Raw genomic sequence first — 57,671 nt, 5'->3', positions numbered from 1 at the left:
TCGGGGTGACCTGGGTGACCTCGATCGCGTCGAGCTCCACGGTGAGGCCGCTGACCTCCTGCACCGACTCGACGCGGGCCTTGCCCAGCTCCACCTGGAACCGGTGGGTTACGAAGGTGTCGCCCGTCTCCGCCATCGCTGGCTACCGTCCTCTCCCTGTCGCCGCACTGCTGTCCACCGTGGAAAATGTCCTTTGGGTCATTCCGAGACGAGGCTGCTGCTGTCGGAGTACTGGGACAGCCGGAAGACGACGAACTCGGCCGGCTTCACCGGGGAGACCCCGACCTCGCAGACCACCCGACCGCGGTCGACGGACTCCGGCGGGTTGGTCTCCCGGTCGCACTTGACGTAGAAGGCCTCGGCGGCGGTGCCGCCGAACAGCGCCCCGCCGCGCCACTCCTCGGTGAGAAACGCGGCGATGTTGCGCCGGATCGTGCCCCAGAGCCGTTCGTCGTTCGGTTCGAAGACCGCCCACTGGGTACCGAGCAGGATCGACTCCTCAAGGTAGTTGAACAGCCGGCGGACGTTGATGTAGCGCCAGGAGGGGTCCGAGGAGAGAGTCCGGGCACCCCACACCCGGATTCCCCGGCCCGGGAAGGCGCGGATGCAGTTCACCCCCACCGGGTTGAGCAGGTCCTGCTCGCCCTTCGTCACCGTGTTCTGCACCTCGACCACCCCCCGGAGCACGTCGTTCGCGGGTGCCTTGTGGACCCCGCGCTCCGCGTCAGTGCGCGACCACAGCCCGGCAACGTGTCCGCTCGGCGGGAGGAACCGGTGCTGCCCGCTCGTCGGGTCGAACACCTTGATCCACGGGTAGTAGAGGGCGGCGAACCGCGAGTCGTATCCCGCCTCCTGCTGCCGCCAGGTCAGCACCTGGCGTGCGGTCAGCTCCGGCGGCGGATCGAGGATCGCCATCCGGTCGCCCAACTGCTCGCAATGCGAGACGACCGCCAACTGGACCGCCTTGACGTCGTCGAGGCCGATCCGCCCCTGCTGGTACGCGCTCATCAGATCGGGCACCGCGACCATGGTGATCTCGTCGATCACCTCCAGCCCGCCGAAGCCGGTCCGGGCATCCGGGTCGCCGACGTAGTCGTCGGCGGAGACCCGGGCGGGCAGGCCGGTGCCGTCGGCCGGTGCCGGCGGTACGGCCACCGACTGCTTCTCCGGCCGGGCCAGCGCGTTCGCCGGTGCCGCCTCCTCGACTGCGATCAGCCGCGACCGCTCCCGTACCTGGTTGACCACGTACGCCTTGGTGTTCCGCTTCGCGGAGACGTCGAACGTCTCCCGTTCCGTGCGACCCTGCCGAACCACCAGCCTGAACCGGTCCTCCGGCACGGAGTCACCCTCGATGTCGGCCACCTCCACGGTGAGGTCGCCGGTGTCGCCGGAGTCGGGCAGCGCCCGGACGGTGAAGGTGCCGAGCGGCACCGGCGGCCCGGTGAGCGTCCGCTCCGCCGCGCTCCCGCCGTTCGGCGCGTCCGGGGCACCGACCCGGACCACGTAGCAGGCGCCGCCACCGTTGGCGAAGTAGCCGTACACCGCGTGGGCCAGATAGGCGTCTTCGACCATCTCTCCGAACGTCTGGACGAACTGGCTCCAGTTGGTCACCAGGGTCGCGGTGTTGAACGGACCCCTGGCGGCGAAGCCCACGAAGGCGGCGACGGCGGTACCCACCCCCTCGATCGGGCGTGAGCCGCTCGGCACCTCCTCCACGTACACCCCGGGTGACAGGTACGACGGCATGGACAGACTCCCTCGGGCACGACAGCGATCCGTGGGAACAGTCTGTGGCGGTGCGGGACCGGGAACCACGACCCGACGGGCGGGCACGGGGGAAGCCGTTGCTACCCGATGGGGCAGTTCCGGGCGGGCACCGTCAAATGGCGGATGTCTGTGTGGACCGGTGCCGGAAGACTCCGCGTACCCGAGGGACACCTCGGCCTTTCCCGCCGCGCTCGCGGCCCGGATTCCCGGAGTGCTCGGATGATCGTGCTGGAGCCCGCCGCCCGGCGGTTCGTCGAGGCGACCGCGAGCCCGCCGTACCTGCACCAGTTGGGCCCGGAGCGGGGCCGGCGGTTCCTCGCCGAACTCCAGTCCGGAAACCTCGCCAGGCCCGACGCGGATCTGGAGGATCGGACCGTAGGTGCGGATCCGGCCCGTGCGGTGCCGATCCGGATCGTCCGGCCGGCGGGCGCCATCGGCCGGTTGCCGGTGATCCTCTACCTGCACGGCGCCGGTTGGGTCTTCGGCGACTGCCACACCCACGACCGGCTGATCCGGGAGCTGGCCGTCGGCACCGGCGCGGCGGTGGTCTTTCCGCACTACAGCCTCTCGCCCGAGGCGCGTTATCCGCTGGCGGTGCAGGAGTGCTACGCGGTGCTGTGCTGGCTCGCCGGGTCCGGGGCGGCGGACCTCGACGGCCAACTGGTGGTCGTGGCCGGCGACTCGGTGGGCGCCAACCTGGCCGCCGCGGTGACCCTGCTGGCGAAGCGGCACGCCGGCCCGAGACCGGTCGGGCAGGTGCTCTTCTACCCGGTTACCGACGCGCGGTTCGAGACCCCGTCGTACCGCACCTTTGCCGAGGGCTTCCATCTGCGCCGCGACACGATGCGCTGGTACTGGGACCAGTACGCGCCGGACGAGGCGGTCCGGGCCGAGGTGACCGCCTCGCCGCTGCGGGCGGATCTCGGGCAGCTCGCCGGGCTGCCGCCGGCACTCGTGATCACGGCCGAGGCCGACGTGCTCCGCGACGAGGGCGAGGCGTACGCCCACCGGCTGCGGGCGGCCGGGGTCCCGGTCTCGGCGACCCGGTACCAGGGCATCGTCCACGACTTCGTGATGCTCGACGGGCTGCGCGGCACCGAGGCGGCCGAGGCGGCCATCACCCAGGCGGTCATCTTCCTCAAGCGGGCACTGAGGGTGGCCTGAGCCTGATTCGCGTCGTGGCCGCCGGCATTGCCTGAGCCTCGATCCACCGATGAATGCTGGGTTGGTGGTGCCCCGAAGATAGAAGGTGCCCTCTGAGCTGGAAGGATAGGAGTTGCGAAGCTTCTATCGTCTGGCTCGAAAGGGCACCTCGCAGGTGAGACTACGCCATGACGCGCCGGTGGTGCGCGCGACGTTCGATGATCCGAATCTGGTGTCGTGTGCCGGCCTCGTTCCGGTGATGCGCCTGGCCCAGCAGGCGGGTCTGCACGACGCGGTCACCGACCGGGTCCGGCTGCCGACGGACAAGGGCGCCAATCCTGCGGGGAAGGTCGCCACGATCGTGGCCGGGATGCTCGCGGGCGCGGACAGCATCGACGACCTCGACATCGCCCGACACGGTGGCATGCGGTCGCTGTTCACCAGCGTGTACGCCCCGTCGACACTCGGGTCGTTCCTACGCACCTTCACGCACGGACACGTGCGGCAGCTGCAGGCCGCCGCCCGTGGCACCCTGATCGGCCTGGCCGGGCGGGCGCCGATCCTCGCCGGCGCCGACGTGCTGACCTTTGTGGATATCGACTCGATGCTGCGGCGGGTCTACGGCAAGCAGAAGCAGGGCATCGGGTTCGGCCACGCGAAGATCGGCGGCTACAACGTCTACCTGCGCGGCTACAACCCTCTCGTCGCCACCGTCTCCACACCGCTGTCAGCGCCGGTGATCGCTGCTACCCGGCTGCGTTCGGGCAACGCCGGCTCAGCCCGGGGCGCCGCGAGCATGATCGCCGAAACGATCACCACCGCCCGGGCCTGCGGGGCATCAGGGGAGATCGTCGTGCGAGCGGACTCGGCGTTCTACGCCAAGACCGTGATCGACACATGCCGACGCCGTAACGTCAGGTTCTCGGTCACCACCCGGATCGACGCGAAGATCCGCACCGCGTGCGACAGCATCACCGAAGGGCAGTGGGCCGACATCAAGTACCCGCAGGCCGTCTGGGACGAAAACGCCGGGCGGTGGATCTCCGACGCGCAGATCGCCGAAACCACCTACACCGCCTTCGCGGGCACCCGGCACCAGGTGACCGCCCGGCTGATCGTGCGCCGGATCCGCCGCGACGACCCGGCACAGATCCCCGGCCAGGAAGAACTGGTGCCGACCTACCGGTATCACGCGGTACTCACCGACAGCCCGTTCACCCTGGTCCAAGCCGAGGCCCAACACCGCGGCCACGCCATCATCGAGCAGGTCAACGCCGACCTGATCGCCGGCCCGCTGGCGCACCTCCCGTCGGGTCGGTTCGCCGCCAACGACGCCTGGCTGACCTGCGCCGCGATCGCACACAACCTCACCCGTGCCACCGGACACCTCGCCGGCAGCGCCTGCGCGACCGCCCGGCCCGCCACCATCCGCACCCGAATCATCACCGTCGCCGCCCGGCTCGCCCACCGAGCCCGCCGCGTCCACCTGCACCTCCCCGAACACTGGCCCTGGCAAGCCGGGTTCGACAACCTGTTCACCGCCGTCCACCCAGCACCCAGCTGACCACGCCACATCAACCGAAACCGGCGGCCCGACCACAGGCCACAACCCCTGCCCCACCCCCACAGCCGAGCCCGGAGCAAGCCGAACGCCGTGGTCGGCCGCTTCCACACGGCCGAAAGTCACTCAACACCGAAATGATCAACCAGCGTTCGACGACAACTGCGTCGGTGGATCGAGGCTGAGCAGCAGTCCCTTCAACCGGGTCCGGTTTGACCTTCGAGTCGGCCGTTGGGCAGGCGTTCCTGCGGGACGTCGCCGCGCTGATCGCGAGTATGGCAACACCCCGGGCCGGAACGCCCGGGGTGTTCCCTTACCCGAAAGCGGCATCCACCCTCGGCAGTTCGGCTCCCGAACATTCGCCGGCCCTTGGGCGAGAGGCGAAGCGAGCCGCCTCAGTCACGCTGCGCCGCTGACGCGGGCTTATCCGAATCTCTTCTTCCACGATTCCTTGAAGCGTTGCCGCTTGCCCGTCTTGGGTGGCGGGTCGCTGTCATGACCCGGTGCGGGGCCACCGGTCGGGGGGCCTGATGGGGGGCCCGACGGGGCGCTCGGCGCGGGTGCTGGGGGCGCCACGTAGCTCGGGTCGTAGTTCAGCGCCTCGTTGGCGTTGAGCGCCCTGACCAAATCAAAGACAGCCAGCGCCACCGTCGGCCATTCGGCGACGTGTGCGAGGTCGCGCATTCTGCGTAGTTCCAGGATCGGGGCACGTAGATCCGCCGAGGGCCCGACCCGATCCATCCGTTCACCGAATGCCCCCATCGACTCAAGATCAGTGTACCTGGCCTGTCCGACTTCGGGCTCCGGGAAGATTTCCTGGTAGCCATGGGGAGAAAGGATGTCGGTGGAGTCCGTGAGCTCGCGGAGCCAAAGGTCCCTGGTGACGTGGTCGAAGGCTCTTGCCGGCCGGTTGGCCTGGCTGATGCCGCCCTTGATGACCGGCTCGTCGGGACCCCCGCCGATGCGACCTCCACTGAACACAAGGTCGACGAATTCCTGGCCGTACTCCGCGCTGAGGAATGTCTTCTCGGCCGGCGGCAGGGTTTTGAAGATCTCTGCCAGGTCGGTGCGGGCGAGCATCGGCGCGATCGACTTCGCGAACGGCATCGAGACCCCTCGCCCGGCCTCGATGAGGTAGGACACCACCAGATTGAGCAGACCACGCAACTCTGGGCTGCCGAAATCGTTCGGAACGTCTGGCCGGGCACGGAGGCTTGCGATCGCGGCGGCGGTGTGCGCGACGGTCTTATTCATGATCCGGTTAATGTCGTCCATGCTGTTCAGGTCGACGAAAGCGCGCTGCTGCGCGTTGGCAGCGGACGCCACGGTGGGGGCGGGTTGCCCGGACGGTACGGGATTGGCGATGTAGCCCATCAGCTCATCCAGCCGGTCAAGCCGCAGACCGGCCGTGACCTGTGGCTTCGCCCCTAGCTGCCCGACGCGGCCCACCACCGCGTAACCACCGGTGAAGGATGCGGCCGTGGTACCGCCCACAGCCACGTCGGTTGCCCGATGGATGCCCTCGGGAACCAGGAGATTGGCGATGGCCAGGATGTTGTTCATGACTTGCACCAGCTGTTCCCGCCCGGCGTCGGTTTCGGGCACGTGCCCAACCACGAACTCCAGATCGGAGCCAGCCAACGACTCATCGGCCTCGACGTGGAAGCCCTGCCCCGTCAGGATTCTCTCGTGCTTGCGTAGGGCGCGCATCCGGTCATGCTCGGCAGGGGGATGACGCGGCTCGAACTGGGTCGTACGGCCGCGGGGCGGGGGCCCCTGTCGGGCCGGTGGCGGAACGTCCCCCAGTGGTCCTAACTCGGCATCGGTAGGCAGGGCATCGGAAGAAGAAGACGACGGTGGATTATCGTATGTCGGGATGTCCCCCACTCCTGCTAAATCAGCGGTTGTGATCGGAGTGTTGTACACCGATGTGCTCGTTTCATTACCACCAGCCTCGAACTCGAAGCCGACATCGCGCTGGACGGCGATCCGTTGGGCTGGCACCGCCGGCTCGGTAGCCGGCGCAGTCCTGTCCACAACGCGTTGAGCGGGCATCGAATCAGCTGCCTTTACCGCGGCCCGCTCGTGGCGGTCCGAGGGATGGCTGACCGATATACCGTTGCCCATGTCGGTGCCTTCCACCGAACCGCGGCTTTGCTGGTTGACGTGCTCCAGTTCGTGCCGCAGCATCCGGCGTCCCTCGCCGGACGTGGGATCGTAGCGCCCTTGCTGGAACGCGATGTGCGTACCGGTGGTGAACGCGTTTGCCCCCAACGACTTTGCGGCATGGTGCGCCGCGGCGTCCCGGTGGATGCGGACCGCAGACTGATCGTGGCCGGTCACCGCCTCCATGTCGGCCCGCACGGCCGGCGCCAGCGGCTCACCCGCACTGCGCACGACGGCATCCACCGAGGCCCGAGTCGCATCGGCGGCCGGATCATGGCTTTGGTCCCGCTGCACGCTGCCGCCCGTCCACGACGCGACGAGCCGTCCGACCGCGGAGTTACCGGCCAACCGCTGCAACGCCAGCAGCCGACCCGGATCCGCCGGGTGGGCGGGGGAAAGTCGATCGACGTCGGCACGGTGCACAGTCCGCCCCGGTGGGGTCGGGCGCTGCCGTGCACCGGGTTGATCGTGCGCGTGCATGGACCCTCCCCAGCTCGGTGAACAGGCACCCATCAGATTTTCCTCCGGATTCGACCAGTCCATAAGAGCCTTAAGGGCAACGCCTGTTGCCCGGAGGCCGGCCAACCGGGCAACGAAGTGATCTCGCAAGACCTCGACGAGGAAGCGTTGTGCCAGCCCGGGGATGGCGTCGGCACCGACGAGGACATTCGAGCGGAGCCGCTGCTGGAAGCTGCTCATTCAGAGGACGTGTAGGGGCTCCCCGCGCGGTCGGTGCCCGCCGAACTCGCTCTCCAGCAGCAGCCGGCCGAGCTTGCGGTACTCCCGCTGCACCGCGCCGACCAGGTCCGCCATCCGTACCGGTCGACCCGCCTCCGCCGCCAGGTAAGCCGCGGTCACCACGCAAGCCCGGATGCTGCCACCGGACAACTCGAAGTTGCCGGCGCAGAAATCCAGGTCCAGGTCATCGTCGCGGGGCAGTTCGGTGCCGAGGCAGTGGTCCCAGAGCGCCCGCCGCTGCGCCGCGTCCGGCATCGCGAAGTCGACGATCAGGTCGAGTCGCCGGGTGAACGCCTCGTCCAGGTTGGCCCGCAGGTTCGTGGTCAGCACCGCGACGCCGTCGAAGGACTCCATCCGTTGCAGCAGGTAGGCGCTCTCCAGGTTGGCATAGCGGTCGTGCGCGTCGTTGACCTCGGACCGCTTGCCGAAGATCGCGTCCGCCTCGTCGAACAGGAGCAGGCCGTTGATCCCGGCCGCCTCGGTGAAGATCCGTTCGAGGTTCTTCTCCGTCTGGCCGACGTACTTGTCCACGACCGTGGAGAGGTCCACGACGTACAGGTCCAGACCGAGGTCGGCGGCGACCACCTCCGCCGACATGGTCTTGCCGGTGCCGGAGTCGCCGGCGAACAGCGCCAGCACGCCCCGGCCCCGCCCGCCGCCGGGGCGCATCCGCCAGTGGCCCAGCACCCGGTCCCGGTACCGCACCCGGAGTGCCAGCTCGCGCAGCTGGTCGTGGACCGGACCGGGGAGCACCAGGTCGGCCCAGCCGACGCCGGGTTCGATCCGCCGGGCCAGCCGGGCCAGGCCGCCGGCGTTCTGCCCGCGTACCCCGGCGCGCAGGTGGCCGGAGTCGACCCGGTCGGCGCCGGCGAAGAGGGCCAGCTGGTCGGCGGCCTGCGCGGCCCGCCGCACCTGGTCCGGGCCGAGCAGGTACGGCGCCAACTCGCGCGCCGGGTCCACGCCCTCGAACCAACCGGCGGGGCGGTCCGCGTCCCGTGCCCCACCGGCCGTTCGCCACAGCCGGGCCCGGCCCCGCTCGTCCAGCGGCGGGGCGGTGACCAGCAGCGGTGCCCGCCACGTCCAGTGTGGATCCCACTCGGCCGACCCGGTGAGCAGCACCGGCACCGGCTGGTCGGCGACCCGGCGCAGCAGCCGGGCGTGCTCCGGCCGCCCGACCGGATCGAGCGCCTGCACCGGGCCGGCGACCAGGCCGGCACCACGCAGTCGGGCCTCCCGTACCGTCGTGGCCAGCGCCTCGGCGGGGGCGGGGTCGGCGGCCAGCGCCTCCAGGTCGAGCCGGAGCACCGACCAGCCGGCCCGGACCAGCGCCGTCACGGCCAGGTCTTCGGCGGCGCCGCCAGGGCGCTCCCGCAGGTAGCCCAGGCGCACCCCGGAGCGCAGCGCGGCGCCGAGCCGCTCGGCGGTCCGGCTCCGCTCCGACCCGTCCGGCACGCCGCCGGGCGGTTCCACGGCGGCGTGGTCCTCCGCCGGCCAGGACACTCCGGCCAGCCGGGCGTCCAGGGTGTCGTCGCCGAGCAGGTGCGCGGCCACCCGGTCGGGCACCCGCAGTGAACGGGACAGGTACGGCTGATCCGGCTGCTCGACCAGCAGCAGCCCGTCGGCGACCAGCGGCGCGGATCCGGTGAACCGGGACCGGCCGGCGGCGTCGCCCGGCGGTCTTCCGCACAACTCCAGGACCAGCCCCACGGTCGCCCGGCGCCGGCTGACGTCGTCGTTGAGGTAGCCGTAGAGCCGCTCGTACCGGGGTTCGACGTCGGGGAGCATCGCGACGAGCAGCACCTCCACGTCCAGTCCGGTGAGCCCGAAGGCGTCTGCCAACCGCCGCAGCCTCGGCTCGGTCCCGGCTTCGGTGGCCCGGTCCGCCCGTTCCTCCGCCGCTGCCCGCGCCCGCGCCTCGGCCGGATCCACCGGCTCCGGTCCGGGCGACCGGGCCAGCAGACGGTCGACGTCGTCCGCCGCGAGGTACAGGCCCCGGAACGGGTCGTCCGGCCGGGGATCGTCCCGGCGGCGTTCGGCGACCAGTCGATCCACCCGGGCCGCGACCAGCCCGAGCCGGTCCCACAGGTACGCCATGCCGTCCGCGTCGCTCACCGCCGGTCGTCCTGTCCGGCGCCCGGACCGGCACCGACCCGCTCCGCCCCGTCCCGGTCGTCGTCCCGGCGGCGCGGTGCGGCGGTGCGGCTGCGAAGGCTCGCCAGGCGCCCGGCGGTGTCGCTGACCAGGACCATCCGTTCCCGCACCGGCGGCGCGGCCACGATCCGGCGGGTCGACACCGGTGCGACGACCACCAGGTCCAACGAGGGTTTGAGTTCTCCACCGAGCGCGGTCCACACGTCGGCCAGCGCCCGCCCCTCGCCGGGTGGCGCGGCGACCGCCATCGGCACCGCCAGGCGCAGCGCCGCCAGCGAGCCGGTCAGCCGTGCGGCCGGCAGTTCGTCGTACCGGACCAGCCCGGCCAGCAGTGCGGCGAGTAGCCGGTGCTCGTCCGTGGGCCGATTGGTCCAGACGGTGACCAGGTAGGACAGCGCGAAGAAGTGCGGCGACTCGTGCCAGGCAACCGTCCGGTCCGCGGCGTCGCGCTCGGCGATCCGACCCTGGAAGTTCCGCGACCGGTCCTCCCGGATGTCGTAGAGAAACAGGTTCACCGTCGGCGCGTTGCGCCGGGCAGCCCACTGCCGGGTGGGCGGGTCGAACGACACGTCCACCCCGGTGTCCGCCAGCATCTCGTCCACGACCAGACCGCGCAGTCCCTCGTCGATTTCGTGTATCACGCGTCCGCCCCCATTTCTCGTCACCAACGCCGGTGCAGCAGTCCGGGTGGTTGCTGGGCCGGCAACACCACCAGGAACGGTGTGCGTACCGGACGGAATCCGGTGCCGGTGGCCACCGCCTGCCGGCCGCCCAGCCGGTCCTTCGGCAGCACCAGCAACTGGGCCGTGAAACTGCCGTCGGCCGCCGGCCGCACCGGCGGGGCGGCGGCGGTGATCCCAAGGTCCCAGGAGAGCCGCAGCGGCCGGCCGGGCGGAAAGTCCACGCCCCGGATCGAGGCGACGAACCCGGGCGGCCCGATCGGCGGCACCGCCACGATCCGTGGCGCGAGCACCCGCAGCGGCCCGCGCGCGGTGTCGTTGTCCGGGTCGGCGTTGCCGCCGGTGGTGCTGACGGTGCCCTGGACGGTCGTGCGCAGCGCCGTGCCCGGGGCGAGCGTTCCGGTGACGGTGGCGGCGGCGCCCGGGGCGAGGTCCGGCACCGGGCAGCCGTCGGTCGGGCAGCTGGACAGGGCCCCGCCGACCGGTACCCCGCCGGGCAGTCCGGGCCGGACCCGCAGACCGGTCGCGGTTGTCCCGCCCGCGTTGCGCACCGTGTACCTGACGGTGACGGTGCCGCCGACGTACCCCGGCTGCGGGTCGAGGGAGAGGGTCAACGCCGGGTCGGCCGGGCTGCCCGGCGGCGCGGGAACGACCCGTACCGTGGTCGCCGCGCGGTTGTCCGACGGATCCGTGTCGATCGGGTCGGCCTCGACCGACCAGTTCAGTGCGAAGTCACCCGGGGCGGTGCCCACCAGGTCGACCCCGATCTCGACGGTGCGCCCCACGCCGAGGCGGCCCAGCGCGCAGCTCAGGGTGGCGAGTACGCACTCGCCGACCGGGGTGTCGAGGCCGGTCACGGAGAGCCCGGGCGGAACGTCGAGGCTGCCCCGGACGTCGTCGGCGGGCGTCGGCCCCTGGTCGGTGACGGCGAGCCGCAGCGAGGTCCGGCCGCCCACCGTGGTGCCGGGCGCGGGTGCCGACACGGCGGTGGCGATGTCGAAGCGGCGCTGCCAACTCGGTTCCTTCTGCCGTCCCGGCAGGTGCCCGGTCAGCGGCCGGACGCTGCCGTCGCCGAGGTCGTAGCTCCACAGCGCCTCGGGCGAGTTGTTGTCCTCGGCCCGCCGCGCCGAGAAGGCGAGCCGCTCGCCGTCCGGCGACCAGGCGACGTCCCGCGGCTGGTGCGGACCGTCCTCGCGGTCCGGCACCGCAACGGCGCAGGAACCGCCGCCGGGCAGCACCAGCCGGCACCGGTTGCCGTCCAGGTCGACCAGGACCAGTCCGTCGGCTTCCCGGTTGAAGACCAGCCGGGTGCCGTCCGGGGAGAAGGCGGCGCTGTCGTCGACGACCGGGCAGCCGCTGCCGCAGATCGCGGCGGTCAGGTCCGCCTGGTCGAGCCCGTCCGTGGCGTTGGCGGTCCAGATGTGGGTCGACACGTCGCCCCGGTAGGTGCCCCGGGTGAAGGCCAGCCGGGTGCCGTCGGGCGACCAGGCCGGCTGGGTGTCGTCGAGTCCGGCCAGGGCGTCCGGGACCGGCAGGTCCAGCAGCCGCCGCCCGGTGTCGACGTCGACCACCTCGATCCGGGAAGGTGTGCGCGGCGCCTCGGGCCCGTCACCGGGCGAGCTGCGGACCAGCGCGAGCCGGGTGCCGTCCGGCGACCAGGCCGGGTCCGTCTCTCGATCACCGCGCGCCCGCCCGGCGATCGGCAGCGGCCGTGGCCCGCCGCCGTCGGCGTCCACGATCCAGATCCGTTCGGTCCGGACGCCGTCGACCGTCTCGAACCGGCTGACCGCGATCCGCTGCCCGTCGGGCGAGTACGCCTGCCGCTCGAACCACGGATCGCCGTCGACCGGCTCCCAGAGTAGTCGGGAGTCGGTGGTGGCCCCGGGATCCTCGCGCAGCACCGGCACGCGCAGGTCGCGGGGATCCACCCCGTCCGGACGGATGTCCTGCAGGGTGGCGGTGGTCCGGTCCGGGGCGCTGGTCCGGGCGACCAGCAGCGATTCGGTGCCCGCGCCCGGGGCGGCATACCAGGTGGGATGGCTGACGTCGCGGTCCTCGGCGAGCCGCGGCACCACCACGCACGCGCACGGATCCTCCCGGACCAGCACCGAGTAGATCCGGTCGACGCTCCCGACCGTTTCGCCGTCCGGCAGGGTACGACTCACGAACGCCACGGTCGCCCCGTCGGCCGTCCACGCCGGCTCCCGGGCCTGCCAGCCGGGCCGCAGCATCCGGACCCGGCCGGCGCCGTCCGGCGCGGCGAGCCACACCTCGGGATGTGGCTCGGCCGGACCGACGGTGAAGGCGATGCGTCGGTGCGTCGGGTTCGGGTCCCATGCCGGTTCGGCGGCCCCGGTGGGTTCGGCGGTGACCCTGGTGATCGGCCCGCCGTCGACGGGCACCCGGTGGATCTGCGGAAGCGCGTCGCCGCCGCGCCGACCGGCGAAGGCCAGCGTGTTGCCGTCCGGTGCCCAGGTCGGCCAGGTGTTGTCGCCGGTCCCGTCGGTTACCCGTCGGCTGCCGCCGCCGTCGATGTCGACCACGTAGATGTCGTGCCCGCCGTCGTCCCGGCCGGCCGGCGAGCTGTACGCGATCCGCGCACCGTCCGGGGAGAGCACCGGCCGGGACTCGTCGGTCGAGTTCCGGGTGACCCGGAGCACCGGGGCCGTGCCCCGGCGCAGGTACACCTCGGTGGTGCGTTCGTCGCGTCGACTTACCCAGGTCATCGCCGACCCGCGAGCCGAAACCTCGTCGTCGAAATGGTCGGGCCCGGACTCGAAGAGAGGCGCCGCAGTCGCCGCTGATCCCGTACCCCGAACGATTCCGAGGCTGCGGTGCCCGGTGCCGGCGTACGCGATCCGCTGACTCACCGCAGGGTTCGGCGCCGGGCCGGGCGCTGCCGTCGGAGCCGGCGCGGACGCGGCCCGGCCCTGGCCGACGAAGCCGGCGACGGGCGGCAGCGCGCCGACGAGCAGCACGGCCAGCACGGTCAGTACGGCGGGGAATCCGATCGGACGTCGCAAGTGGACCTCATCGGGCGTGCGGTGGGATGGAGGTGACCAGCGGGCCAGCCACCACCATCGTCCGACGGTCTCCGGCCGACCGGTGCGGACCGGAAGGCAGAGTCGGGGGCAACGGTGCCGGCCCGTTCAGGCAACCGGCGTCCGGCGGCGCCGCTCGGTTGTCAGATCAAGTTGGGCGGGGCTGTCCGGTTGTCAGATCAACCCGTTGCGCAGGGCGTAGGCGACGGCGTGCGCCCGGTTGCGCAGTTGCAGCCGGCTGGTGACGCCGTGCAGTACGTTCTTCACGGTCCGCTCGGAATAGGAGAGCTTGCTGGCGATTTCCCGGGTGTCGAACCCGTCCGCGACCAGCCGCAGCACGTCCACCTCGCGAGTGCTCAAGCCCAGCAGGGTGAGGCCGCGCGGTTCGAGTATCTGCCGCTGGAGTCGGCCCACCTGGGCCATGAGCCGACCGAGCAGGTCGGCGGGGAGCGCGCCCTCGCCGCGGGCGACGGCCAGGACGGTGTGGCTGAGCAGTTCCGCGCTTGCCTCGGTCCGGCGGACCACTCCCACCACGCCGTGCTCCACCGCGAGAGACAACCCGGCATCGTCGATGCTGGCCGGCACCAGCACCAGTTTGGCCCGGCAGGCCCGGTGCAGTTGGCGTAGCAGCCGGGCGGCCGACTCGTCGAGAGAGTCGATGACCACCAGCGCGACGCTCTCGGATGTCTCCCGGCCCGGCTCGACCACCAACAGGTCCGGCCGGAAACGGAGCTGAGTCTCCACCCCGAGCCGCGAGATCGGGTCCTCCGCGTGGACGCTAACCGTGACACGGTGCACTCCAGCCTCCCAGCACTGCTCGACGCCCTGTCCGGGGCGTCCGGTCCGGACGGTGCCGCCGCGCCGATGCGTACGGCGATACGGCTGAGGGTGCCGGACGGGACTTCGCGGGCACCTAACGTGGACCTAACGGGCAGCGGATCTGCCCGCGCCGGTACCCCGGCGGCCGGTCCGGGCCGGTCCCGTCCCGCCTACGGTCGGGGACATGAGCATCTCGTTGGGCCTGGTGGAGACTCCGACGGTGGTCGTGCCGGGCGAAAGCGTCGACATCCCGGTGATGGTCCGGAACTCGGGTGACGTCGTCGAGGGGTACGACCTCGACGTGGTCGGCATGCCGAGCACCTGGGCGACGTTCGACCCACCGAGGGTCTCCCTCTATCCCGGCGCGAGCGAGACCGTCACGCTCACCGTTCGGCCGCCCCGGTCCTCGGAGGTCCGTGCGGGGGAGCTGCCGTACGGCGTACGGGTGGTGCCGTCCGAGACGCCGCAGACCGCCACGGTCGAGGAAGCCGTGCTGACCATCGCGCCGTTCTCCGAGGTGAGCGCGGAACTACGGCCGCAGGTGCGCCGGGCGCGGCTCGGCGCTCGCTACCATCTCGCCGGAGTCAACGGCGGCAACGTCGAAGAGACGCTGACCGTCACCGCGGTCGACGGTGCCGAAGAGCTACGCTTCGCGCCCCGGCCGAGGACGACGACCCTGGCGGCGGGCGAGCGGTACGCGGCCGTCCTCGGCGTACGGGCACGGCGGCTGCTCTGGCGGGGCACTCCAAGGCATCTGCCGTTCCGGGCAGTGCTGGGCGATGCGTCGGGCCGGGCCGTCACCCTGGACGGCACACTGGTGCAGCAGCCTGTCCTCTCCGCCTGGCTGCTCAAAATGCTGGCGGTGCTGCTGGCGTTGCTGCTGCTTCTGCTCGCCCTCTGGTTCGGGCTGCTGCGTCCGGCGGTGACGTCTGCGGCCCGGGAGGCCGTCGACGAGGGCGTGGCGCAGGTCGCGACCGAAGCGGAGGAGGCGGCGAGCGAGGCCGCCGGTGCGGCGGCGCGGGACGCGATTGAACAGGAACGGGCGGCGGCCCCTGCCGCACCGACGCCGCCACCGTCGACCGCCGGCAGTAGCGACGCCACCAGCCGGGGCGGAGAGTTCGCCACCTCGCTGGTGCTGCGGACCAACCGCGGAGGTACGGCGTCGCGCAGCTACACCGTGCCCCGCGGCCGGGTGCTCCTGATCACCGATTTCCTGGTCGACAACCCGCAGGGAGACACCGGGACCCTGACCGTCACCGCCGACGACGTCCGGGTGGTCACCTACGGGCTGGAGAACTTCCGTAACCAGGACTACCACTCGGTCACCCCGATCAGGGTCACGGCCGGGGCCCGGGTGACCCTCACCGTCGTCTGCCGGCGACCGGGCACCCCGGTCGGCGCTCCCGCGCCGAGGACCTGCCAGGAAGGGCTCTACCTCAACGGCACCCTCGCACGGTCCGCCGGGACGGGCTCCTGACGAGGCGTACCGGCCGACGCTTGCGGCGCCGGCCACTCCGATCCGGCACGTCTTCGCCGATCAGGGCTTCGCCGGCCGGTTCGTCGACTGGCCCAAGAACGTCCTGAGCACCACGGTCGAGATCGTCCGAAAACCCGCCGACCAGCAGGGTTTCGTCGCACTACATGCCCGGGTAACCCACATCCAAAACGCTCACTGGGGTGGGCTGCCCCCGGGATGTGGATACCCTGAGCCTCTGGACGCTGGTTCGGAGGAAGGCATGTCCCCGTTGCGGCGTCCGGTCCTGGCGGCTCGGCCATTCCTATCAACCTGCTGGTGCCGTCTGATCAGTTTCGGATCGACCACTGCTGGTTCTGCTGCCCGTTGCACGCCCAAAGGATGAGCTTGGTGCCGTTCGCTGCCGAGGCGCCGTTGGCGTCCAAACAGAGTCCGGACTCCGCGCTGGTGATGGTGCCGTTGGTGTTGATGTTCCACCTTTGGTTCGTGCCGCCGTGGCAGTCCCAGATGATCGCCTGGGTGCCGTTGCTGGTGCCTGCACCGCTGGCGTCGAGGCATTTGTTGCCGTACACCTGCAGTTGCCCGGCGGCGGTGTAGGTCCAGCGCTGGGGCGTGCCGCCGGTGCAGTCCCACAGCTGCGTCTGGGTGCCGTTGGTGGTGCTGCCGTTCGGTACATCGATGCAGCGGCCGGACTGACCGCCGACGATCTGGACGTTCTGTTGCGGGTTGCCGCCGGCTGCCGGGGCGTATCCGGCGGCGACGATGTTGGCCTGTACGGCGTTCTCGGTGGCCTCCGACGGGTAACCGGAGGTCAACACACCTTCGAAGAAGGTGCCGCGGCCCGAGACGCTGTTGTCGCCGCCGATACCGAGCAGGATGGCCCCTTCCTTCTTCATCGGGTGGTAGCCGTTGGGGCGCGGCCCGTCGAACATGGTCGTCAGGCCGCCCGACTGTGCATTTCCGCCCCGGATCGCCCAGTGGTTCGGCTCGCCCTTGACAATGGCCGTAACGAAACGGTGGTTGACGGGCGGGAGGTTGTTGTATCCCGCGTTCACTCCGGAGAACAGTCCCCACTCCAGGTCGGCCATGATCCAGGGGCCGTTGCCGGCCCCGTAGCCCCACTGCTTGTTGGCGCCGAAGTAGACGGTCTCCATGATGGCGGGGGAGTCGGCCTGGCCATCCGTCTGCGCGTTGCCGTAGTCGAAACAGCACCACTCGTTGTGGTGGGTGCCATCGACGACGGCGTAGATGCCCTCGGGTTGGTCGCCGGTCGCGACGCCGTTGGTGTTGTTGTTGCGGTAGCCGGTGCCGGGCGCGATGTAGACGCCGTACGCCTTCTGACCCCCGATCGTGATCGGGGCCGCCTTCGCGTCGGCGAGGTTGTCCCATCCGCCGGGGGCGGGACCGGGCCAGTAGCCGGGGGGCGCCTGGGTGAGGCGGTTGTTCCGGCCGGACTGGTCGTAGATGACGGTGATGACGCAGCTGGTGTTGGCGCAGAACGAGTCCTGGGTTGCGGCGTCGGCGTAGGCCCCGGCGCTCAGCACGCCGACGTCGCGGGTGGTGTTGTCCGAGGAGCGTCGGACCTGGTAGAGCGGGCCGTTGTACGCGCCGTAGAGTGCCCGGGTGGTGCTGTGGGCGGCCACGCACGGTGTACCACCCGAGGCGTAGATGTCACACGGTCCCGTGCCGGCGGCGCGGGCGCGCCCCGGCGCGTCCGAGACCACGTAGGCCCCAGCGCCGACGACGAGGATCAACAGGGTCCCCGCAGCCGCCATGAGGCGGCTCGGCCTTCTCTTCACATTCATTGGATCCGTCCGGTCCGTTGGGGGTCTGGTATGGCGGTGGCGGGTCCAACTATGGTGATACGTCATACCTATGACATTAACAGTCGTCTATGTTTACGCGCTACCTGTCGCGCATGCGTCTTCGGCTCGAAGCTCGCCAGGGGCCGGTTGTGCATGAGCAAGCAATGGCAGGGCCAGTACTGGTCCGAGGGCCAGATCCAGGACGGATATGCTCGTCAGCGAAGCATGGTGCGCCCGCCCCGTGCCGGGAAAAGAATCGATTCGAGGGCGGTGTATGAACATCGGGGAGATCGCCCGCCGGGCGGGCGTGTCCCGCAGCACCGTGTCCTACGTGCTGAGCGGGAAGCGGGCCGTGTCGGAGGCGACCCGGCAGCGGATCCAGGCGGTCATCGATGAGCTGGACTACCGGCCGAACGCCAGCGCCCGCGCGTTGAAGGAGGGCCGTACCCGCACCCTCGGGTTGGTGATTCCTCCGGCGAGCCAACGGTTGACTGACATGCAGTTGGGCTTCGTCGCCAGCGTCGTCGAGGCGGCTGCTCGGCATGACCTCGATGTGCTGCTGTCCCCGTCCGGTGGCGACCATGACCGGTCGTTCGAGCGGATCGTCACCGGGCGCCGGGTGGACGGTGTGGTCCTGATGGAGATCCGACTGGAGGACGACCGGGTGACTCGGTTGTCCAGGGCCGGTCTGCCGTTCGTCACGATCGGGCGGACCGCCGAGCCGCACGGCATGAGCTGGATCGACATCGACTACGCTGGGCTGATCGCCCGGTGCGTGCACCACCTGGCCGATTTGGGGCACCGGCATGTGGCACTCGTGAACCGCTCCGCCGAGTTGGTGGCCGCGGGTTACGGCCCCAGCCATCGAGCGCTTGCTGGTTTCCGGGCGGCTGCGGCGGAGCGAGGGCTGACCGGTGTGGAGGTCTGCTGCGGTGACGACACGGCCTCCGGCGAGGCGTGCGTGGAACAGTTGCTCGCGATGCATCCGGACGTCACGGCGGTGGCGACAATCAACGAGGCCGCGCTGCCCGGGATGCAGCGTGCACTGACCGGCGCCGGACTGTCCGTGCCGGGTGACTTCTCCGTCACCGGGGTCGCCGCCCAGCACTGGGCGGAGGATTTCCGCCCGCCGTTGACCGCCGCGGATGTCCCGATGGTCGAGATGGGTGCCGAGGCGGTGTCGCTGCTGCTGGGGATCATCGCCGCGCCCGGCGCCGTGCCCCGCCACCGCCTGTACAGCCCGCCCATCTCGTTGCGCTCCAGCACCGGTCCGGTCCGGGTCCGCCGAGTCGATCCGGCTACCCACCCGTGACTCGCCGTTCCTCCTGCGCGGCCGCGAGGATGAGGTAGCTGCTGGCGGTCCAGGTGTACGCGCGATCCCTGAGCCCGGCACCGGTTTCGGCGTCGAAGTTCTCCGCGAACCCGGACTTCTCACACAGCGCGAGGAACCGTCGACTGATGTTGTCGGCCATCCGGCTCTGGCCGGCCCGCCGCAGGCCGTCCTCGACCAGGACGGTGGAGGGCGCCCAGATCGGACCACGCCAGTAGCCGTCGGCAACGTAGTGGGCCGAGTCCGTCGGCTCGGTGGCCAGTCCATGCGTGGTCAGGTGGGTTTCGACGCCCCGAGCCAGTGCGGCGGCGACCGGGGCGGGCAGGTCGGCCCCGAGTGCGACCGGCATCAGATCGAGCAGGCTGCGGCTGACCCTCCGCCGCCCGGTGTGGGGGTTGCGGGCGGTGAAGCGTTCGCCGTCCCACATGTCCCGCAGCATGGCGCCATTGATCCGGTCGGCCTCCCGAGACCACTGGTCGGCGGGCTCACCCAGCTCGGTGGCGAGGTCCGCGAGGCAGCGAAGCTGCGAGACCAGGAACGCGGCGAGGTCGGCCGTCTGGAGGACCCGGTCGACGTCGAAGGTGGTCGCGTTGTCCCAGCCGCTGTCGTTGCCGTGCTGGTAGTGGGGCAGGTTGTGGCCGGGGCTTCGGCGCGCGTCGAGCCAGAACCGGGTCCAGCGGGCAAGCCGGTCGTACGTCTGCGCCAGCGCCGCCCGGTCTGGTGTCTGGGGAAGGCGTTGGCGCAGGTGTCGTAGGGCCCAGCCGTGGATGGGGGGCTTGACGTAGTTGTGTAGGACCTCGGAGTGAGTGATCGAGTCGGGTAGGGCGCCGGCCTCGTCCTGGTGGTCGAAGGGCAGCTGGAACTGGTGCCAGGCCAGCTCCGGTTCGCCGGCGGCCAGGGCGATCGCGTTGAAGCAGTGGTCCCAGCTCCACACCTTGTCCATCCAGTGCTTGGACATCAGCACGGCCGGGCGGGTGACGAAGCCCGCCGGAGCGACGGTGGCAGACCACAGTACGTACGCGGCCAGCTCGGCGGCCGGGGTGTCCGCGCCGCGCCATGGTGCGATCGCGTCGACGAACGCGGTGAACTCGGCGCTCCGGTGGCGGCACAGCTGGTCGAAGGTGACGGAGCCGGCGTACGGGCGGCGCGCGGTGGTGAACTCTTCGATCGCGATTTCCCATGGCTGGTCGCCGCCGAGTTCCACGGCCCGGTCAACGGTGCCCAGGGCCTCCACGCCGTCGGTCCGCTGGAGAGGACCGGTGAGCACCGTGATGCGGTAGCGGCGACCGGTCTCGTACGAGGTGAACACGTGTGACCCGTCGACCGGGTCGAGGTACAGGTAGGTGCCGCTGAACGGGGTGAGGGTGCTCGCGACCGCGGCTACCCGCAGGCCGAGCCGTCGGCCCCGGATCCGCAGGGTGTCCGTCCCGTCGTAGACGGCTTCGATCCGGTCTACTCCGTTGCGCCAGGTCAGCAGCGCGGGCGTGGCGACGACCGTGGTGCCGGCGACCGCGGGTGTGAGGCGCAGTACGGGGTGCATCCCGGTCTGGTGGGAGACCAGGTGCAGGTCGTCGGCGTACGTCTTCTCGGCTACCACCGGGGAGATGTTGAACCAGGATCCGCGGTAGCTGAAGGGGATGTCCTGGATGGGGAACTCGGGACCGGACGGGGCGACGGTCATGGGTGGCGGGTGCCTTTCTGTGGTGCGGGTGGTCAGTCCTTGACGGCGCCGGCGGTCACGCCCGTCGAGACGTAACGCTGGGCCAGGACCAGCAGCACTGCGGCGGGGATGGAGGCGACGACGGCGGTGGCCATGATGGCGTTCCACTGCTGGTTGTTGTTGCCGATGTAGTGGTAGATGCCGAGGGTTATCGGCTGGTGGTCGCCACCGCTGACGAGGGTCGAGGCGAAGATGAAGTCCGACCAGGACCACAGGAACGCGAAGAGTGACACCGAAATGATCGAGTTGCGGCTGACCGGCAGCACGACCGACCAGAAAGTGCGCAGCCGACCAGCGCCGTCGACCAGGGCGGCCTGGAGCAACTCGTCGGGGATTCCGGACATGAAGGCCGTGAAGATCAACACGCCGAACGGCACTGCCAGGGTCGAATCCGCCAGTATCAGGCCGGGCAGCGTGTTCAGGACGCCGAGATTGAGATAGATGGCGTAGAAGCCCATCGCCATGATGACTCCCGGGATCATCTGCGCGATCAGCAGTACGAAGCTCAGCGCCGGGCCGCCGGGCGGCCGGAGCTTTGCCAGCGCGTATCCGGCGGGGGCGGCCAGCGCCACGGTCAGCGCCACCGTGCCGAGGCCGACCAGGAGGCTGGTGCCGAGATAGGGCAGTTGTTGATCGAGCACCGCCCGGTAGCCGTCCAACGTGCCGTTGGTCGGGATCAGGTGTGGAGGGCTGGCCCGCATGTCCTGGTCCCGGGTGAACGACACGTTGATCATCCAGTAGACCGGGAAGAGCATCAGCCCGGTAAGCACCAGGCCGACGCCGGTCTTCCACCAGGTCCGAGGTGTTGAGGTGGTCATCGTAGGTGCTGCCGCCGCTCGATCCGGAGGTAGCCGAGCCCGGCGATCAGGGCCATCACGATGAGGAGGTTGCCGACGGCCGCACCCGGTCCGAACTCGGGCAGCAGATTGCCGAAGCCGAGTCGGTACGACCAGGTGGCGAGGGTGGCCGAGGAGCCGGTCGGGCCACCCCTGGTCATGATCCAGATGATGTCGAAGACCTTCAGCGTGTAGATCAACCCCAGCAGCAGCGTGATCGCGGAGACGGGGCGCAGCAACGGGAAGGTGATCGACCAGAACCGTTGCCATCCCGTCGCGCCGTCGAGTGCGGACGCCTCGTACATCTCGGCCGGGATCGCCTGTAGGCCGCTGTAGAGCACCACCAGGTTGAATGGAATGCCAATCCAGACGTTGGCCATGATCACCGAGGTGAGCGACCAGTCCGGCGAGGTGAGCCAGTTGACCGGGTCGATGCCGACGACGCCGAGCGCCGCGTTGACCAGCCCTGAGTCGCTGTTGAGCAGCCACGACCAGGTCGACGCCGAGACGATCAGTGGCAGCAGCCACGGAACGAGCATCAACGCCCGCAGCGTGCGCGACAGCGGGAAGTGCTGGTAGAAGAAGAGCGCCAGGGCCATCCCGACGGTGAACTGGAAGGCGAGCGACACGGTGGTGAAGACCAGGGTGTGCGCCAACGTCGGCCCGAAGGCCGGGTCGGTCAGGACCGTCCGGTAGTTGTCGAGGCCGGCGAAGGGCGCGCCGCCCTGCACGAAGGAGCGGACGGTGTACTCGCGCAGGCTCAACTCGAGGTTGCGGTATAGCGGGTAGGCGTAGAACGCCGTCAGGTAGACGGCCACGGGTGCCAGGAAGCCCCACGCCAGCCCTCGGTTGGGCCGGCGGACGCGGGACCGGGAAGGTCCGGGTGGGGCGGTCGTCGCCGCCCCACCCTGGTCTCGTGCGGCGGTGGAGCTGTGTGTCGTGGGGAGCATTCGGTTCGGCGCGCTTACCTGGTCGTGGCCGCGGCCTGCGCGGCGGTCAGCGCCTCGCGCGGCGACTTCCCGCCGCTGAGGGCCGCCTGCACCGCGGTCCACAGGGATTCGGAAATCCTGGGGTACTTCGTGCCGAGGTTGTCCCCGGTGCGGCCCTTGGCCGCCCGGACCGCCTCCACCCAAACCTTGAGCTTGGGGTCCGCAGCCGCCTGTCGCTCCTGGACGGCGGCGACGGGTGCGACGTAGGAGAGCGTGGTGTCGGTGGTGAGGAGGTTGTCGGCGCTGGTCAGGCAGACGACGAGTTTCCGCGAGGTCTCGTACCGGTCGGTGTTCTTCTGTACCGGGATGGAGACGAACTCACCGCCGGTGGGCGCCGGCGCCGGGCCGCCCGCGCTGGCCGGGATCGCGATGATGCCGTACGAGAAGTCGAGTTTCTCCGCGTTAGCCAGCTGCCAGGTGCCGTTCTCGGCGAACGCGTAGTCACCGGTGGCGAATTCCTGCCAGCTCGTGGTCTGAGTGTTGTTGATGACGGAGTTCGGGGCGTGGCCCTGCTTGAGCCACTCCGTCCAGAGCGTCAGCGCGGACACCGCCTGCGGCGAGTCCAAACTGGTCAGTTGGGCTCCCGATCCCCAGAACCAGGGCAGGAACTGGAAGCTGCCCTCCTCGGTGCCGATCGCGGCGAAGGTGATGCCCTTTTTCCCCTCGGCCTTGACCTTGGTCAGCGCTTCGGTCAGTGACGTCCAGTCCTTGACCGTGGCCGGATCGACGCCGGCGGCGGTGAGCAGATCCTTGTTGTAGTAGAGGGCGAGGGTGTTCGCCCCGATCGGCACGCCGTACGTCTTGCCGTCGCTCTGGCCGGCGCCGAGCAGGTTCGGCTCCATGGCCGAGACGTCCAGCTTGTTGTCGTCGGTGGTGGTGAGCGCGCCGGCCTCGGCCAGTGTGGAGATGACCGGGTTGTCCACGATCAGCACGTCCGGGGAATTGCCCTGCTGGGCGGCGAGCAGCGCCTTGTTGGTGAGGTCGGTGGTGTCGTGGCCGGTCCGCTCGACCGTCACCCCCGCGGAGGTGCCGCACTTCTTGAGCAGCGCGACCCATTCAGAGTCGTCGGCGAACTGCGGATACGGATCCCAGACGAGGTGGGCGCCACCGTCGGTGGGGCCGTCGGCGGAGGACGAGCAGGCGCCGCTTGCCGCTGCGGCGAGCGCTATCACGGCGACGGCGGCCAGGCGCCGCCGACGACTGAATCCTGTCATCTGTGTCCTCACTCCAAGTCGATCGTCAGGTGGGATCCGCGGATTGACCGTCGCGGGCCGGACCACAGCCCGCCCACTTGACGAATCGGTTCGAGGAATCGGTTCGCCCGAAGATAGGTCTGGCCATGCCCAGCGGTCAAGAGATGGGCGGCCGGCGACGAGAATTTTGCTGGCAACCAAGTTCTTCGTCCGGTCGCCTCTCCATTGACACGGTTCAGTTTCTGGTCCTACGATCCGTGCGAACCGATTCGCAAGTGCAGCCCTCCGGAGCGCGTCCCCCACGCCCCACCAAGGAGCCGCCCGTGAAAACCCCGTCTCGCGGCAGGTCAGGACGAGCCCAGGCGTCTGTCGCCCGTGTCGTGGTCGGCCTACTCGCCGCCGCCGCCCCAACCGTCGCCGCGTCTCCGGCCCAGGCGGCCGACGAGTCGATCAGTGTCAACTTCTCCACGACCAGCGGTACGCCGACCTACCGCGCGTCCGGCTGGATCTACGGCATGACCGAGAACGCCAGCGGTCCGGCCGACCACTTCTACCGAGACGTCAAGTTCCAGTACATGCGGGCCGGCGGCGCGCAGCTGCCCGGGAGTGGCTGGGTCGGCGGAACCTACGACCGTCGCTGGAACTCCACCCTCGCCCAGGCGCGTCGGACCATCGCCCTCGGCGGAGAGTTCATCATCCTGCCGCATGACCTGTGGGGTGCGGACGGCGCGGGGATCTCCCGCTTCCCCGGCGACAACGGCGACTGGACCGACTATGACAACTTCCTGACCCGCCTCGTCAACGACGTCCGGGCGTCCGGGCTGTCCGTGCAGTGGGACATCTGGAACGAGCCCAACATCACCCTGTTCTGGAACCGTCCGATCTCGCAGTACTTCGAACTGTGGCGCCGCACCCACCAGCGCATCAGGGCGGAGTTCCCCCACCAGCTCATCGTCGGGCCGAGCTGCGCCTGCGTACCGTCGACCACGCACACCTTCTGGAACCAGTACCTGGACTTCGTCCGCTCGACCAACACGGTGCCGGACATCTTCAGCTGGCACTCGCTGCCGGGCGATCCGGTCGCCAACGTCGCCGCCGCCAACGCCACCCTCGACCCGCGGGGTATAGCCCACCCGCGCCCGTACCAGATCAACGAGTACGGTGCGCCCGACGAGCAGAACCCGGCCGACGGTGCCTGGTACATCGCGCGTCTGGAACGGGCCCGCGCGGACGGCCTCAGGGCGAACTGGGCCGGCGGCGGCAACCTGCACAACGACCTCGGCAACCTGCTGGTCCGCAACTCGGCCGGCCAGCACCAGCCCAAGGGCGAGTGGTGGGCCTACCACTACTACGCCTCCCAGACCGGGGAGGTCGTCGCGGTGACCGCCAGCCCGTCCTACGACGCGCACGCCACAAAGGCGACCGGCGTGGCGAAGGTCCTGGTCGGTGGCGGTCGTACCACCGGGAACCTGACCGTCAACCTGCAGCGCCTGGACACGACCAACGGCATCGTGCAGAACAGCCAGGTGCGGGTCCTCACCCAACGCATCCCACACAACGGCGGCGGCGCGGTGCAGGGGCCGATCACGATCTCGAACACCGTGGTCGGCGTCTCCAACAACAACGCCACCGTGACCCTGCCGTACACCAACCAGACCGACACCTACACCGTCACCCTGCTGCCACCCTCGGACGGTGGCTTCCAGTCGGTGGCGGTGGCCCAGCACTCCCGGCAGTGCCTGGACAACACCGGCCTGAGCACTGCCGACGGCAACGTCCAACAGCAGAACTACTGCGACGGTGGTGCGCAGCAGCTCTGGAACTTCCGCCCGGTCGCCGGCGTGACCGGCACCTACACGGTGGTCAACCAGCAGAGCGGCAAGTGCCTCGACGTCAGCGGCGTGTCGACCGCGGACGGTGCGGCCGTGCACCAGTGGACCTGCCTGAACGGCCTCAACCAGCAGTTCACGCTCCGCAGAGTGACCTACCCGGGCAACGACTCGCACGACTATCAACTCGTCGCCCGACACAGCGGCAAGTGCGTCGATGTCAGCAGGGTCTCCACGGCGGCACGGGCGCCGATCCACCAGTGGACCTGCAACCCGGCCGGCCAGGGCAGCCCGTTGAACCAGACGTGGCGAATCCTGGGGCGGTAGGCGTCCCGAGAGAGTTGAGGCGCCGGCCCGTCCGCCCCGACGGCCAGCGCCGATCTCCCACCGACGATCTATTGATACCAGTTGCGATCCCACGACCGCCGTGAATCGATTCGCCTTCGCCACCATCGCCCACGGCGCGTCGACAAGCCCCGCGCTTCCACGAGTCCGAGGAGCTACCTCGTGCGAACTCCGTCCCGAAGTGGGCCAGGAAAGGCCCGCGATCTCATTCCGAGACGCCGTCGCGTCCGACTGACCCTCCTGGCCGGCGTCCTGACTGGCGTTCTCGTCGGCGCCACCCCCGGTACCCCGCCTCTCGCCGGCGAGGCCACCGCCGCCGCACCGTCGTCGTCGGCTGCCATCGAGCCGGGGCAGAGCGCCCCGATCGTCGGCACCCCGTCCGGTCGCTGTCTCGATGTACCCAACTCCAGCACCGTCGACGGCACCCAGACACAACTGTGGGACTGCCAGGGAAGCGCCGGCCAGACCTGGACCTGGACCTCGAGCAAGCAGCTCACGGTATACGGCAACAAGTGCCTGGACGCCTCCGGCCAGGGCACCGCCAACGGAACACCGGTGATCATCTGGAACTGCAACGGCCAGACCAACCAGCAGTGGAACGTCAACACGAACGGCACCATCACCGGGATGCACTCTGGGCTGTGTCTCGACGCCAGCGGCTACGGCACCGCGAACGGCACCAAGATCCACCTGTGGGCGTGCCACGGTGGCGCGAACCAGCAGTGGAGCTCGCCGACCACCGAGCCGCCGACCGGTACCCGCCCGTGCGACATCTACGCCTCCGGCGGCACTCCCTGCATAGCAGCGCACAGCACGACGCGGGCACTCTACGCGGCGTACGCCGGCAACCTTTACCAGGTCCGGCGCTCCTCGGACAACACGACCCGCGACATCGGGCTTTCCAGCGCGGGCGGCACCGCCAACGCGGCGACGCAGGACTCCTTCTGCGCGGGCACGACCTGCGTGATCACCGTCGTCTTCGACCAGTCCGGGCGTGGAAACGACCTCTGGTACCAGGGGTCGAGCGTGGTTCCGGGCTCCCCGCAGAGCAGGCCCGCGATCGCGACGTCGGAGTCGCTGACCGTGGGAGGCGCGAAAGCGTACTCGCTCTACATCAATCCTGGTAACAGTTACTGGCGGGACGGGCACCTCACCGGAGTACCGACCGGTGCCGCTCCCGAGGGCATGTACATGGTCACCAGCGGCACTCACGTCAACAACGGCTGCTGCTTCGACTACGGCAACAGCGAGACGACCAGGAAGGCCGACGCCGCCGGGGCGATGGACGCCATCAACTTCAGCACACAGTGCTGGTTCGGCGGCTGCTCCGGCACCGGCCCCTGGGTGCAGGCAGACCTTGAGTGGGGCCTCTTCCCCGGCGGCAGCCAGACGTGGAACCCGAACCAGCGCTCCTTCACCAGCAAGTTCGTCACCGCGACCCTCAAGAACAACGGCACGACGCGCTTCGCCATCAAGGGCAGCAACGCCCAGTCCGGCAGCCTCTACACGCTGTGGGACGGCGCGCTTCCGCCGGGATACAGCCCGATGAAGAAGCAGGGCGCGATCATCCTGGGCAGTGGCGGTGACTGCTGCAAGCCCGACGGCGGTGCGAACCTGAGCGCCGGCACCTTCTACGAGGGAGCCATGGTCGCCGGCTATCCGTCCGACGCGACCGAGAACGCCGTACAGGCCAACGTGGTGAGCGCCGGTTATCGCTGACGCCGGCAACGGCGCCTGAACGACTCGTGCGCCGGCCACCACCGTGTGGTGGCCGGCGCACACCTTCGTCGATGCCGACCTGGTTCGGACGGCCACGCTCCATGTTCATCCCCAGACTGAACCTTTTTCAACCTCCCCTTGCGGTCCGTCGGAGCGCAAGGTCGGACGCGGTGTGTGAGCGCCACGTGGTTCAGGTTGAAAAAGGTTCACTGTGCGGCCCGGTTCCCACAGCCGTCCGCGGGCGGACGGGGGCTCGTCGCGGAACCGGCCGCCAGGAGCGACAGGCCTGCGCGTCAGCCCAGGTACTTCTCCCACGGGCCGGTGACGGCCATGCGCCGGCGTGGCCGTCCGTACCGCTCGGACGTCTGGTGGCTCAACTTCCCCCTGATCGGGGGCATCCGGCATCCGGGGCCAGACCAGCGGTGGCAACCAGTCGAACGCGGCTCTCCCTCAGACCCCAACTCGTCGCCACCCACCAGACCAACCGGGATGCTCATGCAACCCTGGGACCCCGGACTGATCAGGTACGGGAGCTCCTTACATGACCGCCGGCCACCGGCGCCCGTCCGTGACCGTGCGGACGGCGGGAAGGGCGTTTTCCCGATTGCAGGCACTCCTTAGGATCTTCGGGGATCAAGGAGGATGACACGGTGGGCGATTTCCAGCAGTTCGTGACGGATGTGACTGAACGTCTGTCCGCGATGTCCAAGGGCGAGTTGTACGTCGTCGGCGACGGTCTCGATCGGGACTCACTCTGGCTCACCTTTCTCGATGCCTTCCCCGCCGGCACCAATCTTCGGTTCCGTGAGCGGTCCGAGTACGACTGCTCGACCTGCCGCGGGTTCATCAAGAACTTCGGTAACGTCGTCGAGATCCACAACGGACAGGTCCGCTCCGTCTGGTCCGGGGTGTCTGCATCCGACCCGGTCTTCTCCGTCGTCGCCGCCGCAATGGACGAATTCGTTGGCACGCTGCCGTTGTCCACCATTTTCCGGTCCTCCGAGGCGCAGTATGGGACGAGGACGACCCGGACCCTGCGCGACGGCCAGGTCGAGGTGTGGCACCACCTGCACGGCCGGGTGGAGAGGCGGCATCGCGTCAAAGACGTCGGCGTGGCACGGAGCACCTTCGACGCCGCGGTGCAGGTGTTCCAGCGTGGCCTGGCCGAGCTGACCCAGCACGCTCTGGACACCGTCGTCGACCTCATCGACGACAACGCCCTCTACCGCGGCACGGAGCATCGTCGTGCGGTGACCGAGTTCCGGTCACTGCAGAACCGATGGACGAAGGCGGCCGACGGACAGGCCTTCATCTTCGCCAACGCCATGAACCCGGCGGCCCGGTTCCGCAACACGGTGATCGGCACCCTCGTCCGGGATCTCTCCGCGGGCGTCGACCTGGCGCAGGCGGTCCGGTCGTTCGAGACGAAGGTGGCACCGCAGAATTACCAGCGCCCCACGGCGTTGATCACCCCGGCCATGGTCAAGGCTGCCATGAAGACCATCGGCGAGTTGGGCATCGAGGAGTCGTTGCAGCGACGGTTCGCCCGGCTGTCCGACGTGTCGGTCACCAACGTGCTATGGGTCGACAACGACACGCAGTCGCGGATGAAGGACGGCATCGAAGGGCTGCTCATGCAGGCGGCCACCATGAGGTCGGCAGGTGGGCGCCTTCGTGACGCGAAGCCGGAGGAGATTCCCGTGGTCACCTTCATGAAAGACATCCTGCCCGGCGCCGCGACCATCGACCTGTGGGTCGCCAACAGCCACGAACCGCACTTCGTCAGTCTCACCACCGGCCGGCACCCGGCCGCCCCGCGGCTGTTCACCTGGGACAACGATTTCGGCTGGTCCTACAACGGCAACGTCACCGACTCCATCAAGGAAAAGGTCAAGCGGGCCGGCGGCAACGTCAGCGGCAAGCTGCGGGTGAGCCTGTCCTGGTTCAACCACGACGACCTCGACCTGCACGTGTTCGAACCCAACGGCGACCACATCTGGTACAAGGACAAACGCAACAAGCTGGACGTCGACATGAACGCGGGCGGGACGTTCTCGCGCGAGCCGGTGGAGAACGTCACCTGGACCGACAACGTCCCCGACGGCGAGTATCGGATCGAGGTGAACCAGTTCAACAAGCGGGAAAGCACCGAGGTCGGCTTCGTGATCGAGACCGAGAGCAACGGGAAGATCGAGCATTACAGCCACGAGCGTGCGGTCGGCCACAAGGAGACCGTCGAGGTGGGCCGGATGACGGTCACCGACGAGGTGATCACCGCTTTCCGGCCGGGTAAGGACATGCAGCCGGGCAGCGCAGGCAAGGACCTGTGGGGAATCACCACCGAACAGTTCGTGCCGGTGTCCACCATCATGTACTCGCCGAACTACTTCGACGACAACGAGGTCGGCAACCGCCACTACCTCTTCATCCTGAAAGGGTGCGTGAACGACCAGCCGACCCGGGGCATCTACAACGAGTTCCTCCGCAGCGACCTGCAACCCCACCGCAAGGTGTTCGAGGTTCTCGGCGATCGCACCAAGTGCGAGCCGTCCCCGGATCAGCTGTCCGGCCTCGGCTTCAGCTCCACGGTCCGCAGCTCTGTGGTCGCCAAGGTGACCATGACCGACGGCCGGCGCCACCTCATCAGTATCCAGTTCTGATTGTCAACCCAGAAAATCCGAAAGAGGCCATCATGACCATCTTCGAAAAGGCCACGCGGGAAAAATTCCGCTACCCATCGACCAAGGGACTGCTGACCACGGAACAGCTGTGGGAGCTTCCGCTGACCGCCAAGTCCGGCTTCAGCCTCGATGACGTGGCCAAGGCGGTCAACGCCGAACTCAAGGCCATCGACACCGAGTCGTTCGTGGCCACCGAGCCCAATCCGGCCAAGGCGACCTTGGAGACCAAGTTGGAGGTCGTCAAGCACGTCATCGCCATCCGCCTCGCGGAGGACCAGTCGGCGAAGGCAGCGGCAGCCAAGAAGCTGGAGAAGGAAAAGCTGCTGGCAGTCCTGGGCCGCAAGCAGGACGCGGCCCTGGAGAACCTGACCGAGGCAGAGCTGCTGGCCCGAATCAACAACCTGTAGCCCGCCGACAAGCAGCGTCTGCCAGCAGGCCCGCACATCGCCGAGAAGTACGGTCGCTGTGCAAGACCTGCGCGGCCAGGCCGGCGCCCAAGGCCACTTCTCGGCGAACTCCCATCGGTACGACAGCGAGCGCGCCCTCTCATCGGCTGCTTGTTTACCGTTGGTCGAACGTGCACATCGACGACGTGGCCGCCCTCTACGCCCGCGTACTCACCGATCCGGCCGCACACGGCTTCTACTTCGTCGAAGGAGGCGAAGCGTCGCTCGGTGAGATCGGAGCCGCGATCGCCGACCGGCTCGGGCTGGGCCCGGCTCAACCCTGGAGTCCTGACCAGGCCGCCCTGGCCTGGGGGGAAGGTTTCGCCCGATTCGCTCTCGGTTCTAACAGCCGGGTGCGAGCGACCCGTGCCCGGCAACTCGGCTGGCTTCCCGGGCAGGTCTCGATCGAGGCATGGATCCGCGACGAGATGAAGGTCAACTGACGCACGGGTGCGGCGCGCGCCCCAACGCGGCGACAGGCACTCCTCGAGCAGTGCCTGTCGCCCAGGGGCGAGGCGTCGCCACCGGGATCGATGCTGGCTGCGGTGCGCTCGGATGCGGTCGGCGAGGTGGTTCAGGGTGCGGCTGGACAGCGGGATCGTGGAGGGGTAAGACAGCGCAGGCGAGGCTCCCGGTCGGGGCATCGGAATCTTGGTCGACCTCTGTCTTACCTGGAGCCTCGCCCTCATCGATCTCCGGGCCCAACCCCCCTCCGAGCTGCAACGTCAGCTTGGAAAAGGCTCACTGATTGCTGTGGCGGGCCTTGGCGGCGGTTCTGCATGTGCGTGCGTCCGCGCGGCGGCCAGCACAGCCAGCCACCGGCCGGGAGCGGGTCGTGGCCGGACGGTGAGGCTGATAATGGCGAAGCCCGCAGCCTTCAGCAGTCCCTCCAGCTCGGTTCGTTCGTAGAGCTGGAACCAGCGGCCGCCGCTGTCCAGCCCATGGGAGCTCCCGGCGCGCACGAGAATGAACAGAAGTCCCTCGTCGCTGAGGACACGACGGAACTCGCCGACGGCCAGCGCGGCCTGCTCCGGCGCCAGGTGCAGGAGCGAGGCGCAACACCATACGCCGCGGAACGACGCCCGCCGAAACGGCACTCGGAGCATGTCTCCCTGTACCAACGGCGAGGCGGTGCATCTTCTCGCCGCGCCCAGCAACCCCTGGGACAGATCGAGACCGATGGCAGCGACGCCGTTTTGACGGAAGCGGGCGAGGTCGCGCCCCGTTCCACAGCCGGCATCCAGGACGGGCTGGTGCCGGCGGGGCAGGCAGGCCGAGAAGAGATCCTGCTCTATCCTCATGTCGGCCACGGCGAACCGCCATGCGTACGCCCGAGGGCTCGCGTCGTACCTTCGGATCGTCTGCTTGAGCAGCTCTCCGTCACCCGCGCTTTTCACCTCGGTCTGGTGACTCACGATGCGAGGTCGAGCAACTTGTGCTCCACCAGGGTGGAGGTCAGGGCGATCTTCTGTACGTCGAGGAGTTCTCCGGGTAGCTCACGGACGAAGAAGGTTCCCGTGCGCGAGATGAAATCGAGAGCGTTGCGGCCGACCTGCTCGACAGCGAAGAGCGGGCGCCCGTCTTCGCCGAGCAGCTCGACCATGTCGTCATCGCTGTCCCGCAGGCTCAAGGTGCCGGCACGGGTGTTGACCAGCCGGCGATCCAGCGTCACACCCCTCTCGTCGAACCAGAGATCGGGAAGCGGCTCGCCGAAGAGTCGTTCGTACGCGTCGGCGAACTGATCGAAGGTGGACCGCGTGGGTGGGGCCAGGTTCTCGACCGGAGGGGCAGTGCTGGGCGCGTGCTGAATGTACCGTCCGAAATTCTCCAGACAGTAGTCGATGTACTGACGGGTGAACAGGATGAATTGGTGCCAGACCTGGTCGATCCGGAGCGAGTACATCGCCCAGGCGACCGTGTGATCGGCGGCTGCGAGCACCAGGTACCGCTTCACCTCGCGGAACAGTGCCTCAGCCTCCTCGGCGCTCTCGACGACGTGGTCCCTGGTCAGCTTCTCGATGAGGAAGGGAGCCTGGAAGGCGAGAGCATCGCGCCAAACCTCCGCCGCTACGGGTTCCGTCGTCGTGGTCATTGGGCCCGCGCCAGGCAGTTGGACGTGCATGGCATACACCCCGTCCCGTCGCAGTAGATCTCGCAGGTGCAGACGTCTCGGACGTGGGAACGGACCATCATCCGAAGTTCGCCGCGTCGAGCCGGCTCAAGCGCGCGGCCCGTGGTCCGCGCGGCATACGACTCAGCCCTCTCGACCACGTGATGATGGAGCTCGGCATCGCGCCGCACCCACAGCGCTATCGCGCCGAGACCGGACTTCGGCAGCTCCACCGATTCGACGATGTCACTCTGAGCAATCTCGATACTCTTCGACATGTCGGTGAGTCCGGGAAACAGTCGGACGTACCCCTCACGTGACCCTGGTCCGACATAACCCGTGAGTGTGACGGCATCTTCGCTCCCGGCCTCAAGCAGCCTGGCCACCAAAGAGTCGTTGTCTTGACGCACCCCTCCGGTGGCGCTGTTTTCGACCATTACCGATCTCCCGTCTCGTCGAGAACGCGGCCCTCTGCCAGGAGGAGGCTAAACCCTGATAAGGGGCACCTAACGTGATCCCGGCGCGTTAACGCGTTCGGGTGAATCTTCCCGCGACGACGATGTCCACTGGTTTGATCGAGTAAAGCGCGAGCCATAGTGCAGACGCCGGACGCTGGGGCTGCGAAGTGACGACTGCTGGTTGACGATGAACGCGGACGAGATGTTGGCGGCACAGGGCAGGAGCTGACGTGAAGATCATCAGGCGGGTCGTTGTGTTCGACGCCGGCGATATCGAGGCCGAAAGCAGGTTTTGGGCCGGCATTTTGGGCGGCGTAGTGCACCGCGACGCAGACTGGCACAGCATCGTGGTCGACGGCGACTGGGTCATGGGCGTGCAACGTGCCCCAAACCATGTGGCACCGGACTGGCCTACCGGCTCCCAGCAGCAGCAGGTGCACCTCGATCTGCACGTGGACGACGTGGAGGCGGCCGGTCGGCTGGCGGTCGAGCTCGGCGGACGCCAACTCCAGGCTGCTAGGAGACCTGCTGACAATCCCGATGGCGATGAGATGTTTGCCGTTTATGCCAGTCCAGCCGGCCACCCGTTCTGCTTCGGGATCCATTGACCCACTGCACCCTGGGGGTCTGCGTGGGGCCGGCAGAGTCAGTCACACTGTCATCGGCAGATCCGGTAGTTGGCGACGGCGACCGATGAGCATGTTCGTAACGGAAAGTGGCCGTTAGAAGTCTGGCTGGCGCCCGCCAATCCGGGTCCATCGAACCCTGTTCTCCGTCGGAGATTCTGACCCGACCACACCGCGCCGAAGGATCGGCTCGTCCATCTCCGCGTACTGGACGGGACGGCCGAACTCCATCGGGATCTGCGCTGGTGGCGGGCCGTGGCCGCAGATACGTTCGGCGATGTGGTTCAGGGTCCGGCTGGACGACGGGATCGTGGCGGGGGGTAGGACAGCATGGCGAGGCTCCCGGTCGGGGCATCGGGTTTTGGTCGATCTGCTGTCCTACCTGGAGGTTCGCTCTCATCGATCAGCACCCCCTGCCGACCCGCGGCTGACCTGCGAGATCAGGTTGGAAAAGGCTCACTAATGACGATCTTGTCCAGGTCGAGTATCGCCAAGATCGACGATCAGGGAAACGACAGGCATGTAAGGTTTCAGACACAACTATCACATCGACGGTCATACATGTTGGAATTAGGTTCAACAAGACACCCAACCTCCGAGGAGTAGGGATGAACTTCAAAAGGGGCAGCGCGCTCATAGCCGCACTGACGGTATTGACTATTGCCGGAGTGAGCGCGCCCGCCATGGCCGAGGCAAGGGTCGACTCAGATCGGATCACCGCGACCCAGCACGACAATGGACGGGCCGGCGAGGGCGCGTCACAAGAGACCCCGTCTGACCTCGCGATAATGTCCTGCTATGGCTCTGCGCGCAGCTACGATGCAGACAGCTACAATGGCGGTCCCGGCAGATGGCCTGCCACAGGCTACGCCACCACCACGTCGAACTGTATCGACATCAACGTCAAGCCTAACCAAGGCGAATACGTGAAAGCCTGCTTGTACCAATCGTCCACTGGCAGTTGGCGTTGCAACGATTACCGTTGGATCCCGGGCGGCACGTGGGGAGAGGCAGCCACTGACGTCCTCAACGGAACCCGCTTCTACCTGCTGTTTGACATGCCTAGCATCGGACTGGTCGCCTACTGACCTGCCTGCGGTCGTGCTCAGGGTCATTGCGTGGTTGGGCAGCTGCTGATCACGATGGCGATGAGGTCGGCTGGTCTCTCGTCGGACGTGTGTGTCGAAGGGGATTCGAACCCGGACCGGACCCTCTATCCGTAGTCCTGCCCTGGACGTTCGCGGGCCGGTATCGAAGGAAGATAACGGGAAGCGCTCGCTGCGGCGAAGCCCAAGCCGCCTGGGGCCAGCCTCCGGCGAGGCCTGCCGCCGACGGGTGTCGGCGGCAGGCCCGGCGCCCCTGATGAACCTCAGGTGGCGGGGGTCAGCCCGGTCGAGGCGCGGAACGAGCCGTCCATCTCGAACGGCACCGACTCGTGCTCGTGCGTCACCAGCCAGCGCCCGTCGATGCGGCGCAGTCCCAGCGTCACTCGGAACCACAGGCTGAAGCTCTCGGTCGAGCCGCACGGCACAGCGGTCAGACAGTCGAGGCTGGTCGCGAACGCCACGACGCCGTCCGTGGTGATCTCCAACTGAGTGACCTCGCGGCGCGGCGGCGCCTCGAAGGTGGCCATCCAGGCCTCCAGCGCGGCCGGGTTCCGCCCGTCGCCGGGCTGGCGCAGCGGCGGGGCGAGGCTGTACTCGACGAAGCGGGGCGCGTAGTACGACAGGATGGCCTTGGCGTCACCTTTCTGCAGCAGCGCGGCCTTGCCCTCGATGACTTCCCGGATCTCGTCCATGACAGGTCCTACCTTTCTCTCTTGCCCGGGATGTCGAAGCCGGGCCGGTCAGTTTCGACATCCCGACGAGAGAAAAGGAGAGAAGCCATGAAGTACCTGCTCCTGATTCAGTCGAACCCGCGGTCGCTGGCCGTCTGGGAGACTCTGACCGATCAGCAGCGGACCGACTTCGGCCTCGGTCACCTGCGACTGACCGAGGAGATGCGCGAGGCCGGCGTGCTGGTGGTCAGCGAAGGGCTGGGCGACCCAGCCCTGGCCACCCAGGTTCGGGTACGCGACGGTAGGACGATCACCTCCGATGGCCCGTACGCCGAGGTCAAGGAGCACCTGGCCGGCTTCTACCTGATCGACGTCGCGGATCTCGACGAGGCGGTCGCCTGGGCGGCGAAGGCGCCGGACGCCGCGTACACCCGGGTCGAGGTGCGCCCGATCCTCGATATGAGCGCATGGGAGCTGTGACCGGGCTGCCGGACCTGCTACGCGATTGCGCGCCCCAGGTCCTGGCCGCCGTCGTACGCCGCTACGGCGACTTCGAGGCCTGCGAGGACGCGGTGCAGGAGGCGCTGATCGCGGCCTTCCGGCAGTGGCAGCAGACCGGCGTCCCGGAGCATCCGCGGAACTGGCTTATCGCCGTGGCGAGCCGTCGGCGGGTGGAACTGCTACGCAACGAGACGGCCCGCCGGCGCCGCGAGGAAGCGGTCCGGCTCGAGCCCGTGCCGCAGGTCCGTGGCGACGACGAGCTGGCCTTGCTGCTGCTCTGCTGCCATCCCGCACTGAGCGTGCCGGCGCAGGTCACGCTCACCCTGCGGGCGGTCGGCGGGCTCACCACCGCGGAGATCGCCCGGGCGCTGCTCTTGCCGGAGGCCACCGTAAGCCAGCGGATCAGCCGGGCCAAGCAGCGGATCCGCGACACCGGCGGCCAGTTTGAGAGGCCCGCGCCGGGCGAGCTCGGCGAGCGTCTCACCGCGGTCCGCCACGTGCTCTACCTGACGTTCAACGAGGGCTACACGGCCAGCTCCGGCGACGCGTTGAACCGGGTGGAGCTGACCCGGGAGGCGATCCGGCTGACCCGGCAGCTGCACCGGCGGCTGCCGGACGACGGCGAGGTCGCCGGGCTCCTCGCGTTGATGCTGCTCACCGACGCACGCCGGCCCTCGCGTACCGGGCCGGACGGCGCCCTGGTCCCGCTCGCCGAGCAGGACCGGCGCCGCTGGGACGCGGACGCGATCGCCGAAGGCGTCGCGATCATCACCCACACGCTGGCCCGGGCCCCGATCGGCCCGTACCAACTGCAGGCTGCGATCGCGGCGGTGCACGACGAAGCGGCGCGCGCCGAGGACACCGACTGGCCGCAGATCCTCGCCCTGTACGGGATGCTGCACGCACTCACCCCGAGCCCGATGGTCACGCTGAACCGGATCGTGGCACGTGCCATGGTCGACGGCCCGGAAGCCGGGCTAGCCGCGCTGCACCGGATCGCCGAGGACCCGTTGATGGCCCGGCACCACCGGACCGCGGCGGTGCGGGCCCACCTGCTGGAACTGGCCGGCGACCGGGCCGGGGCGCAGGAGTATTACCGGCTGGCGGCGCGGCTCACACTGAGCCGGCCCGAGCAGCGCTACCTGCAGACACGGGCCGCGCAGCTGGCATCGGACCGACGCGCATCCGGGCCGTTGGCCGGCGTCGGGTGTCGCCGCCCTGGCCACGTTGAAGAGGACTGGCCACGTTGAAGAGGATTCGCTGTTGGCCGCCGAACCGCTGCGGGAAGGCGCGCAGCGGGCCCTCATCGAAGCCCATCTGGCCGAGGGCAACTGGATCGAGGGCTACCGAGCGTGCGAGGCGTACCGGGACCTGCTGCGTCGCGAACTCGACGCGGTTCCGTCGGCCGACCTGGCCGCGCGGCCGGGCCTCGACCGGCCACCTCCGGATGCGGTCCCAGGCGGCACGACCGGCGGCGGCGCTGACCGTCGACCCCGGGGCGGCGATCCTGTCGATGAGCGGACAGGACAGCCCAGGCCGTTTCCGTCACGGAGGCGGGAGTGCGCTTGCCAGCCGTTCGCCAACAGGTGCGGCGGGGCGGGACTGCGTAGCAGTTCGACCATCCGCTCCCGGTCGGCATCCGGCAAGCCGACGGTTCCGGTTTGGACTCGGTTCGGGTGCGACGGAGTCACCGGGAGCACACGGCGACGGGGGCAGCGTCGATGCTGGCGTACGTGCGTGCTTCCGACATACATGGCGATGACGCCGTCAGGTTGGCCCGGCTGGACCGGGTGATCGCCCAATGTGACGCGCGGGCGGAGTACCTGCGCGGGCAGCAGGAGCAGGTGCAACGCCAGCGCCGCGAGGCTGTGGCACAGCGCGACGAACTGCTCGCCGCCGAGCGCGCCCGGCTCGCGCGGCCGGCGCAGGTGCCGGCCCCACTGTCGCCGGTCGTCGCGCCCGCTGCGGTGCCACCCCGCCTCGCCCCGCCGCAGCCGTCGGTCCCGCCGGTCAGGCAGCCGTCGGTCCCGCCGGTCACACCGCAGCCGGTGCGGGAGGTCCTGTCACCGCCACCAGCGCCGCCGTCGTCGCCGGCCGTTCGGCCGGAGGCCTCCGTGCTGCAGGTGCAGAACGTGCTGCTCGCCCTCGGCGGCGTGCTGCTGGGCGCGGCCGCCATCACGTTCAGTGTCGTGGCGTGGACGACTTTCGGCCAGGCCGGCCAGGCCTTGATTCTCGCGGCGGGCACGGTCATCGCGGTGACCACACCGGTGCTGCTGGCCCGCCGGGGACTGGTGGCCACGGCCGAGACGATCAGCGCTGTTGCGCTGCTGCTCGTCCTACTGGACGGCTTCGCCGTCTGGTCACTCGGACTGTTCGGGGTGGACCGGGTGTTGCCCGTTTCGGCGTACGCCGGGCTGACCTTCCTGGTGACCAGCGCGGTTGCGGCGGGTTATCGGGCGGTGACCCGGTTGACCGTACCGCGCTACGTCGCGTTGATCGCGGCGCAGCCCGTACTCCCGATGATCGCGCTGGGCGCGCTCGACGACGACGGCGCTGCACCGACCAGGCAGGCCGACTTCTCCTGGTCCGACCTTTCCCGGCTCACGGTCGGCTTCGCCCTCACGTCCCTGCTGGCCAACGCGGTCGCGGTCCAGAACCTCGTGGCGGCGGCGCGGCTCACCCGGGCCGGGTCGGGACCACTGCCGCTGAGGGCGCTCGCGTGGGTATTGCACGGTCTCGCGCTCGCGGGGGCCGGCGCGCTCGCCGCCACCGCTCTGGCCACCGCGACCGCGCCGCTGCCGGGCATGTTCTCCGCCACCGTCCTCCTGCTCTCCGCCACCCTGGCCGTCCGCTCGGCGACCGTGGTCGGGCACCCCGCGGTGCGGCACGTCGCCGCCGGCGCGGCGACCGTCACGGCGGTGTTCGCGGTCTACCGGGTGATAGCGCTCATGTGGGCCCCCGCCGGGTTGGTCGTCCTGGCCGCCGCCGTCACCGTGGCTGTGGTCGTGGCCCGCGCCCTTCCGCCGCCATGGCGACGTGGCCCGATCACCGCGAGCGCGGGCATGGTCATCCTCCTCGGCGTCCTCCTCGGGGCGTGGAGCCTGGTCGTCGCCGTACGTGTCCTGGCCGCCGCCTTCCCTGCCTGGCAGGCGGCCGGTGTGGAACCGATCGGCGGCCGGCTGGCCGGATGGCAGTTGCCGGCGGCGATGCTGATCGTGTCCGTCGGGGTGGCGATGCTGCTCGGACGCCGAACGGCCCACCAGGCGATCCTCGCGGGGTTCGCCCTGCTCGCGATCGTCGCCCCCGCCTCGTCGGGGCTGCCCTGGTGGGTGCGACCGTGGATCGCGGTCGCGGCGGCGCTGGCACTGGGTCTGTCGGGTCTGCTCAGCCCCGGTCGAAGGGCCGAAGAGGCCGGTCCTGGCGACCGCGGGGACCCCGGCGACGAGGGCCAGCTGGGATACCTACCCGTCTGGGCCGGCCTAGCCCTCGGCGGATACGCCTTCGTCACGGCGCTGCCGCGGGCTTGGCTCACGGCGGCGGTGTTGGCGACGCTGGCCGCCGGATGCTTCCTCATAGCCCGCCTCGGCCGCCGACCGTCGGCAGCGGCGACAAATCTGCGGTCCGTACACATCGCCGATGCCGCTTTCGGTGGTTTCCTTGCGATACTTCCGGGAATCGCGGGCGCCGGGCTTGCCGCCCTGAATGCGGATGCGACCGCGGTACGGACGGTCACCAGCGCGGTTGCCGCCCTGTCGCTCGTGGCCGGCGCGGTCGCGTTGACCCGACGCCGGACAGCGCCGGGGGCCACCGCCGGCGCGGCCTGCGGGGCGCTGCTCACCGGCAGCGCCAACCTTCTCAGCGGATCCCCGCCGACGTTCGCCGATGCCGGAACCGCCGTCCTTCTCGGCCTGTCCGCCGCGCTGCTCATCGCCGCCGTCCGCCGGTCCGAACCGCACTCACCCGGGAATCGGCTCCTGCTGGTGGCGCACGCCGTGACGACCCTTGCCGTAGTCGCGTCGGCGGTGGGTCTGGTGTCGGTCGCCGCACCGGGACTTCGTCTTGTCACGGCGGCCGCACTCACCAGCGCCGTCGGGCTCGCTGCGGCCCGCCGGGCTTCACCGTGGCGCCGGGGACCGGCGGCGGGCGCCCTCGTCGCCGGTGCCGCGCTGGCCCTGACCTGCGGCCTGATCGCCATCGTCGAGGGTTCCACCGCGGTGATGGCGTCGATGAACCCCCGCCCGTGGGCGGCCGACCTGGGCCGGTGGCCCGACCTCGTCGCCGTCGTCGCGGCGTACGGCCGGCAGGTGCCCTTCGCGCTGGCGCTCCTCGTCGCCGGCGCCCTCGCACTGCCGGAGCGGTACCGCGACCCGGCGGCACTCACCGCCGCCGCCCTGTCGCTGCTCGCGGCGCCCGTCGCCTTCGGCCTGCCCTGGTGGGCGCCGTCGGCGGTGAGCGGGGCGAGCGGGATGCTCCTCGCTCTCGCTGCGGTCCGGGTCCAGGATTCGCGCGCGGGACGGAGACTGGCCGTCGTCGCGGCGCTGTTCGGGGTGCATGCCGCGGGTGCCGCGCTCGGCCGGTCGTGGAGCACGGCGCTGGTGCTGGGCGCGGCCGTTGTCGTCTGCGCCGCAGTGGGCCTGATCGGACATGCCGCCCCGCCCGGCCACCAGGCGCGGTGGGTGGCCGATGCAGCGATCGGTGGCGGGCTCGCGGCGCTGCCTGGCGCGGTGGCGAGCGCGGCGGCCATGGTCGGGCTGCCCCCGGCGACGGTGGTGGCGCTCGGGCTGGCCACGGCCAGCGCGGCCCTCACGGTGGGCTCGGTGGTACGACTGGCTCGAGGCGGCGAGGCTCCCGCCCACGGCGCGGCGGCCGGCGCGGTGCTGATCGGGGTGATCGTCTGGAGCGGCGGGGCCCCCACCCTGGCGGACCACCTCGCCGTCGCGTTCCTCTTCCTAGCGGCGGCGCTGCGGCTGATTCCTCGTTCCCGGCCGGCCGGGAGAGCGGTCCGCGTGGCTTACCAGGAAGCAGCCGGGGTCACCCTCGCGCTCCTCGTGTCGCTGTCGCGGCTGGCAGCGGTGCTGCTCCCCGGGTACGCGCTGCTGACCACCGCGGCCGTCGTCCTGCTCGTGGCGTTCGGCGTCGGCCTGCTGCCACTGGCCTGGCGGCGTGGCCCGGCCGGCGCAGCCGGCCTTGCGCTCGCGACGGTGGCAGCCGTGGCCTCGGCTCTGGCCGTTGCGCGGGCGGTGCAGGTCCTGGTCGACGGTACGCCGGCTTGGCGGGCCGACCTGGACGGCTGGCTGGCCGGCGGGCCGGTCGCCGGCGATATCGTCGGGTGGCAGCCGCTGGCGGCGCTGATCCTGATCGCGGCCACGGCACTGGCGTTGGCCGACAGTCCGGTGGTGCGCGGATGGGGCTACCGGGTGGCGCGGGACTCCGCTGCGGCGGCGCTGATCCTGGCCGTCGTCGATGCGCCGGTCTCGCTGCGGATGCCCTGGTGGGCGCCGACCATGCTGGCCGGCCTCGTCGCGTTCGGGTGTGGACTGTCCGCGACGAGGACCCGGGCTGCGCGACCCCGCCTACGCTTCGCCGCGGCGGGCGCGATCCTCGGCCTGTACGCCGCAGCCGCCGCCCTTCCCCGGCCCGCCCTGACCGCGGCCGTACTCTGCGGCGTGGTCCTCTGCGGCGCGGTCGTCGCGGCCAGCCTGCCGGCCGGCGAGCGAGAGCCCGCCGGTGAAGACCCGGACGCTGCTGCGCACCGACTCGTCGGCGGCGTCGCGGCAGCCGGTGCCCTCATCGCGCTGCCCGGAGCGACGGCGGCCGTCGGCGCGGCAGCAGGGCTCGGTGCCGGCCCGCTGCTGCGCGGCGCGCTGGCCGCGACGGTTGTCGCGTTCGGCGTGGTGGTATGGCTGCGGCGCGCGTGTCCGGCGTACCTGCCGTACGGCAGCGTCGCCGTCCCGGTGGGCGGCACGGTGGTCGCGTTGGCGACCCTCACGTCGGCCGAACCAACCGGAGGGTACGCCGCGCTCGCCGCCGTCCTGGGCGTGGGCGCGGGGCTCCTGGCGCCACCCGGTCGGCGGCCCGGCGCCGTTGTCGCCGCCGCCAGTCCGATGGCCCTGATCGCCGCGGTCGCCGTCCTGCCCGCCGTCGCCGCGGTGCTGTTCCGCCCGTACGCCTGGCTCGGCGTGGGGTGGGGGCCGGCGCCCCGAGGCTCGATCGACGGGCTCGCGCCGGGCGCGAACGGCTGGCCCGGCACCGCTTGGCACCCGATGGCGCTGGCGCTGCTCGCGCTCGGCGCCGGCATGTGCGTTCGCGGACTCGGCCGTCCCCGCCAACCATGGACCTGGCCGGCGGTCCTGTCCTGCGCGGCCCTTGCCGTGTCGATCATGCCGGTCGCCTGGGACGCCCCATGGCCGGCCGGTCCCGGCACGGCGCTCCTCGTCGCCGCCGGGACCGGTGTCTGGGCGGCTCGCCGCGGCTGGCCCGACTCCGCCGGAGGCCGGTCCCTGACGGCCACCGCGGTGGTCCTGTGTGGACTGCTGGGCGGCACCGGGATCTCCGGCGCTCTCCCGACCGAACCGGCGACGTACGCCGGCTTGAGCCTTGCGGTGGCCGCCGGGCTGGCCGCGGCCGTGGTCGGGCGGCGCACCGGCGGCCGCCTCGCCGGCTGGCTCTCCGTAGGCGTGGCAGCGTTGTCGCTGCTCGCCGCCGTGGCGACAGGCGCACATCTGGCCCCCGAGCAGTTCTCGTCGAGCCTCGTCGTGCTGGCCGTCCTGCTGCTGCTCGCCGCGGCCGTGCTGCCGCACCGCCAGCGGACCGAGGTCGCGACCACGGAGATGATGTCCTACCTCATCGCGGGGCTGGCGGCGCTGACCGCAGGCGCGGCGGACCTGCGGGTCACCGCGCTGATCCTGGTCGGGTACGGCGTGGCTCTCGGGCTGTCCGCGCTACGGCCCCGCCGCTGGCGGCTCGCGGTGGCCGGCGCTGGCTGTGAGCTGCTCGCCTGTTGGCTGTTGCTGTTCGCCGGTGGGGTCGGCGTGGTCGAGGCGTACACCCTTCCGGCGGCGCTGCTGGCACTGCTGGGCGGCGCGCTCGAGCTTCGCCGCCGCCCGCACCTGCACAGCTGGTTGGCGTACGGCCCGGCGCTGGTCGCTACCTTCCTGCCGAGCATCGCGCTCCTGTTGGCGGGCGCGGAGTACCCGGCGCGGCGACTGCTGCTCGGCGTCGGCGGCTTCCTCGTACTGGTTCTCGGGGCGGCGCGCCGCCGCCAGGCCCCCGTCGTGGGCGGCGCCGGTGTGCTCGCCGTGATCACTGTCTACGAGGTGGTGCGGTACTGGGACATGCTGCCTCGGTGGCTGCCGATGGGCATCGGCGGCGTCGTTCTCATCGTTGTCGGCGCAACCTATGAGCGGCGACGCCGCGACCTGCGGCGGCTGCGCCAGGCGGTAGCGCGGATGGGGTGAGGTCATCGGGGATCAGAGCGGCGATGGAGGCACTTGCCGCGGACGATGACCGCTCGCGGCCTGTCGAGTTGGTCGAGGTCGCTGCGGGGATCGGCGTCGAAGACGACCGCGTCGGCCGGGGCTCCTGCCACCAAGCCGGGCAGACCAAGGTAGGACCTGGCCGTCCAGGACGCGGCAGCGATCGCCTCATGTGGTGACACGCCGGCGAGCACCAGAGCGCGGATTTCGTTGACGATGCCGCCGTGCGGCCGGGTGTCCGTACCGGCCAGCACGGTGACGCCGGCCTCGACGGCGGCAGCGGCGAGCTGGCCGTGCACGCTTGCTCCCGACACGTACCAACGCTTGCGGGAACTGTCCGGCTCGGTGGAGACCCGCCTCAGCGAAGCGGTGATCACAGAGAGCGTTGGCGTCAGTGCAATGCCCTGCTCGGCCATCCGCGGCAGCAACGTCGGGTCCAGGCCCATACCGTGCTCCACGGAGTCCACCCCGGCTTCGACCGCGACCGCACCACCGGCCGGGTGCTGTGAATGCACCGCAACACGCCCGTCCACCGCGTGTACGTGTGTGACAACCTCGCGCAGTACCTCCACCGGCAGGACATCGTCGCCGGGACGCCAGTCGATCACGACTTTCGCCCATCCGGTACGAGCCGCCTGCTCGGCCGCGACGGCGGGCAGATCGGCCGGGTCCGGACGGCGGCCCCAGCCCTCGAAAAACTGTCCGTGCTGAGCGATCCAGGGGCCGGCATGGAAGGCTCGTGGGCTGTCGTCTGCGAGACCGAACCAGTCAGGCGGATCGCCGGCGAGACCGGGAGCACGGATGAGCGCGACTCCGGACGCCAGGTGCGCCCGGAGATCTTCCCGCAGGATGCCAGGATCCAACGGCTGTCCCGGCGCCTCCGCTCCGGGATGTGTATGCGCGTCGACCAGTCCAGGCAGCAGCCAGCCCTCAGCTATCAGCTCAGCACGGGCGACTGGATCGGAGGTCCATCTGTCACCGTCGGCATAGAGATCAACCGGCTCCCCTTCGGGGAGAGCGAAACCGCGGATCCGCAGCACCGCCACCACGCCACCCCCGTACCTCAGGTGCCATCCGATTCGGGCGGGACGGTCGACACGCCATCCGGTTAGCCGAGGGTACCCGAATGACCACCTCTACGCCCTTGCCTGGCAACGGACCTTCGCCATGCCCGTCGCCTCACCGGCTCCGTTCAGGCGCGTCCGGCCGGGACCAGCCCGGCCGGACGCGGCACCTCAGATCCGGGACAGCAACGGTCGGGCAGAGCACTGCGCCGAGCCGATGTTCTTCAACGTCAGCACCAGCTCCCGCTCTGCTGAGCCGTTGGAGTTGATGACCTGCCGGTAGTAGTGGCGAGTTATCTGCATCGTGCAGCCAAGCTCCACCGGCTCGACGTTGATGACGTGCGTGGCGGTCGTCGGGTTGGCGTTGTATGTTCTGCACCTCGGCTTGCAGGTAGACGGGCTGCGCCACGTCGCCTTGGGGAACCCGCTGGTACGGAGTCGCCGCGGGCCTGCTTGCGCTGGCCTACCTGACCTCCGGCGAGGGGCACCGCGACGACGCGCTGGCGCTGGTCGAGGAGGCGGGCGCGATCGCCGAGGCCGTGATCCCCGGCGCCGGTGCGTCCCGGTCGACGCCCGGCCCCGCGATGCTCAGGGTGTCCTCCGCCGGGTGGAGGAGGCACGGACACAGCTGTAGGCGCCGTCCCGTCCACGCATCACCGATCAGCCTCACGAACCTCACGAGCCCGCTGGCTCCGGGTGCGGAGGATACGTCGTACGCCGAGGATCGCGATGCCGATGCCGACGCCGGCGACGAGAAACCCGAGGAAGAGAAACAGGAAGATCGAACTCATTCCGAGGGTCTCGTCCTCGGTCCCGAGAATGCTTCCGACGAGGAATCCGAAAAGGGGAGCGAGGGCGGTCACTCCACCGCCGAGGATGACCAGCCAGACACCTCGGGGGACCGGGGTGAGTTCGATCGGGCGGCCCTGGACGGAGCTTGGGTCGAGTTCAGCGGTCACCAGGTGTCCTTTCCACGGCGCTGGTCGCGGGCGAGGTGCCGTTGGCGTCGGGTGCGGCGCGGCCGGCGTCGGTCGGTCCGGTGCTGGCGCCGCGGATGGCGTCGAGGAAGGGACCGATGATGTCGATCGGCAGCGGGAAGACCACTGTGGAGTTTTGGTCGGCGCCGAGTTCCAGCAGGGTCTGCAGGTAGCGTAGTTGGAGGCTTGCCGGGCTCTCGCTGAGCGTCTTCGCGGCGTCGCGCAGCTCCGCCGATGCCTGGAGTTCCCCCCGGGCGTTGATCACCTTTGCCCGCCGCTCGCGCTCGGCCTCGGCCTCGCGGGCCATCGCCCGCTGCATCGCCTCCGGGATCTCGACGTCCTTGATCTCCACGACCTCGACCTTGACCCCCCAGGGCTCGGTCATCGCAGCGATGGACTTCGCGAGATCCTCGTTCAGGTCGGCCCGGTGAGCAAGCAGCGTATCGAGGTCCGCGCGGCCGACGACCGAACGCAGGGTGGTCTGCGCGATCTGGGACGTGGCGACCGCATGGTTCTCCACCGTCATCACCGACTTCACCGGGTCGACCACCCGGAAGAGTACGACGGCGTTCACCCGGGCCGGCACGTTGTCGCGGGTGATCACCTCTTGCGGTGGGATGGTCAGCGTGACGACCCGCAGGTCCACCCGGACCAGCTTGTCCAGGCCTGGAAGCAGCACCCGGACCCCCGGGCCCAACGGCTCGCGCAACCGTCCCAGCCGGAACGCCACCCCACGCTCGTACTCCTTCAGCACCCGTAGCGAGGAGGTGGCCACGAACAGCAGCACCAGGATGATGACGATCGCGATGGTCATTGTGTGGCCTCCGGATCGGGCTCACGGCGGTCGGACCCGTAGCGTGAGCGCCTGCGGCGTAGGGCGGCCGCAGCTGCCAGCCGCTCGGCGACCACCTCATCGAGCGCCTGGTCGGCCACCGTCTCGGGGATGAACACCGGGTTGCGCCGCAGGTGTGACCAGAGCGGCAGACTCAGCAGCAGCGCGACGACCACGGCCGAGGCCAGGACCAGCAACGCGTCCGGGCCCGGGCCGGTGAGCGCGGTGCCGACCGGCCACACGAGGCCCAACAGAACCACCAGACACGCGATGCCGCGGTGGAAGCGAGCCGCTTCGGAGGCCGGCCAGGAGTCGACCGCGCGCTGGACCTCCCGCCCGGAGGACGAGGTGGTGCACGTGCTCTTCACAGGGCAGGCGTTGCAGACCGACGGGGTGCCTCGGTAGCGCATCACGCGGTTCTGCGCGTCGAAGGACTGCGGCCACAGCCACTGGTCCTGCGGGCACTGCCACGCATTGTGGTCCTCGTGGTAGACGAAGCCACCGGACATGCCACCTTCGGAGATCGACGCGGCGCGGCGCGCCAGCGCGTCGATGACGTACGCCAGTCCGACCAGGGCCAGGCAGTAGGTGGACGCCAGCCAGGCTTCCACCCCCACGGCCGAGGCCGAGAACCCGGTCACGGCTGCTCCGCCTCGTCGCGCCGGTCCGAGGCGTACCGGCTCCGGGACCGGGGCACCTGGTCCACGGCTCCCGCGGCGCCGGTCAGGATCGGAAGGCCGGTGCGGTCCTGGGCCGCTTCGGGGGTCTCCTCGACGTACAGCGTCTCCGGCGGTAGCTCGGTCGCCGTGGCCCGGATGCCGTGGCGGATGCCGAGATAGGTGATCCACAGGAAGGGCAGCACGCCGCCGACGATGAGGATGAGGTCACCGGGCATCCGCATCCATTCGAGCAGCGCGTTGCCCGGTTCGGTGATGTAGTTGAGCGTGCGCGCCTCGTAGTATCCGTCGTTGACCGAGTGCCACAGCTGCAGGATGCCCAGCGGAAGCAGGGTCACGAACACCATCCAGGCGAGGCCGATGTTGAGCGACCAGAAGGAGAGCTTCGCCAGCCTGTCCGGCCACTTCGCCGCCGGGATGATGTAGCGCAGCGCGAACAGCGCCAGGCCGACCGCGAGCATGCCGTACACACCCATCATGGCGCCGTGGGCGTGGTTGGCGGTCAGCGCCGTGCCGATCTGGAAGTACGAAACGATCGGCAGGTTGATCAGGAAACCGAAGACCCCGGCGCCGACGAAGTTCCAGAAGCCGACGGCCACCAGGAACATCACCGCCCAGCGGTGGGGGAACGGCGCACTGGTGCGGTTCTGCTGCCGGGAGCCCAGTTGCAGGAAGGTCCACGCCTCGACGGTCAGGAACGTCAGCGGGATCACCTCCAGCGCGGAGAAGAACGCGCCGAGCGCCATGTGCTCCACCGGCGTACCCGAGAAGTACAGGTGGTGCATCGTCCCGATCACGCCACCCGCCGAGTAGAGGATGACGTCGAGGAAGATGATCTGGATGGCGATCTTACGGCGAACGACACCCAGCATCACGAAGATGTAGGCCACCATCACGGTGGTGAAGAGCTCCAGGAAGTCCTCCACCCAGAGGTGCACCACCCAGAAGCGCCAGAACTCCGCGACGGTCAGATGGCTACCCGTCGACGCCAGCATGCCGACCGCGTAGAAGGCGGGTATCGCCAGGCCGGCGTAGAGGAAGAGCCACGGCATGTTGAGCCGGTGTTCGGTCTTCAGCCGCGACCGGATGCCGCGGTAGACGATCGCGATCCACAGGAAGAGCCCGACCACCAGCAGGGCCTGCCAGAACCTCGGCAGGTCCAGGTATTCCCACTGCTGGTCGAAGAGGATCGAGCCCTTCGCCCAGTCGACGCCGAAGATGCTGATCGCCTCGCCAGCCAGCGAGCCGACGACCACGACCACCAGCGCACCGAGCAGGCCCCAGGCCAGCCAGTGCTGCCGTCGGGGCTCCCGACCCGAGATGATCGGCGTGAGGAAGATGCCGGCGGCGAGGAACGCCGCCGCGGTCCAGAACAGCGACAGCTGTACGTGCCAGGTGCGGGCCAGGTTGAACGGCAGCACCTGTGCCAGGTCGATGCCGAAGAAGGTACTCAGGTCGGCCCGGTAGTGTTCGATCGCGCCGCCCAGAAGGGTTTGCGCCAGCGCGAGTGCGGCCACGACGAAGAAGAACCACGCCGTCACCTTCTGCGCCTTGGTGATCTGCACCTCGCCCGGCTGGCGGAAGGCCAGCGGCGGCTGCTCGCTGGCGTGCCAGCCGATCGAGCGGCTCCACCGCCCGTAGAGCGCGAACAGCGCGCCCAGGCCGACCAGGAGAGCCGTCAGCGACAGACCCGACCAGACCACGATGTCGGCGGTCGGGGTGTTGTCGACGCGCGGCTCCGGCGGCCAGTTGTTCGTGTAGGAGTAGGTGTGGCCCGGCCGCTCCGCCGCGCTCGCCCACGCCGTCCAGGAGAAGAAAGCGGTCAACTCGTGGATCTCGCGGGGATCGGTGATCACCTGCGGAATGAGGCCGAACTTCGTGCTGTCCGTGGCGAAGAAGTCGGCGTAGTACCGGGTGGCGTGCTCGAACGCGGCCACCTGCTCCGCGGTGAACACCAGCTCGCCGCTCGCCTCGTCGTACCGGTTCTCCCGCAGCATCCGCTTGGCGGCCTCGGAGGGCTCCTGCGCTCCGGAGCCGGCGAGATCGGCCTTGATGTGCTCGGCCGAGATGCGCAGGTACTCCGCGGTGTAGTCCGGGCCGAGGTAGCCGCCGTGACCCATCACCGAGCCGTACTGTTGCAGCCCTCGGCGCAGAAAGGTCTGCTGGCCGGCGGTCACGTCCGCTGCCGTGTAGATCACCGCACCGTCCGGGCCGGTCACCCGTTGCGGCAGCGGCATCGAGTCGGAGTAGGTCCGCAGGGCGAGCATGCCCATCACGAAGAACCCGAAAACCATTACCAGGGCGACGCCCTGAACCCATCCCTTGGAAAGGGTCAACCCCGCTCGGCCGGAACCCCTCACCTGCACCTGCTCAGACAAGTCCTCGCCCCTCCGTCTCGCCGGTGATCCAGGCCAGCGGCATGGCGGCCGCCGAGGGGGCGATGACCCAGCGCTGCACGGTCACATCCCTTCACCGGTCACGCGATGGCCGTCGCACCGCACGACACCCGCCCAGTCGAGCGAACACGCACTCGTTTCACATACATCGACGCAACGGTGATGTCTTGGCCCGCTCCAGCGTGGGGTCGCATTACTCCGGCGAACAGGGCCGTTGGTCCTGTTTTTCCACTGAGCCGCGAGGCATCAGCGCCGCCGGATCGCCCATGGTGCGGCCACGCACGACGGCGGGGATGGCGGCGGTGCCGCTTCGCGATCAGCTACTCCTGCGCCTTGCCACCGGTGATCCGGGAGACGACGAGCGCGATGAGGATGATGGCACCGTTGAGCGCGCCGATCCACTGTGCCGGTACGCCGGCGAGGGTCAACACGTTCTGGATCATGAAAAGCAGCAGGATGCCGGTGAACGCACCGAACATCGTGCCCTTACCGCCGTTGAGGCTGACGCCCCCGATCACCGCCGCGGCGAAGACGGTGAAGATGGCACCGTTGCCCTGAGAGGCGGCGACGGAGGCGAGGCGGCCGGAGAGCATCAGGCCGCCCAGGGCCGCAAGGACGCTGGCGCCGGTGAGGGCGATCCAGAGCACCCGGTCGGTGCGGATGCCGGCCGCCTTGGCGGCGTCGACGTTGCCGCCGATGGCGTAGAGGGACCGTCCGAAGTTGGTGTAGCCGAGCAGGATGATCCCGGCCGCGAACAGGGCGACACAGAGCCAGATCGACGCGGGAATGCCGAACCAGATGGCGTTGCCGAGGTACATCATCGACTCGGGGAGGTTGAAGAAGGTCTGGCCACCGGAAATGCCGGTGAGCAGGCCGCGAAGGACGATGAGCATCCCCAGGGTGACGATGAAGCCGTGCAGGCCGAACCGGACGATCAGCGCGGCGTTGGCGATGCCGATGAGCGCGCCGACCGCGAGGGTGATCGGGATGCTCCAGGCGCCGGGTACGAGCCCGATGCCGTGTCCGGCGCCGACGGCGACCGTCATCCACGCGGCGACGCCCGGGGCGAGGCCGAAGGTGGATTCCAGCGACAGGTCCATTTTTCCGGTGACCAGGACGATGGTCTGGGCCAGCACGAGCAGCCCGATCTCCGCCATGGTCTGAACGATGTTGATCAGGTTGTCGGGTTGGAGGAAGACCGGGTTGACGATCTGCCCGACGATGGCGATGAGCACGATCGCCGGCACCAGCGCGAGGTCCCGCAGCCGGGCGACGGTCAGCTTGCCGGCGGGCCGGCGAGGTGCGAGGCCGGCCGGGACGGCGGGGCCGTCGGCGGCCGTGTCAGGTACGGTCCGGGTCTCAGACATCGGCGGTAAGTCCCTCCATTGCGGCCACGATGTCGTGGTCACGCCAGCCGCTTGGCATGTCGGCGACGATGCGGCCCTGGAACATCACCAGGACGCGATCACAGATGCGCAGGTCGTCGAGTTCGTCGGAGGCGACGACGAGGCCGGTGCCGGAATTGGCGACCTCGTCGACCTTGTCGAGGAGGAACTCTTTGGACCGTACGTCCACGCCCGCCGTGGGCGTGATGAGGACGAGTACGCGGGGGTCGTTCGCGAGTGCGCGTGCCATGACGACCTTCTGTTGGTTGCCGCCGGAGAGTCCGGAGACGGGCAGGTCCGGTCCGGGCGTCTTGATGGCCAGATCGTCGATCAGGGTGTCGGCGATGGCGTCGCGGCGGCGAGTGCTGATGAAGCCGGCTGACCCGAGCCGCTCCGGGATGGTCATGGTGGCGTTGTCGGCGATCGACATTCCGGTGACCAGCCCCTGGTGGTGGCGGTCCTGGGGCACGAATCCCACGCCGCTTGCCAGGGCGGCGCGGACGTCACCCGCTCGGGGCTGCCGGCCGGCGATCAGAACGGTCCCGGTGTCTGGCGCGCGGAGTCCGACGATCGTTTCGGCCAGCTCGGTCCGCCCGCTGCCGCCGGAGCCGGCGATGCCGACGATTTCGCCGGATCGGACCTGGAAGGTCACGTCGTCGAACACCCCGTCGAGGGAGAGGGCGGCCACGTCGAGCACCACCTCGGGGTGCCCGGCCGGGGCCGTCCGGGAGCGCGGGGCATCGAGCGCGGTGGCTTCGCCGGTCATCGCGGCGACGAGATCGTTGCGCGGAAGCTCGGCGACCGGAGCGGTGACGATGTGCCGGGCGTCGCGGAACACCGTCACCATGTCGCAGATCTCGTAGATCTCCTGTAGGTGGTGGCTGATGAACAGAAACGTGACGCCCTGGCTCTGCAGCTCGCGGATGTGGTCGAAGAGCCGGGCGATCGCGCTGGCGTCGAGCTGTGCGGTCGGCTCGTCGAGGATGATGAACCGGGCACCGAACGACAGCGCCCGGGCGATCTCCACGAACTGGCGCTGCTCGACGCTGAGCTCCTTGGCCAGGGCGTCGACGTCCACGTCGACAGACCAGCCGGCCAGCAGGTCCCGCGCCCGGTGGCGAAGCCTTCGCCAGCTGATCAGCCCGCTGCGGTTCCGGTCGTACCGGTTGATCAGCAGGTTCTCGGCCACGGTCAGCTGGGGGATGATTGTCGACTTCTGGTAGACGCAGGCGACCCGCTGCCGCCAGCCGTCGCGGTCGGACAGCCGGGGTGCCGGCTGCCCGAAGAACCTGATCTCTCCGGAGTCGGCGGGCTGCAGACCGGTCAGGATCGAGACCAGGGTGGACTTGCCGGCCCCGTTACGGCCGACCAGGGCGTGTGTCTCGCCGCTGCGTACGGTGATCCGCGCATGGTCGAGCGCCACCGTCGACCCGTACCGCTTGGTGATGTCGGTCGCCTCGGCCACGGGCGGGCCCGCTGGGGCCCGCCCGTCGTCGCCCGGGGCGGATGGCGAGCGTGTCGACGCCTTCCCGTTGCCGCTCATGTTCCGGTTTCTCCTCCGCGGCTGGTCAGCCGATGTTGTTGCCCCAGAGGGAGCTGTCATCGGGCTTGAGGCTCGGTACGCCGCCGTAGGTTCCGCCGTCGAGGGTCACCAGTGGTGCGGAGAGCTGGTCTTCGAGCACCCCGTCGCGTACCTGGATGATCGTGCTGTCGTGGTCGGTCGGGCCCGGCTGGAACGTCCTGCCCTCGATGGCCGCCTTGAGGTAGTAGAGCGCGTACTTGGCGTAGAGATCGGCGGGCTGCGAGACGGTGGCGTCGATGTTGCCCGCGCCGATCTCCTGTAGCTCCTTCGGGATGCCGTCGTTGGAGACCACGAAGACGTGCTTCGGGTCGGTCGGCGCGGTGAGCAGACCGCGTTGCTTCAGCAACTGGAGCGTCCCGGCCAGGGCGAAGCTGGACTGCATGTAGACACCCTTGATGTCCGGGTGCTCGGTGAGCCGGATCTGCAGCTTCTGCGAGGCGATAGCGCCGTCCCAGTTCGTCGCCTCGCCGAAGACCCTGATTCCCGGGTAGTTCTTCTTCATGCACTCGCTGAACGCCTCGGTGCGGTCCCGGCCGTTGACCGAGGCCAGGTCGCCCTGGAGCATGACGACCTTGCCGGCGCCGTTGAGCTTGGTACCCAGGAACTGGCACGCCTTTTCGCCGTAGGCGCGGTTGTCGGCGCGGACGACCATGAACACCTTGCCCTGGTCGGGCCGGGTGTCGATGGTCACGACCGGGATCTTCTTGCTGGCCAGGGTCTGCAGGGCGGGTGCGATCGCGGCGGTGTCCTGCGGCGCCATGGCGACGCCCTTGACACCCTGGCTGATGAAGGACTGCACGTTGGAGATCAGCTTCGCCACGTCGTTCTGGGAGTTGGTCGTCTTCAGGTCCAGCCCGAGTTCGGTGGCGAACTGCGGGGTGTACTTGATGTAGGAGTTCCAGAAGTCGGTGTCCGACCGCGGGTAGTCGACGCCGACCACCGCGGCGGCGCCGCCGTCACCGGTGGCGTTGTCGCTGCCGGCGCATCCGGTCAGCAGTGCGACGGACATGGCGACGGCCGCGGTCACGGCGATGGGTCTACGGTTCATCACGGCTCCTATGTGAGAGATGCCCGGACGTGAGGTTTCGAGGGTGCTTGCCGGTGGGCTGGCCGAGGGGCCAGCCCGGGACACGGCTGCCGGTCGCGCCGATCCTCCGGCTCACCGGCCGACCGACCAGGGTGTGGTTGCCGACTGCGGACCGTTCGGAAAGCGGTACTCCGCGATCGACCCGGGATGCATCCGCGCGCCGATGCCCGGGTTCAGTGGTGCCGCGTAGTGGCCGTTGCGGACGACAACGGGATCGACGAAGTGCGAGTGGAGATGGTCGACGTACTCGATCACGCGACCGTCGGTGCTGCCGCTGACGGCGACGTAGTCGAACATCGCCAGGTGCTGCACCATCTCGCACAGGCCGACGCCGCCGGCGTGCGGGCAGACCGGCACCCCGAACTTGGCGGCGAGCAGCAGGATCGCGACGTTTTCGTTCACCCCGGCGACGCGGGTGGCGTCGAGCTGCAGGATGTCGATGGCCTCGGCCTGCAGCAGTTGTTTGAACATGACCTGGTTGTGGCAGTGCTCGCCGGTGGCGACCTTGATCGGCGCGACCGCCCTGCGGATCGCGGCGTGCCCGAGTATGTCGTCCGGCGAGGTGGGTTCCTCGATCCAGTACGGGTCGTACGGCGCGAGGGACTTCAGCCAGGCGACCGCCTGGTCGACTCCCCACGCCTGGTTCGCGTCGATGGCGATCAGGATGTTCGAGCCGACCGCCTCCCGGGCCAGGGCCAGCCGCCGTACGTCGGCGTCATTGTCCGCGCCGACCTTCAGCTTGATCAGGCCGAAGCCGTCACGTACGGCCTCTCGGGACAGCCGGACAAGCTTGTCGTCGGTGTAGCCGAGCCAGCCCGGTGTGGTGGTGTACGCCGGGTATCCGTTGTCGAGCAACTGCCGCTGGCGCTGCGCCCGTCCCGGCTGCGCGCGCTGGAGGATCTCCAGTGCCTCCTCGGGAGTGAGGACGTCCCGCAGATACCGGAAGTCGATCAGGCTGACGAGTTGCGCTGGCGGCATCTCGGCCAGCAGGCGCCACAGCGGTTTGCGTTCCCGGCGCGCGTACAGGTCCCAGATCGCGTTGACGATCGCGCCGGCGGCCATGTGGATGGCGCCCTTGTTCGGGCCGAGCCAGCGCAGCTGGCTGTCGCCGGTCAGTATCTCCGAGAAGCCCCGCAGGTCGGCGAGGACGTCCCCGACCGGCAGCCCGATGACCAGGGGGGCCAACGCCTGGATCGCGGCCACCTGGACGTCGTTGCCGCGTCCCACGGTGAAGGCCAGGCCGAACCCTTGCTGGCCGGTACTGGTGCGCACGGTCACGTAGGCCGCCGAGTAGTCCGGTTCCGGGTTCATCGCGTCCGAGCCGTCGAGGCCGGAAGAGGTGGGAAACCGGACGTCGACCGCGTCGACCGCGCTGATCACCTCGGTCATGGCCGTCCGCCCCGCCCACTCGCTGGCCCTGCCGGCCGGGGTGCTGCCGTCCGCGATCTCACGTCGCCCAGTGAACCGTCTGACATGGGATGTCTTTATAGCCGTCCTCGTGGTTCACGTCTAGACACAGATCGGAAACAGGGGCTCCGGCAGCAACTTCAGCGTGTCGCGCGGGAGCGTGCGCTGGATCGACGGAAGTCCTCGTGTCCAGACATGGGATCACCTTGCTAGGGTTGCCTGCACGGGCCATCCACAACCCGCTGACCACTGCGGGAGACCACCAAGGGGTCGAGACATGTCGCTGACCGACAGGGCGATGACACGCCTCCGCGAGCTGATCCAGTCGGGGGAGCTCCCGCCCGGCTCCAGGCTCCCGCCGGAGCAGCAGCTCGCCACCGAGCTGGGGGTGGGACGCAACATCATGCGCGAGGCGGTACGCGCACTGGTGGCGGCCCGGGTGCTGGAGGTGCGACGGGGTAACGGCACCTTCGTCACCAGCCTGCAACCGCGGGTGCTGCTGGAAGGCATCGGCGGCGCGGTCGAGCTGCTCCAGGGCGACACCATGCTGGAGCTCACCGAGGTGCGGCGGCTGTTCGAGGCCGCGGCGACCGGCCTCGCCGCCACCCGCATCTCGCCGCGGCAGCTCGCCGAGGTCAAGGACCACCTGGAAGCCATGCGCGCCGCGGCTGACGATGTGGAGCTGCTCAACCAGCACGACCTCGCCTTCCACCGCGCGGTGGTAGCCGCAACCGGCAACGAGACGCTGTCGACCGTACTTGACGGCATCTCCAGCCGGACCCTGCGTGCCCGGGTGTGGCGCGGCCTGGTCGACGCCGACGCCGCCGGGCGCACGTTGCGCGAGCACGAGGCGATCTACCTGGCATTGGCCGCCGGGGACGCTATCCAGGCCCAGGCGGCCGCCCTGATGCACATCACCACGACCGAGAACTGGTTACGTACCCGCCTGCCGGAGGAGCGCTGAGCCACGTGCGGGCGGGCGTGCCGAAGCCGCCTGGCGGTCCGGGGACTCGTCGGTCAGTGTGGCCCTGGCCCTGGCCCGGGCAACGGCTCATCGTCCGCCAGCGCGTAGAGAGATTCCTCGACCCCGGCCAGATGGTTCGCCATCCGGATCCGGGCCCGTTCCGGATCACGCGCCGCGAGCGCTCGCCAGATCGCCAGGTGCTCCTCATGGGTACGGCGGTCGGCGCCCTCCTCGTGCAGGCTGCGCCACAACCGGCCGCGGACCGTGCGCCCGGCGAACGCGTCGATGAGCCCCACCAGGACCGGGTTACCGCTGTGCACCGCGATGATCCGGTGGAAGTGGATGTCGATCTCGATGATCCGTTCGTGGTACCGCGGCGCCTCACCCGCGATTCGGGTCGCCTCGTCCAGCAGCTCGCGGGCCTGGAGGAGTGCCTCGTCGGGGATCCGGGTCGCGGCCAACCGGGCGGCCTCGCACTCCAGCACCCGACGAATCGTATGCACGTGCCGTGCGTTGGCCCGGCCTTCGAGGTCGACCACGAAGCCCAGTGGAGCCAGCAACTGGGTGACGTCGAGCTTCGTGATGTACGTCCCGTCTCCCTGGCGGGTGTTGACCACGCCGAGCAGCGACAACGCCGAGATCCCCTCGCGCAGCGAACTGCGCGAGACCCCCAACGACTCGGCGAGCTCCTTCTCGACCGGCAGCCGATCCCCGGGTTTGAGCACCCCCTCCAGGATCATCCGCTTGATGCTGTTGATCACTTCGTCAGTGCGAGACATGCCACCGTCACCTTTCGGTGTGCTTTGGTGAGCACACGATCGATAGTCCCGCCTTGCGGGGGGACGGTCCCGGTCTGATCGACTGGCGTCGTGCCGGGTTCACGCTTCACAGCCACCTGCCCGCGTACGCGGGTCTTACGGTCGGCTCCACGTGCCGCCACCGGGCCACTCCCGGCGGTCGCCGCGGCGAGGGCGGCGCGGCACGGCGGACGCGGGCCGTCATAGGAACCGATGCGGCAGGCGGGACGGTGGCGGGCGGGTGGACGGCCCGCCGAGTGGGTGTTGATGCGACCAGGTGGCGGATTCTAACCGACCGGGCACCGACGGGCGGGCGCGCCTGCGCGCGGCGGTACCCGCAGCAGTGCGAAGCGAAACGACGGATACATCTGATCTCTTCTCACCGGGAGCCAAGATCGCCCCAACCTCCGCTGGTGCCGCTGACGATGAGGGATCGCGGGCTGTCTACATATCTACAGCTCACGGGCGGATGGTGGCAGTCGACGGCCCTCAGCGTTCTTCGCTTGGACACATTGACTGTTGCAAGTATGTAACTTAACGTGTGATGACTGATGCGGCTGCCCACCGCGAAACCTCCGGGAGGATCCGCCACGATGTCCTCGTCAACGTTTCGGTTCACGCGCCGTAGCCTTCTCGTTACCGCCGGGATGACCGGAGCCGCCGCGGCCACCGGTCCGTGGAGGGTCGGCGAGGCCCACGCCACCGAAGGTCCGAGCAGCTACACGCCGACCTGGTCGTCGGTCGACCAGCATCCACCGGCGCCGGAGTGGTTCCAGGACGCCAAGTTCGGCATCTACTACCACTGGGGCGCCTTCAGCGTTCCCGCGTTCGCCAATGAGTGGTACCCGCGGAACATGTACTTCAGCGGATCGAACGAGAACAACCACCACCGGAGCGTGTACGGCGACCCGTCGACCTGGCCGTATCACAACTTCATCAACGGCGGTAGGGACCGGGCCGGAAACTGGGTGCAGTTCGCGCCGCGGCTGAGGTCCGCCGGCGGCAACTTCGACCCGGACGAGTGGGCGCAGCTCTTCGCCGATGCCGGCGCCAGGTTCGCCGGGCCGGTGGCCGAACACCACGACGGCTACTCGATGTGGAACAGCAGGGTGAACGAGTGGAA

Annotated in this window: 44 protein-coding genes and 2 pseudogenes (2 of these 46 cut by a window edge); 18 read left to right on the top strand and 28 right to left on the bottom strand. The window is 69.6% G+C overall.

What is annotated here, in order from left to right; genetic code table 11:
• A protein-coding gene (locus EV371_RS21905; protein ID WP_130463709.1) for a phage tail protein crosses the window boundary here: on the bottom strand, positions 1-136 show its 5' portion. 308 nt of this gene lie to the left of the window's left edge; the window shows 136 of its 444 coding nt (coding positions 1-136); its start codon is at positions 134-136; its stop codon lies beyond the left edge, outside the window.
• 62 nt (positions 137-198) lie between these two features.
• Positions 199-1,746 carry a phage tail sheath subtilisin-like domain-containing protein gene (locus EV371_RS21900; RefSeq protein ID WP_130463708.1) on the bottom strand — a complete coding sequence of 516 codons (1,548 nt, stop codon included), beginning with the start codon at positions 1,744-1,746 and terminating at the stop codon, positions 199-201.
• 240 nt (positions 1,747-1,986) lie between these two features.
• Between EV371_RS21900 and EV371_RS21895 the strand changes: the two genes are divergently transcribed.
• A complete protein-coding gene (locus EV371_RS21895; RefSeq protein ID WP_130463707.1) occupies positions 1,987-2,931 on the top strand; it encodes an alpha/beta hydrolase fold domain-containing protein in 945 nt (314 codons plus the stop codon).
• Between the two features lie 154 nt (positions 2,932-3,085).
• Entirely contained in the window at positions 3,086-4,474 is a 1,389-nt protein-coding gene (locus EV371_RS21890) for an IS1380 family transposase (protein WP_165436649.1), read from the top strand.
• A gap of 420 nt (positions 4,475-4,894) precedes the next feature.
• Here EV371_RS21890 and EV371_RS21885 read toward each other — a convergent pair whose 3' ends face one another.
• The 5 genes from EV371_RS21885 to EV371_RS21865 all read right to left on the bottom strand — a co-directional run bounded on the left by EV371_RS21885 (position 4,895) and on the right by EV371_RS21865 (position 14,045).
• Positions 4,895-7,336: an eCIS core domain-containing protein gene (locus tag EV371_RS21885; RefSeq protein ID WP_130463706.1), complete on the bottom strand. Its 2,442-nt coding sequence runs from the start codon at positions 7,334-7,336 to the stop codon at positions 4,895-4,897.
• The gene (locus EV371_RS21880) at positions 7,337-9,487 is read right to left on the bottom strand and encodes an ATP-binding protein (RefSeq protein ID WP_486484744.1); all 2,151 of its coding nucleotides are present in this window, start codon (positions 9,485-9,487) and stop codon (positions 7,337-7,339) included.
• The gene (locus tag EV371_RS21875; protein WP_130463705.1) at positions 9,484-10,167 is read right to left on the bottom strand and encodes a Pvc16 family protein; all 684 of its coding nucleotides are present in this window, start codon (positions 10,165-10,167) and stop codon (positions 9,484-9,486) included. Before EV371_RS21875 ends, EV371_RS21880 begins: the two co-directional genes overlap by 4 nt.
• Before the next feature lie 20 nt (positions 10,168-10,187).
• Complete coding sequence (locus tag EV371_RS21870; protein WP_130463704.1) at positions 10,188-13,229, bottom strand: DUF11 domain-containing protein; 3,042 nt, start codon at positions 13,227-13,229, stop codon at positions 10,188-10,190.
• 192 nt (positions 13,230-13,421) lie between these two features.
• Complete coding sequence (locus EV371_RS21865; protein WP_130463703.1) at positions 13,422-14,045, bottom strand: response regulator transcription factor; 624 nt, start codon at positions 14,043-14,045, stop codon at positions 13,422-13,424.
• A gap of 205 nt (positions 14,046-14,250) precedes the next feature.
• Between EV371_RS21865 and EV371_RS21860 the strand changes: the two genes are divergently transcribed.
• Both EV371_RS21860 and EV371_RS34550 read left to right on the top strand, forming a co-directional pair.
• Complete coding sequence (locus EV371_RS21860) at positions 14,251-15,543, top strand: hydrolytic protein (RefSeq protein ID WP_130463702.1); 1,293 nt, start codon at positions 14,251-14,253, stop codon at positions 15,541-15,543.
• Between the two features lie 43 nt (positions 15,544-15,586).
• Positions 15,587-15,715, top strand: a pseudogene (locus EV371_RS34550) (IS5-like element ISFal3A family transposase); the annotation flags it as partial.
• A 154-nt stretch (positions 15,716-15,869) separates the two neighbouring features.
• Here the strand turns inward: EV371_RS34550 and EV371_RS21855 are convergent.
• A complete protein-coding gene (locus EV371_RS21855; protein WP_130463701.1) occupies positions 15,870-17,345 on the bottom strand; it encodes an arabinofuranosidase catalytic domain-containing protein in 1,476 nt (491 codons plus the stop codon).
• A 274-nt stretch (positions 17,346-17,619) separates the two neighbouring features.
• On the opposite strand from EV371_RS21855, the gene EV371_RS21850 reads away from it, so the two are divergent.
• Positions 17,620-18,657, top strand: a complete 1,038-nt coding sequence (locus tag EV371_RS21850) for a substrate-binding domain-containing protein (protein ID WP_130463700.1) — start codon at positions 17,620-17,622, stop codon at positions 18,655-18,657.
• On the opposite strand, the gene EV371_RS21845 is transcribed toward EV371_RS21850, so the two are convergent.
• The 4 genes from EV371_RS21845 to EV371_RS21830 form a co-directional block, all read right to left on the bottom strand.
• Positions 18,644-20,356: an MGH1-like glycoside hydrolase domain-containing protein gene (locus EV371_RS21845; RefSeq protein ID WP_130463699.1), complete on the bottom strand. Its 1,713-nt coding sequence runs from the start codon at positions 20,354-20,356 to the stop codon at positions 18,644-18,646. The two genes, EV371_RS21850 and EV371_RS21845, sit on opposite strands and share 14 nt — an antisense overlap.
• A gap of 32 nt (positions 20,357-20,388) precedes the next feature.
• Positions 20,389-21,213, bottom strand: coding sequence for an ABC transporter permease subunit (locus EV371_RS21840; protein ID WP_130463698.1), 825 nt, complete (start codon positions 21,211-21,213; stop codon positions 20,389-20,391).
• The gene (locus EV371_RS21835) at positions 21,210-22,049 is read right to left on the bottom strand and encodes a carbohydrate ABC transporter permease (protein WP_486484743.1); all 840 of its coding nucleotides are present in this window, start codon (positions 22,047-22,049) and stop codon (positions 21,210-21,212) included. Before EV371_RS21835 ends, EV371_RS21840 begins: the two co-directional genes overlap by 4 nt.
• Before the next feature lie 146 nt (positions 22,050-22,195).
• Positions 22,196-23,434, bottom strand: a complete 1,239-nt coding sequence (locus EV371_RS21830) for an extracellular solute-binding protein (RefSeq protein ID WP_130463697.1) — start codon at positions 23,432-23,434, stop codon at positions 22,196-22,198.
• Between the two features lie 302 nt (positions 23,435-23,736).
• Here EV371_RS21830 and EV371_RS21825 point away from each other — a divergent pair, with 302 nt between their 5' ends.
• The 5 genes from EV371_RS21825 (at position 23,737) to EV371_RS21805 (ending at position 30,876) form a co-directional block, all read left to right on the top strand.
• The gene (locus tag EV371_RS21825) at positions 23,737-25,569 is read left to right on the top strand and encodes an RICIN domain-containing protein (protein WP_165436800.1); all 1,833 of its coding nucleotides are present in this window, start codon (positions 23,737-23,739) and stop codon (positions 25,567-25,569) included.
• 180 nt (positions 25,570-25,749) lie between these two features.
• Complete coding sequence (locus EV371_RS21820) at positions 25,750-27,306, top strand: arabinofuranosidase catalytic domain-containing protein (protein WP_207230572.1); 1,557 nt, start codon at positions 25,750-25,752, stop codon at positions 27,304-27,306.
• Between the two features lie 650 nt (positions 27,307-27,956).
• On the top strand, positions 27,957-29,966 hold the full coding sequence (locus EV371_RS21815; protein WP_130463696.1) for a hypothetical protein: 2,010 nt from the start codon (positions 27,957-27,959) through the stop codon (positions 29,964-29,966).
• A gap of 32 nt (positions 29,967-29,998) precedes the next feature.
• Positions 29,999-30,394 carry a hypothetical protein gene (locus tag EV371_RS21810; RefSeq protein WP_130463695.1) on the top strand — a complete coding sequence of 132 codons (396 nt, stop codon included), beginning with the start codon at positions 29,999-30,001 and terminating at the stop codon, positions 30,392-30,394.
• A 170-nt stretch (positions 30,395-30,564) separates the two neighbouring features.
• Positions 30,565-30,876 (top strand): Rossmann-fold NAD(P)-binding domain-containing protein, encoded by a 312-nt coding sequence (locus EV371_RS21805; RefSeq protein ID WP_130463694.1) that lies wholly within the window; start codon positions 30,565-30,567, stop codon positions 30,874-30,876.
• 282 nt (positions 30,877-31,158) lie between these two features.
• On the opposite strand, the gene EV371_RS21800 is transcribed toward EV371_RS21805, so the two are convergent.
• From EV371_RS21800 to EV371_RS21790, 3 genes are read right to left on the bottom strand one after another with little or no spacing between them, the layout of a single operon-like run.
• Positions 31,159-31,848 (bottom strand): class I SAM-dependent methyltransferase, encoded by a 690-nt coding sequence (locus tag EV371_RS21800; protein WP_130463693.1) that lies wholly within the window; start codon positions 31,846-31,848, stop codon positions 31,159-31,161.
• Positions 31,845-32,525, bottom strand: coding sequence for a glycine-rich domain-containing protein (locus tag EV371_RS21795; RefSeq protein WP_130463692.1), 681 nt, complete (start codon positions 32,523-32,525; stop codon positions 31,845-31,847). Before EV371_RS21795 ends, EV371_RS21800 begins: the two co-directional genes overlap by 4 nt.
• Positions 32,522-32,980, bottom strand: coding sequence for a hypothetical protein (locus tag EV371_RS21790; RefSeq protein WP_130463691.1), 459 nt, complete (start codon positions 32,978-32,980; stop codon positions 32,522-32,524). The genes EV371_RS21795 and EV371_RS21790 overlap by 4 nt, the downstream gene beginning before the upstream one ends.
• Positions 32,981-33,231: 251 nt before the next feature.
• Here EV371_RS21790 and EV371_RS21785 point away from each other — a divergent pair, with 251 nt between their 5' ends.
• Positions 33,232-33,609 (top strand): VOC family protein, encoded by a 378-nt coding sequence (locus EV371_RS21785; RefSeq protein WP_130463690.1) that lies wholly within the window; start codon positions 33,232-33,234, stop codon positions 33,607-33,609.
• Between the two features lie 230 nt (positions 33,610-33,839).
• Here EV371_RS21785 and EV371_RS34545 read toward each other — a convergent pair.
• Positions 33,840-33,936: pseudogene (locus tag EV371_RS34545) on the bottom strand (IS5/IS1182 family transposase); the annotation flags it as partial.
• A gap of 299 nt (positions 33,937-34,235) precedes the next feature.
• Between EV371_RS34545 and EV371_RS21780 the strand changes: the two are divergent.
• Positions 34,236-34,715, top strand: a complete 480-nt coding sequence (locus EV371_RS21780; protein ID WP_130463689.1) for a hypothetical protein — start codon at positions 34,236-34,238, stop codon at positions 34,713-34,715.
• Positions 34,716-34,996: 281 nt separating this feature from the next.
• Here EV371_RS21780 and EV371_RS21775 read toward each other — a convergent pair whose 3' ends face one another.
• Positions 34,997-35,425, bottom strand: coding sequence for a nuclear transport factor 2 family protein (locus EV371_RS21775; RefSeq protein ID WP_130463688.1), 429 nt, complete (start codon positions 35,423-35,425; stop codon positions 34,997-34,999).
• Positions 35,426-35,512: 87 nt separating this feature from the next.
• Between EV371_RS21775 and EV371_RS21770 the strand changes: the two genes are divergently transcribed.
• Genes EV371_RS21770 through EV371_RS21755 form a run of 4 tightly spaced genes read left to right on the top strand, consistent with a single transcriptional unit; the run spans position 35,513 to position 43,362 of the window.
• Positions 35,513-35,884: a YciI family protein gene (locus tag EV371_RS21770; protein ID WP_130463687.1), complete on the top strand. Its 372-nt coding sequence runs from the start codon at positions 35,513-35,515 to the stop codon at positions 35,882-35,884.
• Entirely contained in the window at positions 35,872-37,155 is a 1,284-nt protein-coding gene (locus tag EV371_RS21765; RefSeq protein ID WP_130463686.1) for a sigma-70 family RNA polymerase sigma factor, read from the top strand. The genes EV371_RS21770 and EV371_RS21765 overlap by 13 nt, the downstream gene beginning before the upstream one ends.
• Complete coding sequence (locus tag EV371_RS21760; protein WP_486484742.1) at positions 37,133-37,699, top strand: AfsR/SARP family transcriptional regulator; 567 nt, start codon at positions 37,133-37,135, stop codon at positions 37,697-37,699. The genes EV371_RS21765 and EV371_RS21760 overlap by 23 nt, the downstream gene beginning before the upstream one ends.
• Positions 37,639-43,362, top strand: coding sequence for an SCO7613 C-terminal domain-containing membrane protein (locus EV371_RS21755; protein ID WP_130463685.1), 5,724 nt, complete (start codon positions 37,639-37,641; stop codon positions 43,360-43,362). Before EV371_RS21760 ends, EV371_RS21755 begins: the two co-directional genes overlap by 61 nt.
• A 2-nt stretch (positions 43,363-43,364) precedes the next feature.
• Here the strand turns inward: EV371_RS21755 and EV371_RS21750 are convergent, their stop codons facing one another.
• The 10 genes from EV371_RS21750 to EV371_RS21710 form a co-directional block, all read right to left on the bottom strand.
• Positions 43,365-44,429, bottom strand: coding sequence for an amidohydrolase family protein (locus EV371_RS21750; protein WP_486484741.1), 1,065 nt, complete (start codon positions 44,427-44,429; stop codon positions 43,365-43,367).
• Positions 44,430-44,615: 186 nt separating this feature from the next.
• Entirely contained in the window at positions 44,616-44,747 is a 132-nt protein-coding gene (locus EV371_RS34540; RefSeq protein ID WP_349340027.1) for a hypothetical protein, read from the bottom strand.
• Positions 44,748-45,097: 350 nt separating this feature from the next.
• On the bottom strand, positions 45,098-45,403 hold the full coding sequence (locus EV371_RS21745) for a hypothetical protein (protein ID WP_130463683.1): 306 nt from the start codon (positions 45,401-45,403) through the stop codon (positions 45,098-45,100).
• On the bottom strand, positions 45,393-46,235 hold the full coding sequence (locus tag EV371_RS21740) for an SPFH domain-containing protein (protein WP_130463682.1): 843 nt from the start codon (positions 46,233-46,235) through the stop codon (positions 45,393-45,395). The genes EV371_RS21745 and EV371_RS21740 overlap by 11 nt, the downstream gene beginning before the upstream one ends.
• Positions 46,232-46,894 (bottom strand): hypothetical protein, encoded by a 663-nt coding sequence (locus EV371_RS21735; RefSeq protein ID WP_207230571.1) that lies wholly within the window; start codon positions 46,892-46,894, stop codon positions 46,232-46,234. The genes EV371_RS21740 and EV371_RS21735 overlap by 4 nt, the downstream gene beginning before the upstream one ends.
• On the bottom strand, positions 46,891-49,224 hold the full coding sequence (locus EV371_RS21730; protein WP_130463681.1) for a cbb3-type cytochrome c oxidase subunit I: 2,334 nt from the start codon (positions 49,222-49,224) through the stop codon (positions 46,891-46,893). The genes EV371_RS21735 and EV371_RS21730 overlap by 4 nt, the downstream gene beginning before the upstream one ends.
• A gap of 422 nt (positions 49,225-49,646) precedes the next feature.
• Positions 49,647-50,735 carry an ABC transporter permease gene (locus EV371_RS21725; RefSeq protein ID WP_486484740.1) on the bottom strand — a complete coding sequence of 363 codons (1,089 nt, stop codon included), beginning with the start codon at positions 50,733-50,735 and terminating at the stop codon, positions 49,647-49,649.
• Entirely contained in the window at positions 50,686-52,254 is a 1,569-nt protein-coding gene (locus tag EV371_RS21720; RefSeq protein ID WP_130463680.1) for a sugar ABC transporter ATP-binding protein, read from the bottom strand. The genes EV371_RS21725 and EV371_RS21720 overlap by 50 nt, the downstream gene beginning before the upstream one ends.
• 25 nt (positions 52,255-52,279) lie before the next feature.
• Positions 52,280-53,341: a substrate-binding domain-containing protein gene (locus tag EV371_RS21715; RefSeq protein ID WP_130463679.1), complete on the bottom strand. Its 1,062-nt coding sequence runs from the start codon at positions 53,339-53,341 to the stop codon at positions 52,280-52,282.
• 111 nt (positions 53,342-53,452) lie between these two features.
• Complete coding sequence (locus EV371_RS21710) at positions 53,453-54,769, bottom strand: enolase C-terminal domain-like protein (protein WP_130463678.1); 1,317 nt, start codon at positions 54,767-54,769, stop codon at positions 53,453-53,455.
• A 295-nt stretch (positions 54,770-55,064) separates the two neighbouring features.
• Between EV371_RS21710 and EV371_RS21705 the strand changes: the two genes are divergently transcribed.
• On the top strand, positions 55,065-55,751 hold the full coding sequence (locus EV371_RS21705) for an FCD domain-containing protein (RefSeq protein WP_130463677.1): 687 nt from the start codon (positions 55,065-55,067) through the stop codon (positions 55,749-55,751).
• A gap of 53 nt (positions 55,752-55,804) precedes the next feature.
• Here EV371_RS21705 and EV371_RS21700 read toward each other — a convergent pair whose 3' ends face one another.
• Positions 55,805-56,530: a FadR/GntR family transcriptional regulator gene (locus tag EV371_RS21700; protein ID WP_130463676.1), complete on the bottom strand. Its 726-nt coding sequence runs from the start codon at positions 56,528-56,530 to the stop codon at positions 55,805-55,807.
• Positions 56,531-57,195: 665 nt separating this feature from the next.
• Here EV371_RS21700 and EV371_RS21690 point away from each other — a divergent pair.
• Positions 57,196-57,671 carry the start of an alpha-L-fucosidase gene (locus EV371_RS21690; RefSeq protein WP_207230570.1) on the top strand. The gene runs 1,456 nt beyond the window's last position, so only the first 476 of its 1,932 coding nucleotides appear in the window; its start codon is at positions 57,196-57,198; its stop codon lies off the right edge, out of view.

It is taken from the genome of Plantactinospora sp. CNZ321, assembly GCF_004217235.1.
The sequence above is the reverse complement of the archived record's forward strand: the minus strand, read 5'-3'. Positions and strand labels throughout refer to the sequence as shown.

Bases quoted from the DNA above. Each gene is read 5' to 3' on its own strand.
- EV371_RS21810 (WP_130463695.1), top strand. From the start codon at position 29,999: ATGACCATCTTCGAAAAGGCCACGCGGGAAAAATTCCGCTACCCATCG.
- EV371_RS21765 (WP_130463686.1), top strand. From the start codon at position 35,872: ATGGGAGCTGTGACCGGGCTGCCGGACCTGCTACGCGATTGCGCGCCC.
- EV371_RS21705 (WP_130463677.1), top strand. From the start codon at position 55,065: ATGTCGCTGACCGACAGGGCGATGACACGCCTCCGCGAGCTGATCCAG.
- EV371_RS21795 (WP_130463692.1), bottom strand. From the start codon at position 32,525: ATGACCACGACGACGGAACCCGTAGCGGCGGAGGTTTGGCGCGATGCT.
- EV371_RS21715 (WP_130463679.1), bottom strand. From the start codon at position 53,341: ATGAACCGTAGACCCATCGCCGTGACCGCGGCCGTCGCCATGTCCGTC.
- EV371_RS21780 (WP_130463689.1), top strand. From the start codon at position 34,236: ATGAACTTCAAAAGGGGCAGCGCGCTCATAGCCGCACTGACGGTATTG.
- EV371_RS21770 (WP_130463687.1), top strand. From the start codon at position 35,513: ATGAAGTACCTGCTCCTGATTCAGTCGAACCCGCGGTCGCTGGCCGTC.
- EV371_RS21900 (WP_130463708.1), bottom strand. From the start codon at position 1,746: ATGCCGTCGTACCTGTCACCCGGGGTGTACGTGGAGGAGGTGCCGAGC.
- EV371_RS21850 (WP_130463700.1), top strand. From the start codon at position 17,620: ATGAACATCGGGGAGATCGCCCGCCGGGCGGGCGTGTCCCGCAGCACC.
- EV371_RS21885 (WP_130463706.1), bottom strand. From the start codon at position 7,336: ATGAGCAGCTTCCAGCAGCGGCTCCGCTCGAATGTCCTCGTCGGTGCC.
- EV371_RS21845 (WP_130463699.1), bottom strand. From the start codon at position 20,356: ATGACCGTCGCCCCGTCCGGTCCCGAGTTCCCCATCCAGGACATCCCC.
- EV371_RS21860 (WP_130463702.1), top strand. From the start codon at position 14,251: ATGAGCATCTCGTTGGGCCTGGTGGAGACTCCGACGGTGGTCGTGCCG.
- EV371_RS21840 (WP_130463698.1), bottom strand. From the start codon at position 21,213: ATGACCACCTCAACACCTCGGACCTGGTGGAAGACCGGCGTCGGCCTG.
- EV371_RS21710 (WP_130463678.1), bottom strand. From the start codon at position 54,769: ATGACCGAGGTGATCAGCGCGGTCGACGCGGTCGACGTCCGGTTTCCC.
- EV371_RS21730 (WP_130463681.1), bottom strand. From the start codon at position 49,224: ATGGTTTTCGGGTTCTTCGTGATGGGCATGCTCGCCCTGCGGACCTAC.
- EV371_RS34540 (WP_349340027.1), bottom strand. From the start codon at position 44,747: ATGCAGATAACTCGCCACTACTACCGGCAGGTCATCAACTCCAACGGC.
- EV371_RS21895 (WP_130463707.1), top strand. From the start codon at position 1,987: ATGATCGTGCTGGAGCCCGCCGCCCGGCGGTTCGTCGAGGCGACCGCG.
- EV371_RS21775 (WP_130463688.1), bottom strand. From the start codon at position 35,425: ATGGACGAGATCCGGGAAGTCATCGAGGGCAAGGCCGCGCTGCTGCAG.
- EV371_RS21830 (WP_130463697.1), bottom strand. From the start codon at position 23,434: ATGACAGGATTCAGTCGTCGGCGGCGCCTGGCCGCCGTCGCCGTGATA.
- EV371_RS21790 (WP_130463691.1), bottom strand. From the start codon at position 32,980: ATGGTCGAAAACAGCGCCACCGGAGGGGTGCGTCAAGACAACGACTCT.
- EV371_RS21700 (WP_130463676.1), bottom strand. From the start codon at position 56,530: ATGTCTCGCACTGACGAAGTGATCAACAGCATCAAGCGGATGATCCTG.
- EV371_RS21720 (WP_130463680.1), bottom strand. From the start codon at position 52,254: ATGAGCGGCAACGGGAAGGCGTCGACACGCTCGCCATCCGCCCCGGGC.
- EV371_RS21855 (WP_130463701.1), bottom strand. From the start codon at position 17,345: ATGAATGTGAAGAGAAGGCCGAGCCGCCTCATGGCGGCTGCGGGGACC.
- EV371_RS21740 (WP_130463682.1), bottom strand. From the start codon at position 46,235: ATGACCATCGCGATCGTCATCATCCTGGTGCTGCTGTTCGTGGCCACC.